Genomic DNA, 57,671 nt, shown 5'->3' with positions numbered 1-57,671 from the left:
GTCCTCGAGGGCGACCTTACGCAGCACGCGGTGATCCGGATCCATGGTGGTATCCCACAGCTCAGCGGCGTTCATCTCACCGAGACCCTTGTAACGCTGAACACCATCGTCCTTGTTGATCTTGCGGTTGGCAGCCAGCCCCTCTTCCAGCAGCTGATCGCGCTCAGCATCGGAGTAGGCGTAGCCCGGCTCACCCTTGGCCCACTTGAGCTTGTACAGCGGCGGCTGGGCGAGGTAGACGTGCCCTTCATCAATCAGCGGACGCATCAGACGGAACAGCAGCGTCAGTAGCAGCGTGGCAATGTGCTGACCATCGACATCGGCGTCGGCCATCAGCACGATCTTGTGGTAGCGCAGCTTCTCGATGTCGAACTCGTCGTGAATACCGGTGCCCAGCGCCGTAATAATGGCCTGGACCTCGTTATTCTTCAGCGTCTTATCCAGGCGCGCCTTCTCGACGTTCAAGATCTTACCGCGCAGCGGCAAAATGGCCTGGAACAGCGAGTTTCGGCCTGCCTTTGCAGAACCACCTGCGGAGTCACCCTCCACGATGAACAGCTCGGACTGCTTCGGGTCCTTCGAACGGCAGTCCGCCAACTTACCCGGAAGACCGCCAAGATCGGTCGCGGACTTACGACGTACCAGGTCACGGGCCTTACGAGCCGCCTGACGGGCATGTGCCGAAGCAATGGCCTTGTTAACAATGGCCTTGGCCTCAGCCGGATTGGCCTCCAGCCAGTGACCGATGTGTTCATTAGTCATGCGCTGGACGAAGGAACGCACCTCGGTGTTACCGAGCTTCGTCTTCGTCTGGCCCTCGAACTGCGGATCGGCGACCTTCACCGAAATCACGGCAGCGAGACCTTCACGGCAGTCCTCGCCGGAGAGGTTGTTTTCCTTCTCTTTCAACAGGCGGTGCTCACGCGCATAGCGGTTCATCAGCGATGTCAACGCAGAACGGAAGCCCTCTTCGTGCGTGCCACCCTCAATGGTGTTAATGGTGTTGGCGAAGGTGTGCACCGACTCGGAGTAACCCGAGTTCCACTGCATTGCAATCTCGACCTCGTGGCCGTCACCTGCAGCATCGAAGGAAATGATGGTCGGGTGGATGATGTTCTTCGACTTGTTCAGAGTCTCGACATAGTCCCGCAGACCATTCGGGTAGTGGAAGACCTTGCGGCGCTCCTTCGGCTTGGTGGTCTTCTCTGCCTTCTCCTTCTGCTCCTCAACCGCATCCTTGGCGATTTCAGCGGATTCGGTCTCCGCCTGCTCCGCCAGAGCCTCGGCCTCGAGCTCCTCCTCGGAGACACGCTTGTCCACCAACGTGATGGTCAGGCCCTTGTTCAAAAACGCCATCTCGCGCAGGCGGCGAGAAATGGTGTCGAACTTGAAATCGGTGGTCTCAAAAATCTCCGGGTCCGGCCAGAAACGCTGCGTGGTACCCGAACCGCGAGTCTTCTTACCTCGGATAATTTCTTCCGGAACAGCCTGGTCGAAGTTCTGGTACCAGGTGTAGCCATCGCGGATGACCTCGGTTTCCATGCGCGTCGACAGCGCGTTAACCACCGAAATACCCACACCGTGCAGACCACCGGAAACAGCGTAGGACTCGGAGTCAAACTTGCCGCCGGCGTGCAGCTGAGTCATAACCACCTGCACCGTCGGCATACCCGACGGGTGCATTTCGACAGGAATACCACGGCCGTTATCGCGGACCTGAACGCCGCCGTCTTCCAGCAGAGTGACCTCAACATCGGTGGCGTAACCCGCCATCGCCTCGTCGACGGAGTTGTCTACAACCTCCCACACCAGGTGGTGCAAGCCACGCTCACCAGTCGAGCCAATGTACATACCCGGCCGCTTACGCACGGCCTCGAGGCCCTCGAGGATGGTAATCGATGAGGCGTCATATTGATGTTCGGTAGCAGCCACGGTTCGGCGCGTCTCCTATTCTTGGTTCTCTCCCCGCGCAACATTCGTCAGCGCGCGAAAAATAGGCCGGCGGTCAAGCGCTATCAGCGCCAGCCAGAACTACATAGGACTACTAGATAGGTCTGGCTAGTTTGGAAGTCGATAACGTCTCAAGAACCGCCTGCCGGTTTTCTCCTGCCCATCTTACCCCAACGTAGTCCCCTACTGTGGATATAGCCGATGCGCTCAAAGGACCAAATTTCGCAGTTTTACGCATACCGACGGCTAATCGTAGACCGTTTACCGACCTTTACCCGTAAGTATCACGCGGTCCTCGGCCCTCGATGTGCAATTTGCCCTTGCGCCAATTCGGCGCTTTCGGCCCCAGCACCTTAATTTCCTCAACCACTCCATCCCCGACGCGTTCCGCGATCGACTTCAAAACCTGTCGCTGTGCCAGCCGCAGCTGTGTTGCCCATGCTGTCGATTGGCACTCGACCACCAAAGTGCCGTCCTTGAACTCCTTGACCTGGGAGTGTTCCGCGACAACCTTGCCGACCATCGAATCCCACTCCGTCATGATCACACCGTGGGCAATGTGGATCTGCCAGCCGCGATCGACTACTGCCTTATTCAGCACCGCACCAATCGGCGCAGGTCGACGGTCATATTTCCGGTACAGCCGAATCCCCGCCTCCTTCAATAAGCTCGGCGAAATCACCGTACCGGCACGATCTCGTACCACTGCTTGCGCTGCCCGCTGCTTATCGACGTCCGCAACGATCCCCTCCGCGGCCTTCACAGGCACACGGCTATCGAGGCCAGACCACGAGCCCTTCTTCTTCGGTGGCCGCTGGAGATTCGGTAACTTGTGACCGCCCTCCTTAGCGGCATCGCGCATGCGGAAGAAAGCGTCACTGATCAGGTCGTTTTCCTCTTCCGGTGAGTTATCCGGCTCCATGTTCTCGACCATACCCGTCACTCTTCCGCGACTGGGTTTTCATCCAGCAGTGAGATTCGCCCCTGCTCAGTCTGCGCCACCGTTACCGTGTGATGGGTCACCGAAGAATCCTCGACCAGTGCCTGAGGCAACTCCTCTCCCACCGCCGAGGTGATCAACACCTGCTCAGCCTGCTGCGCGATTTCCATGAGAGCTTCCCGACGATGCCGGTCGAGCTCCGCAAACACGTCGTCAAGCACCAAGATCGGGTCGGGCCCATCGGCACGGAGCAAAAAGTACGCGCCGAGACGCAGCGCGAGTGCAAAAGACCAGGTCTCGCCGTGGCTAGCGAAGCCCTTGGCGGGGTCATTGCCGAGAATGAGGTTGAGATCATCGCGATGCGGACCAACGAGACAGGAACCGCGCTCAATCTCCGCGGTGCGGCGCTCCGCCATCTTCGTCAGCAGCAGTGCCTCGAGCAGCTCCGGTTCGCTGGGCAATGGCCCGCCATCCAGACTGTCGACCTTCGGCGCATAGGCAATCGTGGCTGGGCGCGAGTGCGGGGCAAGCGTGGCATAGGCCTCGCTGACATGCTCGGAAAGCTCGGCGATCAAATCCATGCGCGCAGCCATTAACGCCGCTCCCACCTGCGCCAATTGCGCATCCCAGGTGTCCAGCGTGCTCAGTGCGGCCTGCCCCTCCGAGGAAGAATAGCCACGGCGCAGCGTCGAGCCCGCCGACTTCAGCAGCGCATTTTTCTGACGCAAGATCTTGTCATATTGAATGCGGATACCTGCGGACAGTGGCCGTCGTAAAGCGAGCAAATCATCGATGTATCGGCGACGGGAAGCGGGCTCGCCCTTGACCAGCGTGAGATCCTCGGGCGAGAAAAAGACCGACTTAACGATCCCCAGCAGCTCCCGCGGAGACTTCAGCCGCGTGCGATTAATCTGCGCCTGATTCGCGCGATGCGGATTGATGAGCAGATGCGCCGTCAGCTCGCGGCCATCATTGACCGCCGTCGCCGAAATGCGTGCCGACGGGGTCCCCGAACGAACCAGCGGAGCATCCGTAGACACTCGATGCGAGCCGAGCGTGGAGAGATACCCAACGGCCTCGACGATATTGGTCTTGCCGTAGCCATTTTGCCCGGTAAATACGGTAATTCCAGGCGTGAACTCGACTTCCAACTCCGGCCAGGAGCGGAAGTCCCGCAAGGACAAATACCGAATGTGCATAGCCGCAGACTAGCCCGGCAGGCGTACAGGCATCAGCAGGTAAGTGAAGTCGGTCTCCGGCGTTGGGTAGAAGCCGTCCTCACCGAGCTCCGGGATAGCTTCCGGCTCTGGAATGAGAATCGCGGGACGCGACGGCTGCGTAAAGCCCAGCAGAACGCGGTGGGAGCGAACAGCGCTGAGCCCCTCGAGCAGGTACTGCGGGTTGAAGGCGATCAGAAGTGGTTCCCCATAGAAGTTGCAGGCCACAGTCTCTTCTGCGTGACCAACTTCGTCGCCATGAGCAGAAAGGACAACCTGGCCGTCGGAGAAGTCCATGCGAATCTGCGCACCGTGATCCGCCATCAGGGACACACGACGGATGGCATCCTGCAGCTGGTCAACACGAGCAACAGCCATGGAGGAATGCTGCTTCGGCAGCAGCGGACGGAACTTCGGGAACTCGGCGTCCAGCAGTCGCGTGGTAGTGCGACGAGGATCGGCGAGGATAGCCAGCAGACCTTCGGAGCCGACCTCACGATCATCGGATCCGTCGCCGAATGCCAAGGTCACTGGCTCGCTGGAAGTGGTATCGAGAGTGCGGGCAGTCTCCGCGAATGTCTTTGCCGGGATGAGCAGCTTGGTCTCCCCCTCCGGGATCTGCTCCCACTCGAAACTGCGAACCGCCAGGCGGAAACGGTCGGTGGCAGCGAGAGTGACCTCGTTACCTTCGGTTTCCATCCGGATGCCGGTCAGCATCGGCAGCGACTCATCCTTGCCGGCAGCGATAGCGACCTGACCAATAGCCTCAGCCAACAGAGCGGCATCGACAGTGCCGGTAGCAGCCGGAGCTTCTGGTAGCTGCGGGTAATCTTCCAAGGTCAGACTTGGCAGCTCGAAGCGGGAAGAACCACAGCGAACGATGACCTTCGTGCCATCAAAGTGCATCTCTACCTGCTTATTCGGCAACTTAGAGACAATGTCAGAAACCAACTTGCCATTGACGGCGAAGCGACCGGGCTCATCGACCTCTGCACTAATACGAATCTGAGTCGAGACCTCGTAGTCATAGCCAGCGAGCTGCAGACCATTGTCATCCGCGAGAAAAATCATGCCACGCAGAATCGGCTGAGTCGGGCGTGCAGGCAGGTTACGAGCAACCCAGCTCACCGCACCCGCGAGATCGTCCTTAGCCGCGCGAATACGGACTTCGGTCTGCTCCATCGTTCCTCCACCGGTATTGGATGTCTGTTATTAGCCGTCTTTTGTGTTGTCAGCACGCTATGTCAGCGCACATGACTGGAGTTACAAAGATTCCATCGTACAACTCTACTGCAGACTGCCAAAGACCTCACTGGGATTCTTGTAGTCCGTCTAGTGCTTGATCGTAGTTCTTACTCGTTCTTGGCATTTATGAAGTTGTGCGCGAGAGGTTGCTTGCCAGAGGTTGTGCGCAGGCCCCCTTTTATCTAGAAGTTTCTAGAGATTTTTAAAGTCGGGAGTAGTAATAGGGGGTGTGCACATTGTGAAATTACATGATTCCCGCTGGTCTTCACTGATTTCGCGCTGTGGATAACCAGTGCGTCTAACTGTGGATAACTTGGGGTGTCTGTGGATAGTGTTCGGGCTTCATCTTTCATCCACAAAATTTAGGAGTTGTCCACAGCTCTGTGCACGGAAAAACCGCAGTTAATAACAAGAATTCCGCACGCCGAACCCAAGGATTTTAAGCCGTGCCGCGAGCTCGGTCACGAATGCGTGTAGTCAGGTCGTTGACCTGGTCCTTTGAGGGCTTTTTCTCCTGAATTTCCTTAACAATCTTGCGTTCAGCGTGCAAAACCGTCGAATGGTCACGATTTCCGAACTCTCGGCCAATCGACGGCAACGAAAGCTCGGTGAAGGACCTCGTCAGGTACATAGCAATCTGGCGTGCATGAGCGACCGGGCGAGTCTTACCCGGGCCCACCAAATCCGCAACCGTTAAGTCGAAGTACTCAGCCGTGGTGGAGATGATGATCTCCGGGGTAATCTGCACCTCGATTTCGTCGGCACCGAGGATCTCCTGCGCAAACTTCAAGGTCACAGGCTCATGAATCATGGATGCGTGAGCACTAATCTGCAGGAGACGCCCCTCGAGCTCACGAATAGAAGACGAGGTGTTCTCCGCGATGTACTGGAGTACATCATGCGGAACGACCAAATCAGACAGCTGTGCCTTCTTCGACAGAATTGCGATTCGCGTCTCCAAGTCCGGGTATTGCAGATCCGGATTGAGCCCCCACTGGAAGCGGGTACGAAGGCGATCCTCCAGGGTCTTAAGCTCGCGTGGTGGGCGGTCCGACGACAGCACAATTTGGTGATTGGACTGGTGCAGGGCATTGAACGTATGGAAGAACTCTTCCTGTGTACCTTCCTTGCCCTCCAAGAACTGGATGTCATCGATGATGAGCATGTCCAAATCGCGGTAGCGACGCTTGAAGGATTCCTGGGCGTCGTCACGCACGGAATTAATGAAGTCGTTGGTGAACTCTTCCGAGGAAACGTAGCGAACCCGCAGGTTAGGGTACAAATGCTTGGCGTAGTGGCCAATGCCGTGGAGCAGGTGCGTCTTGCCAAGACCCGAACCGCCGGAGATAAACAGCGGGTTGTAGGTGCGCCCCGGAGACTCCGCAACAGCGACGGCGGCCGCGGCGGCGAACTTATTCTGCGGACCAATAACGAAGGTCTCGAAGGTGTAGTTCGGGTTGAGGGTGGGCTCCTCGAAAGGCATGCTCATCTCGGTTGGAGTGCCGTGGCTCTCGGAACGGAAAGGACTTGTGACCTGGCGCTGATCAGCAATAGTCATCGGATTCTCGGCAGATGAGTGCGAAAGCCCCTGGGCCATCGAATCTACGGCGTCCATCGATCGGTGCTGTGACTGGGCACTCTGCTGATTATGGACATTCTGCTGGTGTGTCTGCGGCACCTGTGGCGTCTGCGTCGATCCCTGGTGCTGCTCGTGGCGATTGAAGTCATTCGCATCTGCACTGGGGAACGGGTAGTTGCGGCCAGATTGCTGTTGGTGCTGCTGGTTTGGCTGTTGACGCTGAGCTTGCTGCGAACGCGAAGCTGCAGATGGCATCTGCCCCGAGTGCTGTGCAGATGGTTGAGTGGTCTCTGCTGCCTGGCTATCTTCAGCGTCGTCAGCAGGATCGGCAACGGTGATGACCGTTTCCAACTCCTCGCCGGTCAGCGAGGCTAAGACGGCCTCGATAATGCCCTTGAGCTCTTCTTTTACCAGTGCCTGCACCACTGGCGATTGAGTGCTGAGCAGGAAAAAACCTGGAAAGTCACCAGTGTGCGTCACTGACCGCAGCAGTGCCTTGTGTGGCGGGCGTAGTGGTGCAATGCCCAACTCCGGCGCACCTTCTGGTGAAGTCAGGATAGAAACGACCTGCTCCCAGAGTCCACCTGGCAATTCTGGTTGTTCGCTCACTGTGTGAATGTCCTTTTACATGTTTACGTTCATCAAATTTATCGAGGCGACCTGTTTTTGTGGAGTGTTTTTGGCATGGCGAGAGCGCCATATCTGCCCATTTGGGGGCTATTTCTTGTAATTCGCCCTGTGGGGTGTTTCTACACAAGGTGCTATACGCCCCGAGCAGGACTTCCACATGTTTGTCCACACCTGTGGATAAACCTTGTCGCTAATTGACTAACAGTTTATCCACAGTTTGCCCACAATGAAAAATAGCCCCCTAGTCTGCGTTTACCTAGGTAAACACGTTATTTCCCCTGCTCGCTGTGATTCATGGTGTGGAAGTTATCCACAGCTAATGGGATAAACACCCTGTGGATTGCAGTGCATAGGTCAGTATTTCCACAGGTCAACATCGGTACCGTCGGAAAACTTGGAAAATGATTCTCCAGGTAAATCCGGCGTGTTGATTTGAATTTCTCGCTCGATTCGACGTAACCTATCTGGGTGTTTCATATCCATTGAGATATGAGTCCGAGCTTGTGCTTGGACCCGACAGAACGCATGTAGCTTTCAATCTGTCGGTAAGTAATTTTTCCGTGCATCACGGGAATGCGTCAGACGCATCGCTGCCTCGCACTCGAAGCGAGGAGTTTACTGCGGTGTGTTCAGCGTGGACTCGTGGTCGTTTGAGTTTCAAGGAGTGTCAACCGTGTCGAAGCGGACGTTCCAGCCGAATAACCGCCGTCGTGCACGCGTGCACGGCTTCCGTACCCGTATGCGTACCCGTTCCGGTCGCGCCGTTGTGGCAGCACGCCGCAGCAAGGGCCGTGCCCGCCTGTCCGCTTAAGCAAGAGGACACCGATTTCGGTGCTCCCTCAGAGCAATAAGCTGCGTTCTTCGCGTGACTTCACGGTCACCGTACGACGTGGACGCCGAATCGGACGCAAGACCTTGGTCTTGCATATTCGTGACACCGCCGCTTCTGGCGGTGAAGATAAGACCGATACGCAGATTGCCAGGTTTGGTGGTCCGCGTGTCGGTCTTGTCGTATCTAAAGCTGTGGGCAACGCCGTGACTCGTCACGCTGTATCCCGCAGGCTCCGCCATGTTATGGCCGCGGCCGCGCAGAATCTTCCGTCCACCATGGACATTGTCGTTCGCGCGCTGCCTGCATCTGCCACAGCCACCAGCCAGGAGCTGTCCCACGATGTGCAATCGGCACTCGCCACATACGAACGTCGGCGCTAATTCGCTTGACGACGGCCCCCTCGCTCAGACCCCCGGCGCACGTGTGGCTGAGAGGGCGATTCTCTTCTACCGCCGTCGTATCTCTAATCTGAAGCCCACGAGCACATGTCGTTTTGAACCGACGTGCTCCGCATATGGTCTTGAGGCTGTGCGCCGTTTCGGAGCTATTCGTGGCCTGTGGCTGACTTTCTTGCGCATCTTCCGTTGCGCACCCTGGCATCCGGGTGGCTGGGATCCAGTTCCTGCCACATTCCCCGGCCTGGGTTCGTGGTTGAGGCGAATGCACAGGTAACCTCTAGTAATGCTTAGCCTTTGACGGGGCTTTGTAGACGAAGGCGCGAGTGCGCTGTCCCCTAAAGAACGGAGTGATCTTAGACCGTGCTCAATTTCGTGTATGTGCCGATTTCGGCCATCCTGTGGTTCTGGCATAAGGCCTCAGGTTTCCTATTCGATCCCTCCTCGGGTATCTCCTGGGTGCTGGCCATTATTTTGCTTGTGGTCACCATCCGTATCCTCCTGTTTAAGCCGATGCTGAACCAGCAGCGTTCTGCCATCAAGATGCAGCAGCTCGCTCCTGAGATGCAGGCCATCAAGGAGAAGTACAAGAACGATCAGCAGGCTCAGGCTCTTGCTATGCGCCAGCTACAGAAGGAAATGGGTGTCAACCCGCTCGGCGGCTGTTTGCCGATTCTGGTTCAGATGCCTGTGTTCATTGGCCTTTTCCACGTGCTGCGTTCGTTCAACCGAACGGGTACGACGGGCAATGCGCTTCGCATGTCGGTGGAGCAGAACTGGAATACGCCTAACTACGTCTTCGGTGTAGATGAGGTGCGGTCCTTCCTGCTGGCTCGTGTGCTCAATGCTCCACTGTCCAGTTCGGTTGGTATGGGCGAGGATCAATACGCAGCCTTTACTGTGCCTGGTACGCCTGCGGACTTCACCCGCATGGACATCATGATCGTTGCCATTCCGCTGATTGTTATTGCGGCACTTGCAACGCACTTCAACGCTCGCATGTCTGTTGACCGCACGCGTGCCCGCCAGGAAGCCGGTCTGGTGAAGCGCCAGGAAGGCGTTATGGGTCAGCAGATGGACATGATGAACAAGATGATGCTTTGGTTCTTCCCGATCATGATTCTTGTTACCGGTGCTTTCTGGCACATCGGTCTTCTTGTCTACATGGTGACTAACAACGTCTGGACCTACTTCCAGCAGCGCTACATCTTCGGCAAGCTGGATGAGGAAGAGAAGGAAGCTGTCGCAGCTAAGAAGGCTGCCAAGCGCGAGGCACAGGAGAAGCTCGCTCCGAAGGTTGGCCAGAAGCCAATCAATCCGAAGAAGGGTGGCAAGCGTCAGGCAGCGCAGAATGCGCAGCAGGCGCAGTCCGGTCAGGCCTCTGCAGCGAACAAGGCTTCTAGCCATCTTCCGGATGGTAATTCGGGGAAGGGACAGCAGGGCCCAGCCTCGAAGCCAGCGCCAGGACAGAAACCCGCAAATCGGAAGAACCGGAAGCGGAAAAAGAAATAGCTGAAGTGGAATCGCCCTTCGTCTACATAAGTTAATTAATCGAAACGCCCCGCAGTTGATGCGGGGCGTTTTTGCTTGCCTTCGTGCTCTATCGAGCAAACAACGTCACTGTTATTACAGGCATGTAATTTTCTCCGGGGCCTGGAGTTTGGCATCCAACTTTGATCAATGTTTCACGTGAAACATCGCTGTTGCACTGTCGTACACTAGGGGTAATGAAAAGCTCGACGGGTGACGGCACAGCTGCCCCATTGGAAAGGTTAGTGGAACTGTTGAGTAACTCCGCGAAAGACGTCGATAATCAAGAAGCCTCCGCAGGTTTGGTCGATGCGGATCTGCGTTCGGTGATAGATACCGTGTTTGGAGGGAATGCCGATCGAGCATACCGCTACCACTCATGGTTGGCTGAGGAGGCTACAGTCCGAGGTTTGATTGGGCCACGTGAAACTCCAAAGCTGTGGGATCGGCACATTATCAATTCTGCGGTAGTTGGAGAAGCGATAGGCAAAGGGCTTGTAGTTGCGGACATTGGTTCGGGGGCAGGCTTGCCCGGGATTCCGCTTGCTCTTGCACGACCAGATTTGAAGGTGGTTCTTGTAGAACCATTGCTGCGCCGTACGACTTTCTTGAACGAAGTTGTGGAAGATCTCGAGCTGGACAATGTGACCGTGGTTCGCGGCCGCGCTGAGGAGAAAGTGGTTCGCGCTGAGGTTGGCCAAGTAGATGTCGTCACTTCTCGCGCTGTTGCCCCTCTTGGGAAATTGGCGGGCTGGTCGCTTCCTTTAGTTAAATCCGGAGGCGCGATGGTTGCACTGAAGGGTGGAACTGCGCAAGAGGAGATTGATCGGGACGCAAAGCTTATTGCCAAGGCGAAGGGAACTAATCCCCGCGTTGTAGAGGTTGGCGGTTCCGTGTTGGGAACTTCGACGTACGCCGTGATTATTCAGAAGAAGTAGGTTGTAAGTCCCCCTCCCCTACTCCACTGCCGGTTCGCTTGTGTTTTGGTTTCGACATTGAGGCGCGTAGTGCCGTCGGGCTAGAGTGGGATAAGTATCGCGGTATGGCAAAGTCCTACCGGCCAAGGTGGATGTTTCACGTGAAACATTTCCACAATCGTCGGCGTCTAACGCTTGTTGGGGCTTGATGATTACGCTTTTGCAGATAGTTACTAAGTTTTTATTCGCACTCCAGTGGCCATGATTGGTGATTGCTGTGCTTGTAAGGGGAATAGTTAATGAGCCGGAAGTCCTGGCAAGACACACCCATCGCTGCGGCAGCTCAACGGGCAGCGCAAGTTAAGGCCCCGAACCGTTTATCGCTTCCACGCCCCGAACGCCCGCGCCGTATTACTATCGCCAACCAGAAGGGTGGCGTGGGCAAGACCACTTCGGCAGTCAACATCGCGTCGGCGCTCGCGCGGCATGGTCTCAAGGTGCTAGTCATCGATAATGACCCGCAGGGAAATGCTTCTACGGCCCTGGGGATTGAGCATGTTTCCGGGACCCCGTCGACGTATGAGCTTCTAATTGGCGAACTACAGATTGACGATGTCATCCAGCGTTCCCCTGAATCTGAGAATCTCTTTTGTGTGCCAGCGACGTTGGACTTGGCGGGCTCCGAGATTGAGCTGGTCTCGCTCCTGAACCGTGAGCGCCGACTTCTCGATGCAGTGTCAGATCAGTACCTGATTGACAACGGCTTTGACTTTCTCATTATTGACTGCCCTCCTTCGCTCGGTCTGTTGACTCTGAATTCGATGACTGCCGCCAACGAGGTTTTGATTCCGATTCAGTGTGAGTTTTACGCCTTGGAGGGTGTGACTCAGCTGATGAATAACGTGCAGATGATTCGTCAGCATCTCAATCCGGAGCTACATATTTCTGCTGTGCTGCTCACTATGTTCGATGGCCGCACCAAGCTTTCGGAAGAAGTTGCCAATGAGGTTCGTAACTACTTCGGTGAGGTTGTGCTACGTAATCTCATCCCTCGATCCGTGAAGGTATCGGAGGCGCCGGGATACTCGCAGACCGTAATTTCCTACGATCCAGGGTCTCGGGGCGCAGTTGCTTATCTTGACGCCGCGAAGGAATTGGCAACGCGTGGCGACTATTCCGCAGTTCCGGGTGGAAGTGCGATTGGGCAAAAACCAGCTTCCTCCCCTACCCCGTCCAATTCCACTGAGACAAATTAAAGCCACTAGGAGTAGTTACCGATGTCGAATCAAAAAAAGGAGAACCGCAAGGGAGGGCTCGGTCGCGGTATCGCCGCGCTGATCCCAACTGCTCCGGCGGCTAACCCCTCGGTAGGTGAGAGTGCCGCGGATATTATCTTCGGTCCCCGCCGTACCCAGGGGACGAAGCAGCCTGGAAGTAGCGGAGTTGCCGACGTACTGGGGGCAGCCGCGACGGGATCCGGCACCTCGTTGACTGAAGGCAAAAACGCCGGAAAATCTGCAAAATCCGGCCAGAGCAAACCTCATACCAATGAGGCGCAGAAACGTCACAGTGACGATAAGGTTATTGGTAAGTCTAGTGATGTTTCACGTGAAACATTGCCCTCGACGACGTCGGGAGCAGCGGACCATGGCAGCGCCGAGGCTACCGATGTTGACGCTTCGGCCGCAAACGAGTTTGGCGCGACCTATCGCGAGATCAACTTGAAGCTGATCACGCCGAACCCGAAGCAGCCACGAGAGGTCTTCGATGAGGAGCCCCTAAATGAGCTCGCTCACTCTATTCGTGAGTTCGGTCTATTGCAGCCGATTATCGTACGACCAATCTCTGAGGATAGTCGTGCGGCCGCACTCGAGGCAGCGCGCAAGGAAGATCCGAACGCGCCGCAACCCGAGTTTGAAATCATCATGGGTGAACGTCGCTGGCGTGCTTCTCAGCGAGCTGGGGTCGACACGATTCCCGCCATCGTTCGCGATACTCCAAACCAGGACATGCTTCGCGATGCCCTACTAGAGAACATCCATCGCGTTCAGCTGAACCCACTCGAAGAGGCCGCTGCGTACCAGCAGCTACTCGAAGAGTTTGGTGTAACTCAGGCAGAGCTGGCGGATCGAATCGGTCGCTCGCGGCCCGTTATTACCAACATGATTCGACTCTTGCAGTTGCCGGTGGAGGTACAGCGACGAGTAGCGGTCGGTGTTCTGTCGGCTGGTCACGCACGTGCCTTGCTTGGAGTTAAGGCAGGTAAGGAAGAACAGCAGCGCCTCGCCGAGCGAATTGTTGCTGAAGGACTATCCGTCCGTGCGACCGAAGAAGCAGTGACATTACTCAATGCCGGCGAGCGACCGAAAAAGCAGCACCGTGAGCCCACTCCGCAGCCGGAGGTCCTTCACAATTGGGCTGACCGCCTGTCCAATTCTTTTGATACGAAGGTGACTGCCCAGATGGGCAAGCGTAAGGGCAAAATCGTTATCGAATTCGGCAACCTCGAGGACTTTGATCGCATCATGTCACTGATGCATCTCGACGAAGAGTAAACCCGGTTACTGTGACTGAAGTATTCATCGAGAAAATTTCGCTGGCCGACATCGAGGGAATCTATCCAGAGACGATGTTAAGCCTGTTTTGGGAACAGGGCATGGAGCATATCCGTACAGCAACTGCCCTACCCCAGTTCTCGACTGAGCCGCGCGAACCTAATTTGGACCCCAGCACGCCAGAAGAGGATGAAGCGCCTAACGGTGATTTAAAGCATTCGGACGGCCAACCCCCTACTCGGCCAGGCGGAGCTAGTGAAAGCCTCTTAAATGGCGATTTAAGCCCTGATTTAGCCGCCCAGGTGCGCTTGGAGAAGGAAGCATGGCTCAATACCGTCTACCTTTCCTGGGGACCGTGCGGATATTCACTACGACGAAAGCCACCGGCATCACTTATCGATGGGAAACTTGAGACCGTCGGCACGCTGCTCTTTGCTCCGCCACGCTTCTGCCCGACGACATTTTCCATGCCTTCCGGACCAATATCGCCGGATGCGATTGCGCTGACGAGTCTGCATTACAACGCTTTAGAGGTTGACGATGACATGCTCCGCGTGCTCATTGTGACCGCTCTGCACAAGCTCGCGCTGCGCGGGATTTCAGCGGTAGAAGCGTTTGGTTGCAGTGGCACGGCGGATTCTATGTCGGCATCCACGCCGTCGTCGCCAACGCCTGACGACGGTACGGAGAATCTAATCGCTGATTTCGAAGCGCAACTCGAAGAAAAGCTGAATCCAAAGCCGTGTATTTCAGATTCGTTGGCGGCGATTAACCATAACGCCGGTGATTTGATTCGTACGCGAACCCTTCTTGACTCCGGGTTTCGGGTGGTGACTCCACATCCGATTCATCCGAAACTCCGTATCGAGTTGGATGCGGAATTGGACTGGGACGAAGAAATCGGCCATGCGTTGGATCTAAGTGCGAAAGAACCCTTTATGCGCTCAAAGCTGTTCAGTCTTTAGCGCTGGGTTTCATTGGTCAGCCGTGTTTAGGCTTTTTCCTCTTCAATCAGCTGCGCAAAGCTGTAAGCGCCGGTCATTGGCTGCTGCTCTTCATCGCCCAGGTACAGACGCTTTACAGCGACAACGATAGATTCGGCAATTACGTCCCGCTGATCTGGGGAAGAAAGAATTGCGACGTCATCCTCGTTGGTCAGGTAACCAACGGCGACTTCCACCGTGGGCATCCTGGTCAGACGGAGGAGATCCCAGGTACGGGCGTGCGAGCGGCAGTCTACCAGGCTCGTACGGGCAACAATCTCTCGCTGGATAAGGCCAGAGAGCTGTTCGCCCAGAATGGAGTTGGAGCCCTTCATCGAGCCAAAGTAAAAGGTCGCAATACCGCTGGCGCGGTTGTTGTGATAGTGGTCAGCCTGCAGGGAGATGAAGACGTCAGCGCCAAATGCGTTGGCCATCTCAGCGCGATCCTCGATGGACGGATTGTCGGTACGAGGACGAGACAGAATAGTCTCTGCACCTGCCGCGACAAGGCGACCCTCAATGCGAGAGGCCAAATCCCAAAGAATCTCTTCTTCAGAAATCTGACCGTAAGGGCCGTCGACCACAATGCCGGGCTCCCCTGCCCCAAGACCTGGATCAATGACAATGCGCTTTCCAGAGAGCTTCGGCCCCATCGTGCGCAGTATTTCCTTCTCGTGGAAGGCGTTTACAGAGCCACCAGTAACCCTCCTGCCCAAGTAGCTGAGCGCCCGGAGAGTAACGGGACCACAGATACCGTCGGGCTCCAGCCCGTAATTGAGCTGGTATTCACGTACAGAGGCATCGGTCTTCGGGCCAAAGTGGCCGTCTACTCGGGCATCGTGGAAGCCGAGTTCCTGCAAGGTAGCTTGGAGAACGCCTACGTCCTCACCGGTCATTTGCGACAGTGGATCGTAGGACAGTACGCGGGTGCCCAGAGTGTACGAGGCTTCTCGCAGTAGGCGCAGGGTGCTGTCGCGGATAATCCCGTCGGCATAGACACCGCGGGACTGTTGGAACGCCAGAAGAGCGTTGCGCATGTCCTCATCAAAGAGGTCATCGTCACCAGACCACTGAGGCGAGTTCTCCTCCGCGGCTGAGCCCTCCCAATTGGGCAGAAGCCCAAGACGAGCCAGGGTAGAACGTACCTCGGCTACACGAGGTGACCTATCGCCCACCTTCAGAAACTCTGGCACGAAAACTCCCTTCCGAACTCCACAATTATGTTTAGGCCGTTGTGGGTCCTCACAACACTTAATCAGTATTACTGGCCAGTGAGCTAAACGAAACTTCAGTTAAGAAATCTCGCGCACTCTCAGAGGATATGGTCAGCAATACCTCTCAAGTTGGCGGCAACCTGGTTCCTTCACGGTATTAAGGAAGACGTAAACCGCCATTTCCAGCAAGATTACCAGGTCGCAGGCGCGAATTGATTGTTACGAGGGCGCGTCGGCTAGCCCGACGGCAGAACCCCAGGACTAACTCTAAATCACAACCACAACTTCAGTCACATCATAATGGGGTGTGTCCAACGAAGGTGGCAATAGCGAAGTGGCGGGTGGGCAGTCGTAACCTCGTATCGGATAAGGAGCAACCCCAAGTTCTTTTAAAGGTGCTTTTCGATGAGCGACGTGATTTCGCCCTTCGGGCGGACTCCGCGAATCTCTTCGACCTTCTTGCCGTCCTTGAATAGGAGCAGGCTTGGGATGGACATGATCTGGAACATGCCAGCCAGTGCACGCTCCTCATCAACGTTGACCTTGGCGATGACGGCCTTGCCATCGAGCTCGGTCGCAACCTCGTCCAAAACGGGAGCAATCTTCTTACACGGGCCACACCACTCTGCCCAGAAATCAACAAGCACCGGCTTATCGGATTCGAGGACATCGGACTTAAAGGTGTTGGCGGTGACGGTTACCGGAGCCATGAAATTCTTCTCCTTAGAATGAGCTCGTTTGAGTTCTTAGTGGTTTTGTTTTGTGGTCTTGATTCTAATTTTTCAACCTAGCTTCTTCAGCCTCGCGTACGGATTTGGCGCTCAAGGCGTCAAAAATTAGGGCTTCCGGTGGTGCGAGTGAAGTACTAAATTGTTAATTAATGGTGTTCTTGAGAACGCTGCAAGTGCTCGATGAGTACGGGGCGTACCGGGCTATAACACGTCCTGCTGCGCCCTGATTGAGCTACAGCTAACAACAATTGGGCTTACCGGCTATCGGATATTCCCCATAGTTGGATATCTGCAATCGTAGGGCTTATCCAACAATTGCGATACCCCAACTATTAGGTGTTTATCCAGCTAGTGCGACTGCCCTGCTGTCAGCTACCGAGCAACAGTTTCCAAGTAGTGCTCAGCATCCAGCGCAGCCTTGCAGCCAGAACCAGCGGCGGTAATTGCCTGCTGGTAATGGGAGTCAACAACATCGCCCGCTGCAAAGACGCCCTTGAGGGAGGTCTGGGTGCTCGGAGCGGCTACCTGAATGTAGCCATTCTCATCGCAATCCAGCTGATTGCGAACCATCTGCGAACGTGGCTCGTGGCCAATTGCTACGAACATGGCAGTCACATCCAGGACGGACTTCTCACCAGTGACGGTGTCTTCCAGCTCGAGACCGGTAACTGAACCCTTGTCCTCACCAAGAACCTGGGACACAACCTTGTTCGTCGCAAAGCGAATCTTGTCATTGTTCTGCGCGCGCTCGACCATGATCTTCGACGCCCGGAACTCATCGCGGCGATGGACAATCGTCACCGAGCGGGCGAACTTGGTAAGGAAGGTTGCCTCTTCCATTGCGGAGTCACCGCCGCCGATGACGGCGATATCGTGGTCGCGGAAGAAGAAACCATCACAGGTGGCACAGGCGCTGACGCCATGACCAAGCAGCGCCTGCTCGCCCGGAGCGCCGACATAACGCGGGGCGGCACCGGTTGCCAGGATGACAGCGTGAGCCTTGTGCTCTTCTTCACCAACCCAGACAGACTTGATATCGCCGGTGAGATCCATGCGATCGACAATCTCCATGCGCAGGTCAGCGCCGAAGCGCTCTGCCTGTGCGCGCATCTGATCCATCAGCTCTGGTCCCATGATGCCCTCGGAGAAACCTGGGTAGTTCTCCACATCGGTAGTCGTCATAAGCAGACCGCCAAACTCGATGCCCTCGAACACCACAGGCTTCAGGTCGGCACGGGCTGCGTAGGTGGCAGCCGTGTAACCGGCGGGACCGGAACCGACGATGATCAGGTCGTGAACGATATCGCTCATGAAGACTCCTATAATTTTTATCTCTCACATCACATGGCGCACAGTGATGCTCAGTAGTAAGCAAATTTTTCAGCTCCGGGAAAGAAATTACCGGAACCAGCCACCTCAACCAACGTGAGGTTAGCCATCTCTATTCCCCCAGCCTCTCCCCTGCTCCGCAGTTGTTAGGCCACCTGCACTTCTTCCAATTGTCGCCGAAGCGTACGACGCGCCCGCGCCCGCCGAGACTTCAACGTCCCGCTCGGCTGCCCAATACTGCGAGAGGTCTCCTGCAGCGAATATCCAAAGATGTCCAAGTACAGCAGGGCATCCCGTTGATCCGTTGGCAGCTGTTCCAATGCGGCGGCCATAGTCACACGTAGCGGAACATCCGGGCAGGGAATCGGCTGTGAACTCATAAACGTCTCAAAATCCTCCTCCTTATCGCAGAGAGGGATCTCCCCGAAACGACCGCGGTTGTGGTCAATACACGCATTCTTCACGATGCACGTCAGCCACGTCGCCACCGTCGAACGCCCGCGAAAATTCGCCGCCCCCGCAATTGCCCGCGCCAGCCCCTCCTGTACCCCATCCAAGGGATCGAAATCATCCCGACGATAGCGCCGCGCCATCGCTACCAACTGCGGATAATAACGCCGTGCCAACACCGCGAACGCGCGACGATCCCCCGCCAGGTGCGCCTTCAATAATTCACGATCGACCTCGTCCGCAGATGCATGCTTTTGCATACCGACGACGCCACAATCCCCCAGTCGCCGACCCATGCGGGCCTTACGGTGACTGTCCCCAATTCGATTTCTTCCCCCAAAGTTCATGGCTCCTATGCAAACACGAAACCCGCGCTCTCCGCTTGGCAAAACTGCCGTGGAGACCGCGGGCTGTGGATGAATTTCAAAACGTCCCAGTAGCTGTGGATAACTTGGGACAACTTGAACTGTTGCCACCTAAGGCAAGCTCAGAGCGTTATTCCGTACCACGCACCTGAATGTCGCCAATAGCAACTGGCAGCAACGAATCCGGAGATTGCTCAGCCAGATTGCGGTCGCCGACAAGTGGGTTGTCCGCATCGGAATTCTGCGACTCAGCATCTGTATCAGCATCTGTATCAGCGTCAGTGTCTGAGTCGCTGTCGGCTACCGCTTCCGCAGCCGTCGGCAAGCCGGAGATCCAGACAACAAGGTTCTTCCACTCAGTGTCGCGGCTATCGATTTCGATGGTCGTCGTACCTGAGGTGGCAGTAGCGCTTCCGAGAACCGTTGTGTCATCCAAGTTCGTCGAGTCAGCATCTCGTAGGCCGCGAACTTCAATGTGTGCGCCCGGGGTCGCCGCGACCTTAAGCTCTCGAATGGTTGCCGGTTCATCGAGAGTGACCCGAATACCAACGCCAGGTTTGAAGTCCTCTGGGCGATTGCCGAACTGGCTGAGGTAAGTAGAAGTTACCCAGAAGCTTTCCTCGTCATTATCGATGGTCAGCTCAGCCATGTCCGGATTGTCCGGACCTGCTGCAGGGTTGTCGGTGTCGGCTTGCCACTCGCTAGCGTCGGCAAGCGAGAGCGTCGTGACCGGAGCCGGACCGCGTCGTACGGACTCGGAGTTAATCGGTGCGTCCGAGGAACGGTTAACCAGACCAAAGATGCCCGCGGCGACGAGTGCACCGACAATGACTACGCCGACAACGACTGCGCCGGTGCTGAATGCGCGGGTGCGATTCTTGGTGTGATGAGCGTTTGATTGGGCTGCACCGCCGGCATCGACGGATTCGCGCGCACCGGTGTCGGGGTCGATTGCGAGAAACTCCGAAGAATCGGGGCCCAGCGCTGCGGCGCGCAAGTCCTCGGCGAGCGTGCGAGCTGGCGACTCCTGCCCATTGAAGTCCTCCGGGCGTGTTTGCTTCGCGCGGTCGATAGCAGCAGAAATATCGGAGGGGATGTTCGTCACGCTGTAGAACAGCTCGTCGATGACAGAAAGCAACGCGCTGTAGTCCGAACGTTGCGAGCTATCGGGCAAAACGACGGGGAAAGCGTCGTAGATGTGGCCGTCGCTGCTGATGCGCAATTGTCCAGGCTTGTTTGTCAGGCCAAGGCAGCGCCCAGATTCGTGGGCGTCGGCGATTGTCTCGGCAAGTGATGCTATTGCGAGTGCCAGGGCATCCGGGTGGGCGGCCTGATCGAACCGCTCAATACCGATACTGCTGGTCCAGTCGGCGACGATGAGCACCTCGGTGCGTGTCTTCGCCACACTATGAATGCGGGACATCCCGGTGCCAGCCAGGTCACGCAGCTCATTGGTCGTCGTGGCAATCTTCTGGGCGGCAACCGATGGCGAAGTGTCGTAGTACGGCAGTGCAATCGTGTCGACGAAGACAAGTGCGACATCTGAGTTGTCGGGATCTCCCATATCCATGGCGCGCCACAGGCGCAGACCTGGGTAGGTCGCGACTTCAGAACGCAGACGGAAACGACCACCTGAGACCATCTCGCCGGGTACATAGCGGGTCGGGCGAGAACCCTGCGTCGGCATCGGCGGCAACAGCGGCGAAGCGGTGAAGCCCTCGTTTGCCAGACCCGTGGCCTCGCCAATCAGGTTCGACGGGGCAATCGAGAAAGCATCAGCGGCGAAGCCACGTTCGCGCTCCATATCCTCACGGTCGGCGACGGCATTGTCGGCTGCATGAGGCTGCGGAGCAAAGCGACGTAGACCCGGAATGCGGCCGAGGAAGCCACCCAGAACGCGGACCTCTTCCAATGGAGCCTGAGCGAGCACCAGGCCGGTACCGATGAGGAAGACCACGCCGGTGACGATGGTCTGCAGTAGCACACCGAAGGAACCGAAGAAATCGAACAGCACAAGGTCGGTCAATGCGAATGCGCCCCAAGCAACGGCGACACCGACAAGCGACGCCCCCAGTGCCCACAGCACGGTGTGGACGGTCGCCTTACTGTCCAAGTGTCCGAGAGTGCGGCGCAAGAGCAAGAAGCCAATTATTGCGCCGGCGACGAAACCGAAACCGTTGGCGGCACCGAGCAACACGACGACGGTCTCATCGTCAGAAGCCAGACGAGGAGCGAAGAACGACAGAATCACCTTGACGGTGGTAATGCCGAGGATGATGAAAGTCGGGGTCCAGGCCTCTTCACGGGCGTAGAAAACACGCAAGTGCAAAAGCACAATGGCGTATGGAATAAGCGAGAACGCCGAGAAGGACAGCGTCCAGCCGAGAATCTCTGCGGTTTCGCGGGGGAACTCCAGATACGCGAAAAGACCGACGGCGATGGGGCGGCCGAATGCGGTGAAGAAGGCAACGATCGGCACCAGCGCAATCATGGTCAGGCGGGTACCGATGGACAGATCTCGGACCACTGCCCCATCGTTGCCGTCGGCTGCATTGCGGGACAGTCGCGGCATGATGGCGGTCAGCAAGGTAACGCCGATGATGCCGTAGGGCACCTGCAACAGCAGCCAAGCCTGCTGGTAAATCGTCGGCGCTGCCTTGGAGGCAGTCGAGGCAATATTGGTGGTGATGAAGTAACCAGCCTGGGAAATTGCCACGTAGGTGATAATCGCGACACCCATGCCGGTGAACTGTTTGATGCGGTCGTCGATACCCCACAGCGGACGCAAATCAATGCCCGCGCGCTTGAGGTAGGGAATCATGATGGCTGCCTGAATGACGACACCCAGGGTGGTACCAAGACCCAAAAGCAGGATGTGCGGATCGGAGAGTGAACCGTCCGAATCCGGACTCAACTGGCCGGGCAGGAACAGATATAGCAAGAGCGTGGCAATGGCCACGACGTTGTTAGCGACAGGTGCCCACGCACCGGGTTTAAAGATTCCCTTGGTGTTTAGCACCGCCATGAGCAGCGCAAATATGCCGTAGAAGATAATCTGCGGCAATAGTAAGAACGCAAATGACGTTGCCAGCGGAACGTTGACCTTACCGGCCTCGTTAAGGCTCAATCTGGTCAACAGTGGCGCACCTATCACCGCCAGCACCGTCACCACTGCCAACAGCGTCATAGAGACAGTCAAGAGACGTCTAATGAAGGCGGCACCGTGATCTGGATCCTCCTTCTCCGCGCGCACCAACACTGGCACCACCAGAGAAGTCAGCACTGCACCGAGGACGATTTCCGTAATCAGGTTCGGCAGTGTGTTGGCGACGTTGAAGGCTGAAGCCACAGCCGGACCCAGCGTCGCGCCGATGAGCAGGTTTCGCAAAAAACCCGTAATGCGCGAAATCAGGGTAGCGATTGCCATCGAGCCCGTGGAGGCGACGATGTCCGAGTTCGACTGTCCCTGATTTGCGTCCGCCGTCGAGCCTGCGGAGGAATCGCTGGAAGCGGTTGCTGTCGCAGTTGCCGCCTTTGCTGGCGATGGTGATGCCGATTCCGTCATCGCGTCAGTGGCGGTATCGGCATTTGCCTTATGGCCGGATACGCGAGTTAGGTCCGGGGCCGCTTCGGCCGGCTGAGATTCAGCCGTTGGCCGCGCCGCCGGAACTGGGGCCGGTGGCGCGGGGCGACGAATGCGGCCTCGAAGTCCAGATTTATGCGCGTCTGAGTCAGTCACATGTCCTATTGTTGCTTAAAAGGGGGTCTATTTCCGAAAGTACTGTGACCGTTTTGCGGCAAAAAACCCACCAACAGTGACGATGACGAGGGTCACGATAGCCAAAACCCCAACCGAAGCGCCCGATTGCACGGAAATACTCACTGATCGGGAAATGGGCGTGCCGCCAGGTGATTCGAGCCACAGCAACAGATTGTGGGAGTTGTCTCCACTATCCCGTGGCCGGTCTCCCTCTGGAGCATTGGTTGCCGGAGTGGATTCTGCATCATCACCCGACTTCGGAGTGAACTGAACAGTCACCGACCCCTTGGCGGGGATGGCGGCCTCATACTTCTCCTTCAACACCGAATCTCCAGCGCCGACGCGCACGAACGCGGGAACCGGCAGCGGCAGGCCATTGCGAGCCAGCACCGCAATCGGCGACAGCTGCGTTGCGCGGGTGTAGACACCGCCGGGAGCTACCAACGTCACTGAATTGCGCAGGCGTCGAGTCATAATCAGTGCCTGGTCGCTGAGTTCTTCGCTCCGCCGCTGCACGTCAGGTGACTGCAGCTGATTTCGCCGGCCGAGAGTTGTAAACGAGCGCAGCAAGTCGTGCCGCAGGGGGCGGGTGAATTCATACCGCGTCAGTGCGACATTGGGATCGTTGGACATGATTGTGGTCAGGTCCGTGATTTCGCGGGAGGCCAGTTGAGCCTTCTCCACGAGCGTCTCACTCACTGGCGCGGGATCGGCAAGTTCGTCAATTGGAGTAACCGAGCCCGCATCCAGGTCGTGAGCTGAAGCGGTGATGGAGTCCATCAGCGGAGTCAGCTCAGCCAGGTTATCGTCCACGGCTTTCCTGACCGCAGCCATGAAATCTTCAGCGTCGCTAGCGCGTGGATCCCAACCGGACGGTGGTGCTGCCACCACAGCCGCACGAGGGTCATCCGAATCAGTCAGTGATTGGAACAGAGTGCCAATCGCTGTCTGCATCCGTGCAGCTTCGGAGTCGATTCGGAAATCGTAGCGTCCGAGCAGATTCGAATACGCCACAGTCTGGGGAGACCGTCCTGTTGCAGCCAGAGAGGTTGTCAGTGCCCCAGGGAGGGCGAAGGCGCGGCTACCGTCGGCAAGCACGCCACTATGGCCGGGGCGCAGTGTCTGACCATCGGCGGTGAAGGCGGTGTTGTCTGCGACTAACACGGTGGTGTCGTGCGCGGCTTCGGGTGGAGTGGGCGACGGTGGCATCGTCTCGCCGGTATCTACGCGGTTTTCGAATGCGCGCTCCGGGGTGGTCCCGTTCAGGGCCGTGGCCGCCGAGTACAGCGGGGCGCTTTCCGACGTCACGTATCCCTCGGCCGGCAAATAGAGGCCCGGCAGTGCCTGAACGTCCAAATGCTTGGCGATAGTCTGCCGACCAGCGGCGAGTGCCTCCATCGAAAGCTCGTGATCCCCCACGCGAGCCACGGCGCTGGCATCGGTGCCGCCCCACGGCAGTGACAGTGTGCAGGTGTCCTGTGTGAGATCGTGCAGCCGATTGAGCCAGGCGGCAGCATTGTCACTGGCGGGCATATGCGTGAGATTGGTGTCATCCGCGTTTCCCCAGGAATCCCGCAGTCGCGGAGAGGACTCCACAGGACTTGGGCGGCTGGTGCCAATCCAGTAGTCGCGGGTCATCCTGGAGATTGCGTCGAGGGTCTCCGGGTCGATGGCGATGCAGGTTGATTCCCGCAACCTCTGCCCATCCGGGCCGGCAAAGCCCTTTTCCAACGAGGTGAGCAAACCGTCGAGGCGGCCACCGCGTTCGAGAGACTCGGCCAAAGAATTGTCGGTGAGGATGAGATTCGGCGACGAGGGTGCGTCACCGGTCTCACCGCCGACCAGTGGCACTGGCTGGCTGATGGGCCAAATCAGCGAAAACGGCACTGGGTCGCGGCGGGTGGGCGCATCGGAATTGTCGGTCTCATCGTTGTCGTTCTGATCACCGGCAGGCGGTTCCGGCTCATCACCTTCCGCTTGCGGATCCGTCACCGGAAGCAGTGCGCGTGTTTCCGCCAGCAGGCGGTCGATGTCATCTGCCGGTTGCCCGTTAGCATTGATGAGCAGCGGAAACGTGCCGGCTTCCGTGATGTCGAGTCCTTCTGGAGCCGGTGCGGAGATAGGAACACTTAGCGTAACCTCACGCTTCTCCCCCGCTTTCAGCTCGATGGGGGCACTGAAGGTCCCAGCCACATCAAACACCGATTCAGGCTCAGCGAGAATCGTCCGCGCATCTGCAGAGGAAGCCAGTGCGCCGGCCCGCTGTGGGCGCAGCGCAACATTGCTGATATCCGCATCGGAGGTGTTGCGCACCTGCACCTTGATGGTCAGCGTCGAATGTAGAGCCGCGACATGCGGAGTGAAGCTGGTTATCGAAAGCCGAAGGGGGCCCTGTTCACCGACACGATTGGTGCCACTGCCCCACAACTGCTCATCTTGCGCAAAAGCTGGGGGCGCAACGGTCGTCGGCAAGCACAGTATGAGCGCTGCGGAAGCGGCCGTGACTTTACGAACAACATTTCTTGGCAACTGCAACCTGAACATGCGCAATCACCTCGGCGTCTGCCGGCCTGCTCGCTTTTCCGCGCGGGCGAGATCGGGCAGCAGATTGTGCGCGCGCCGGGCCAGTTTGCGTTCGTCAGCGTAGGCCAACCGTTCCACCAGGGTGTCTACAGGAACCCACATGACCTGGGTGACCTCGGGGTCTTCGTCGTTCAAATCGCCATCGACGTAGCGCAGAAGGTGATGGTGCACGGTCTTGTGAATCCGCGTGCCATCGGAGACAAACCAGTAGTCAATCACACCGAGCTCTTCGATGACCTCGCCGCGAATGCCCGTTTCTTCCCACACCTCACGTTCGGCGGTGGAATCGAAAGCTTCGCCGGGTTCGACATGGCCCTTAGGCATCGACCACAGCAGGCGCCCGCGACGATCGTGCCGACCAATCAGCGCGACATAAATCCGTGACAGGTTGACTTTGCCGCCATCGCCGACAGCCTCAGCAAGCCCCGAGACGACCAGTCCGCCCGCCGAAGTCTCAATCGAGGTCTGCATCGGCGCTGCATTTTGCGCGCGCGACGAGTGCGCACGGCGATTGTTTGTGCGCTTCGTCTGTGCGTGACGACGGCGATTGTTCCTATCCTGACCGTTCTTACGGCCACCGCGGTTGTTCGACTGCTTCGAGGGTCGTGCCGACTTCGGTGATTTGGAAGATTTCTTGGCGCCACCGGAGTTTGGCTTGGCCTTTTGGGGGCCATTGGCACCGGAGCCACTACGTTTCGCAGAATTTCCGCTGGTAGTAGCGTTGCTAGTGTTGGTGGACGAGGAAACGCCACCCCTTCTGCGCGGTCGCCGACGACGTCGACGGCTCTTCGCCGCCGAGTTGTCATTGCGTACCACGTTGTTCATTCCACTTAGACTACCGGGTTTATAGGTATAAGCGGGTATTGTGTCGGTCGTGACACAATCGACTCCTTCAACGACAAATGGTGACCAGCCCGGGGGGACTACACCTCACGGTGCTACTCCGGCGACTGCTGACGCAGACCCACAGGTGCGCAGGACGGCAATGCTGGCAGTGGCGGATCAGGCGATCGCCAAGGAGTCGGAGATCCTCGATTCGCTGGCAGCCGCGTTTAGTGCAGCTGGCCATCGCCTGTACCTCGTGGGCGGTTCTGTGCGCGATGCTCTCTTAGGGCGACTGGGCGTGGATCTCGATTTCACCACCGACGCGCGCCCGGAGGTGACACGCGCAATCCTCGATGACTGGGCGGACATTGTCTGGGATACCGGCATTGAATTCGGCACACTCTCCGCGGAACGGCATGGCCGTCAGGTGGAGATCACCACCTTCCGCGCGGATACGTATGACCAGGTCAGCCGGAATCCGGAGGTCACTTTCGGTGACACGCTGGAGGGCGATCTAATCCGCCGTGATTTCCGCTGTAACGCCATCGCCGTGGAGCTCCACGGTGACGGCACCCGCACCTTCCTCGACCCGCTCGGAGGTTTCGAGGATCTTGTCGCGGGTGTGTTGGACACCCCGGGGGCGCCGGAGGTCAGTTTTGGCGACGACCCCCTGCGGATGCTGCGTGCCTGCCGCTTCGCATCCCAGCTGGGGTTCGACGTGGCACCGCGTGTGCTCAAAGCGCTGAAGGAAATGTCCAGCGAAATTGACCGCATCACGGTCGAGCGCATCTCCACCGAGCTGAACAAGCTCATCCTGGGTGCGGACCCAAGCCGAGGTATCGACCTGATGGTGGAATCGGGGTTGGCCGACCGCGTGCTGCCGGAGATCTCCGACATGCGTATGACGCAGGATGAACACCGCCAGCACAAGGATGTCTACCAACACTCTCTGCAGGTCATGCGGCAAGCTATTGACCAGGAAGAACCCGGTGAACCGGACCTCGTACTGCGCTGGGCGGCACTGCTGCACGACTGCGGCAAACCCGCTACCCGTGCCTACAACGAGCAGGGAAACGTCACCTTTTACCAGCACGAAGTTGTCGGCGCGAAGCTGGTGCGACGCCGCCTTCGGAAACTGAAGTTCCCGAAGAAGACTAACCACGAAATCTCGCAGTTGGTCTACCTGCACATGCGCTTCCACGGCTACGGCGAAGGCAAGTGGACGGACTCGGCGGTGCGACGTTATGTCAACGATGCCGGAGATCTGTTGGAACGACTCAACAAAATCGTGCGGGCCGACTGTACGACGAGAAACCGTCGTAAAGCAGCACGCCTCGCACGAGCCTGCGACAGCCTGGAAGCGCGAATCAAGGAGCTCGCCGAGCAGGAGGACCTCGCACGCGTCCGCCCCGACCTGGATGGCAACGAAATCATGGAAATTCTGGACCTGAAGCCCGGCAAAGAAGTCGGACAGGCCTGGAATTACCTGAAAGAGCTGCGATTGGAGTCCGGTCCGCTGGAGCGTGAAGATGCTATCTTGGCGCTGAAGAAATGGTGGTACGAGCAGTCCGGTGAGCAGGCTGAAAGCGAAAGTGAGAGCTAATGGCATCGATTAATCCGGAAAATCTCTACGGCGACCGGCTTTTTACCAGCCTCGAGCGCAACGACCCGGCTGCCGGTATGCTGCTGCTCGCAGCACCCGGCATGCTCTCGCCGGAGTTTTCCCGCTCGGTGATTTTCCTCATTGAGCACGATGAACACGGCACCCTTGGTGTCGATCTCACACAGCGTTCGCAGACGCCGGTGCACAATGTGCTCGAGCCTTGGGCGCCGCTGATGGCCAAGCCGCCGGTGCTCTACGTCGGGGGTCCGGTCAACCAGACACAGCCAATCTGCATTGGTGTGGTGCGAAATGGTGCCACCCTCCCAGAGGAGACCGACAGTATTACCGGTGCCCCGCTGATGGAACGCATCGCTCACAGGTTTGCGCTGGTCAACCTCGGTGCGGAGCCGGAGGGCGTACGCGACCGCATAGATAGCGCACGCATCTTCGCCGGTTACGCAGGCTGGGATCCGGGGCAGCTGGAAGACGAGCTCGAGCGCGGTGACTGGTACGTCGCCCCTGCCCTGCCCTCAGATGTACTCGCGCCTGCTGCCGCGGACATCTGGGGTGATTGCATGCGCCGTCAGCCCTGGCCGCTGCCACTGTATGGCACCTATCCCGTAGATGTACGTGACAACTAGATGAGTGAGCACATCAATACCGAAGGAAACAGGGCTGAAGGAAGTAGCTCCACAACCACAGCAACTGGCGACCGCACCGACATAGCTGCCGGCATCCGGCAGACACTGCCCGTGGGCATGGGACTCATTCCGCTAGGGCTCGCATTCGGCCTGCTCATCGCACAAACTGGCTTTAGCTGGTGGTGGGCCCCCATCTTCTCCTTCGTGGTCTACGCCGGGTCGATGGAATTCCTCGCTGTCGGCCTGGTTATGGCGCATACGGGTCTGCTCGGCTGTGCCGTGACGTCCTTTATGGTCAACTTCCGCCACGTCTTCTACGGACTGACGTTCCCACGCGACCGGATACAGTCTCGTCTCGGCCGCGCATATTCCACATACGCGCTTACCGACGAGTCGTATGCCATCGTCTCTGCAGCAAATCCGACCGAAAAGATGTCGGGCCACCGACTGCTGACGATTCAGATTCTCTGCCAGTTATTGTGGGTGGGCTCCGGCATTGTCGGGGCGCTAACCGGCGCAGCACTGCCCGAGGGTATCCGCGGTGCCGAGTTCGCACTGGTGGCGCTCTTTACGGTGCTGGCCATGGACGCGTTTGAGACTTCTAAGGACTGGTCACTGCCCCTGTCCGCTATCGTCTGCACGCTGGTGGGCTGGCTGATTAACCCGAACCAGATGCTGGTTATCGGACTGCTGATGTACTTCGGCCTGCTGCTGTTGCGCGTGTGGTCACCGCGGGTGGATCGGGTGATGCGCATGACGTCGGCAAGCAATCAGCGTACGACGGAGGGAGAGCGAGCATGACCGCGATGCCCGATTCCGGCTATGTGCTTGCCGCGCTCTTTGCGATGGGTACGGTGACTCTTGCGCTGCGTGCGCTGCCGTTTGCATTCGTGCGCACTCTGAAGGGGTCTCCCCTGTTCGAGTTCCTCGGCACGACCATGCCGGTTGGAGTCATGGTGGCGTTGGTTGCCTACACCGTCTTCGGGCGGCTAGGACTCAGCGGTGAGAGTGGCGACCCCGGCGCTGCCTGGGCCGTGCCCGTAGCGCTGGCCGTCACCGTTGGCCTGCACTGGTGGCGGCGCAACACCGTGATTTCGATTTTTGTAGGCACGGCGCTGTATATGGTCCTCGTGAACCTTGTCGCGTGAGGTGCGCTGTGTGTGGGACGGTGCCAGCAGACCAGCGACTAGCGGCAGTGGCTAGAACTGCGACGGTACCTGACCAGTGAAGTCCGGTAGTCCCGGAATCTGGGGCAGCTGCGGAGTTTCCGGCAGATTCAGTAGTTCGCCGAGATTCGGGCTCTCGGGCAGGTTCGGGACGCTTGGGATGCCCGGCAGGCTCGGGCTGTCGGGCAGGCCAGGCAGCGATGGAGTGCCCAGCGTGCCGTCGAAGGCATTCTGAACATCGCTGGTGTGAGTTTCCTTCGTGCCGTAGGTGTTAGCAGCGACGCTGAAGTCAGGTCCAATGGATGCCGAGGCGTGAACGCTCTGGCGGTCATCGGACCAACCCCACTTTGTGCCAATAACACCCGGCAGCGTGGCGGTGCCGTAATCCTGACGGTAGTCATCCGCTGCCACAGGTGACGCGGTGCTCATAGCAACCAGAACCGGGTCAGAAGTGTTCTCACGCTTCTTGGCCTCCAGGAACTTCACAGTGTCCGCGCTGGACGTAGTTGAATTTCCCCAGTGACCTGCATCGTGGGTGTTGCTGAGGCCGTATTCACGCGCAGTGGCGTTGATGGAATCCGGGTAACGGCCATAGAGCTCACTGGCGATATTGTCATCGGAGTAGCGAATCATCTCTGTGGCCTTCGCCTTGTCCGCTTCTGTGCCATGTTTGAAGACGTAGTCCGCAATGTAGAGCTTGACAATCGAAAGCCCCGGACGAGCTTCATTCTCGTTCGCCGTACCGTAGTGCGTGCCACTTGGGGTGTGGGTAAAGCTGATCTGGGTTCGCCCCGGAGCATCAATAGTGCCCTGTGGAGTCAGTTTTGGCTGCGGAGCCGCAGCGACGTTTCCAGCTGCCAGCGGAAGGCTGGTGACAGCGATGACACCGGTAAGACCCATGCGAATCGCGCGGGAAGGCCGTGGAGTAAGACGATGACGAGCGTTCATAACAAAAAACCAATCTACACGCGCAGGTGACCGACGCGCTGCCAAGCTGGATCGTAACCGGTATCGACGATATGCTCTCCCTCGGCCCACGTCTCCGCAACAGCTCGCAGACCCGCCTCCGCATCAGATGCCGGGTCAATAAAGAAGTGCATCAGAGCCATGCCATCGGATTGCTCAGTTGCGACAAAAATACCCTTGTCCTCAGCGATGGCTTCAGCGGCAGCGGTATTGAACTCGGAGAGGGATTCCTTCGATTCGTCCGTCGGCAAGCCCTTGTCATCAATATTGCCGAGCATGAGCTGAATCAGCACATGCTGCGTCATAGTCGGGCTCACCAGCTGCGTAATCGGAGCGCGGGTGGCGACGACGAGCGGCTGGCCGTTGGCTTCGGCATCAATGGTGAGCCACTCGGGGCACTCTTCCGCGAGCTTCTCGACGACACCGCCCAGCTCCGGTAGCGGGATCGCACCTTCCGGCTCCTCGCCGGCGAAGGCAAAACCGCGTAGCCATAGGCCGAAGTCCTCCTCCCCCAGAGCCAGCTGCAGCAGCGTGAAACCGAGCTGAGCTACCAAGCGCTCACCGTCCTCCAACTGAGCAATTGCCGGGAACAGCGGGTGGAATAGACGAACGTCCACTGCCCCATGACCACTGCTAACAGCCACGCGTGCGTCTGCCGGATCGACCTCGGCCGGAGCATCGGCCTCGAGCGCACCCTGTGCAACTAACGTGGCCGCGACATCCCCCAGCGACAGCTTCATCGCCGGATCCGCCTGACGGAGGTCGGTGAAAGACCACACCGCGCCGTCGTCAGGCGCGGCCTCCAGCCAACGGCGAGCGACCGGACGCAGCTCCGGATCGCCGGCAGCGCTAACAGTCAGAAGGTGGCGAGAATACGGAGCGCCAGCCTCAAACCCCCAGATGAGCCGGTCATTAATAGCGGCGATGCGGCCGCCGACCTCCTTCTGGACATCAATAATGTCCACATCGGCGGCGTTCGGAGCACCATCGATACCGAGCTGGACACTAAACATAGAGTCGAGCGCATCGGCGCCAAAAGAGTTCCACCACGACCAGAACTCATTGATCGCGGTCTCTTCTGCGGCGCGCTGTTCCGGGGAGAACGGAGCCGGATTCTCGTTAGCCATATTGAATCTCACACTTTCGTTTGCTCGTTTAAAACCGAACCATATGTTGTGCGCCCCAGTATATGTGCCAAGCCGGATTCGCCCCTCGGGTCCATGCGCTAGACCGCGTTAAGCGGGTTGTGGCTCCGGCTCAGCTTCTGCTTCCTTGCCCCAGCGAGCGGCGTAGACCGCACAGATCATCAGCTGAATCTGGTGGAAAATCATCAGCGGCAAAATGTAGAGGCTGGCATCGGCACCAAAGATAACGGCAGCCATGGGCAGACCGGTGGCCAGCGACTTCTTCGAACCGCAGAACTGAATCGCAATGCGGTCCTTGCGGTCGAAGCCCATCTTATTTGCGATGAATCCGGACAACCGCAAAACGAATTCCACCAGCACGACCGAAAGCACACACAGGATGACAATGTCCCCTGCCGGCACCTTCGACCAGATGCCCTGCACCATGCCCTCGGAGAACGCCGCGTAAACGACCATTGCGATAGATAGGCGGTCAACGTTCTTAGTCGTCTTCGCGGCGGCAAACTTCAGGGTCCAACGGCGAGTGAGCTGGCCGATTGCGAATGGCAGCAGCAACTGCAGCGAAATATCCAAGAACACCGACGAATCCACATGAATGCCGCCGCCGGTGGCCATCAGTAGCATCACCAGCACCGGTGTGACCACAATGCCCAGCAGGTTAGATGCCGAGGCACTGACGATTGCGCCGGCGACATTGCCCTTGGCGATGGAGGTGAAGTTCACACTCGACTGCACCGTCGACGGTGCCAGCGTCATGTACAAAATGCCCAGGTAGAGGCCAGGAGAAAGAATCCAATCCAGGGGTTTCATCAGCAGGCCGAGGATTGGGAACAGCACGAATGTGAAAGCCAGAATGGTTATGTGCAGCCGCCAATGCTTAACACCGGCCAACGCATCCTGCGGGCTCAGGCGCGCGCCATAGAGGAAGAACAAGAAGCCAATGGCGATCTTTGTGGCCCAGCTGAAAACCTCAGCGGTAGTGCCGCTTGCAGGAAAAATAATCGCCAGTATCGCTGCAGCAACGATACCGACGATGAGGGGATCTGGACGCCAATTCACAATTCGTTGCCACATGGACAAATAGCTTAGTGGGCAACCAGAGGTTGTCTTACTGTTTTGCAGAAGCTTTTCTCTGCAATAATTTTTTACTTCTTCTGCTCAGCTGCCTTGCGCAGCGCATCCTTGTCCACAGGCTTGAAAGTGGCATTCGCGGATGAGCCCTTGTCCGTGCACAGTCCTTCCAGACCACAGGAGCTGCAGCCACCGGAGACACCGCAGTCTGCTGCCGGGTTGTCGGAGCAGCAGGCATCATCAGCCGCAGTGTCGGTGGCATCAGTGGCGGCGGAGCCACAGCCACAGCCGCTGTCACCGTCGCCGCACCCACAACCGGAGCCGGACTCGGCGGAGACCTTGGCGTCGTAAAGCGCGATGGTGTGCGAGCCGATAGCCGCACCAATGCCGAGCATGGCGATACCGGCGAGCAGAGCGACGGCGTACCACAGCCACATCCAACCAGAGGCCTCCGGGCGGATGGCGAGGAAGCCGAGCATGGTGGCACCGAGGAAAGCGACAGCGGACACAGCCCACGGCGGGCCGGCAACGCGGTGCGTAATATCCCAGTTTTCCTGGGACTTTCGAGCCTCAGGCGCACGAATTCCGATCCAGTTATTACCCGGCAGTTTCGCCGACCATGCCAAACCAGCGACAACGGCTATGCAAACAGCCAGAACCAGGGTAATTACAGGGATGACAATCATGCTTCCAATTTATATAGGTGGTTGAGCACGTGCCAAACGCACCTATTAGACTGTGAGACCATGACCAACAGCGAAAAGTCCTCGTCCTCGGCAGAAGCCACCGACTACCGCTACTCCCCCGAGCTGGCGACTCAGCTAGAGGGAAAGTGGCAGGCGTATTGGAAAGATAACGGCACCTTCTACGCCCCCAACCCGGTGGGCGATTTGGCAGCTGCCGACGGCTCGACTCCGCCGAAGGACAAGCTTTTCGTCCAGGACATGTTCCCGTACCCGTCCGGTGTCGGTCTGCACGTAGGCCACCCGCTGGGATACATCGCCACCGACGTCTTCGCGCGCTTCCACCGCATGCAGGGCGCAAACGTGCTGCACACCCTGGGCTATGACGCCTTCGGCCTGCCGGCGGAGCAGTTCGCAATCCAGACCGGTACGCACCCGCGCGTGACGACGGAAACGAATATCGCCAACATGGAGCGACAGCTGGGCCGCCTGGGACTTGGCCATGACCGCCGCCGTGTTTTCGCGACCACTGACCAGGACTACTACAAGTGGACGCAGTGGATTTTCCTGCAGATTTACAACGCCTGGTTCGATGAGGATCAGAAGAAGGCCCGTCGCATCGATGAGCTGATTCCACTGTTGGAGTCGGGCGAGATGGCTACCAAGGACGGTCGCGTCTACGCTGAGCTCAGCGAGACCGAGCAGCGCGAAGCCGTGGATGAGTTCCGTCTGGTCTACCAGTCGAATTCGATGGTCAACTGGTGTCCGGGCCTCGGCACTGTGCTGTCCAACGAGGAAGTGACCGCCGAGGGCCGTTCGGAGCGCGGTAACTTCCCGGTGTTCCGCAAGCGGCTGGGCCAGTGGATGATGCGCATCACCGCATACGCTGATCGCCTGGTCGACGACCTGGAGCTGCTGGACTGGCCGGACAAGGTCAAGTCCATGCAGCGCAACTGGATCGGCCGCTCCCGCGGTGCCGAGGTCGACTTCACAGCCGAGGTCGGCCCGAAGGTCTCCACCAAGATCAGGGTCTTCACCACTCGCCCGGACACTCTCTTCGGAGCCTCCTACATGGTGCTCGCTCCTGAGCACGAGCTGGTGGATCAGCTGGTCGAAGCCGGCAGCGGTTCCTACGAGGGCGTGGATGAGCGCTGGACCTTCGGCGAGGAAACCCCAGCCGAGGCCGTCGCCGCTTACCGCGCCGCAATTGCCTCCAAGTCCGACCTGGAACGCCAGGAGAACAAGGAAAAGACCGGTGTCTTCCTGGGCGCTTACGCCACCAACCCGGTGAGCGGTGAGCAGGTGCCGGTATTCATTTCCGACTACGTCCTGATTGGCTACGGCACCGGTGCCATCATGGCTGTCCCGGCCCACGATGAGCGCGACTACGAGTTCGCCACTGCCTTCGGTCTGCCAATCCGCGAGGTCGTCGCAGGTGGTGACATTGCAAAGGAGGCGTACGTCGGTAACGGTACGTGCGTGAACTCCGCCAATGATTCCGGCCTGGACATCAATGGCCTGGACAAGGACACCGCCATCGCCACCGTCATTGAGTGGTTGGAGAAGGAAGGTGCGGGTCACGAGAAGGTCCAGTACAAGCTGCGCGACTGGCTGTTCGCCCGCCAGCGCTACTGGGGCGAGCCCTTCCCCATCGTCTACGACGAGGACGGTCACGCCCACGCACTGCCCGAGTCCATGCTTCCGGTCGAGCTGCCGGAGGTCGAGGACTACAAACCGGTCACATTCGACCCGGACGATGCCGACACCGAGCCAAAGGCTCCACTGGACAAGGCCACTGACTGGGTCAACGTCGAGCTCGACCTCGGCGACGGCAAGAAGAAGTACCGCCGTGACACCAACGTCATGCCGAACTGGGCAGGTTCCTCCTGGTACCAGCTGCGCTACATCGACCCGAACAACGCTGAAAAGTTCGTCGACCTGGAAAACGAGCGCTACTGGACCGGCCCCCGCCCGGAGACGCACGGTAAGGACGATCCAGGCGGCGTCGACCTCTACGTCGGCGGCGTCGAGCACGCGGTGCTGCACCTGCTCTACTCCCGCTTCTGGCACAAGGTCCTCTTCGACCTCGGCTACGTGACCTCCAAGGAGCCGTACCGCCGTCTGTTCAACCAGGGCTACATCCAGGCCTACGCCTACACCGATGCCCGTGGTGTCTACCAGCCGGCGGATCAGGTTGTTGAGCGCGATGGTAAGTTCCTCATCCCGGGCGGCGCCGAAGACGGCTCTGACCTGGAAGTTTTCCAGGAGTACGGCAAGATGGGCAAGTCCCTGAAGAACGCCGTCTCCCCCGACGAGGTCTGCGACAACTACGGCGCTGACACCCTGCGCGTCTACGAGATGGCCATGGGTCCGCTGGACACCTCCCGCCCGTGGGCGACGAAGGATCTAGTCGGCTCGCAGCGCTTCCTCCAGCGCGCTTGGCGCCTGGTGGTCAATGAGGACTCCGGTGAGCTCGCCGTCACGGACGCAGCGCTTTCCGACGACGACCTCAAGGCCCTCAACCGCACCGTGGAAGGGGTTACCTCCGATTACGCAGAGCTGCGTGACAACACGGCCGTCGCAAAGCTCATTGAGTACGTCAACTACCTGACTAAGACCTACGGTTCGGCCGGTGCACCGCGCGCCGCCGTGGAGCCGCTGGCCCTCATGCTTGGCCCTGTGGCGCCGCATATTGCGGAGGAACTGTGGAGCCGTCTCGGCCACACCGAGTCCCTGGCACACGGCCCCTGGCCGGCAGTTGACGAGAAGTGGCTGGTCGACGACACCGTTGAGCTGCCAGTTCAGATTAACGGCAAGGTTCGCGCTCGCATTGACGTGGCTACCGATGCTTCCCGCGAGGACATCGAGGCCGCCGCGCGTGCCGACGAAAAGGTTGTCGCAGCTGTGGAAAACGCCGGTGGCAATATCGTGAAGGTCATTGTCGTTCCGGGCAAGATGGTCAACCTGGTTGTGAAGAAGTAACCAGGGAGGCTAATGCGTACAAGAAAGTGTCTGGGTTTATGACAGTTTGAGGCCTAAAATCGACTCAAATTTGTCATAAACCCAGACACTTTCTCGCTTGAGACTTTCTCGCAAAAGCCTCAAGGGGTGGCTCCGAAGCTGGCCGCCTCTTACCCCTACTTAACGCCCAGAATCAGGACACCGAATGTGGAGAGCATCCACATCAAAGTGAAGGGCATGAGCACCCAGCACATAGCGAGCCACGCGCGCCAGTTGCGGAAGTTCTTCCACTCCACGTAGGTCTGCCAGAAGCCCAAAAGGCAGCCGACCAGGGAGATTACGCCCGGGACAACGGGGAAAAGGATCTCCCAAGTGCGGGAGCAGAGGAAGCTGGACTTACCCGCATCACAGGTGGGGCCACCGACAATGGCGCCGGCGATGCCGATAATGAGGCCCGCGAGCAGCGTCGTAAGAATCACACCCGCGGTGTAGATGTAGGCACGCTTTCCGGAATACATCTTGCGCTCAAGCTCGTCGAAGATTTCATCCTCATTGCGCTCTGGTGTACTGCGCTTCGGTGAATTATCCACCTTCTGCTCCCCTCGCCTCTAAATGCCGTCTGATGTGCCTGCCATACTAGGCCGGAGTAATCAGCATTGGCACCGGGCTGTGGCGAACGATGTGGTTAGTCGACGAGCCGATGAAAATTCGTCCGAATGGGCCAAGGGTAGACGAACCCAAAACGAGCAAGTCTCCCTTTTTCCACTTGATGGACTGAATGGCCTCTTCCCAACCGTTGCCGGACGCCACTTCCGCATCAACGGAAAGGTCTGGGTAACGGGTATGTGCGCGGTCGATACCGCGGTCGAGCAGCCCCATAGCCTGCTCGCGCCACTCAATCATCAGGTCAGAGGAGGGGCCGTAGCCGTTCTCCGTTGGGTACATGGTCGCACCACGAGGCGTAAACGAGACCAGGCGCAGGGGAACTTCCCAGCGATATGCCAGGTCAGCAGCCTTATTCAATGCATGGTGGGACTGCGGGGTGTCAATGTAGCAAATGCTGACACGGGTCACACCGTGCTTAGAAAGCTTCGCGCCGGGGATCGCCAATCCCAGCGGGATTGGCGAGTAATGCAGCAGCGCATCAGAGGTTGATCCCGCAGTAAAGCGACTGCGGTTCTTGGCGGTCCAGTCCTTGGTATTGCTTCGGCGGGTGCCAAGCAAAACCACATCGGCTTCGAATTCTTCGGCTTCGTTGCAGATAGTTGTGGATTCGCTGGAGGATTCGATGATCCGTACGGCATCGTCGTCAAGCATGCCCTTGCGCAGGCCAGCGAGCTTAAGCTCATCCTTGATGATTTTTTCAAGAGACTCGGTTTCGTGGGAAACCCAGGAGTCATTGGTGCTCAACCGAGCCAGTGAGGTCAGCGGCCAGCCGCGCGACAGTGCGCTGACAACGCGAATCTGCACCTTCGTGGTGCGAGCTAACCAAGCGGCGTAAGCAAGCGTTTCGGTGCCGTACTCGCCTGGACGCCACGCAATCATGATACGAAGCGGGCGGGAAGCCATCGCTAATCCTCCTGTGATTACTCAGAAATATCCAAGTGGTGCTTCTGGGTAATAGCCTACGTGGATAGGCGGGCATATTTAAAACGGCACCGAGGAAGTGTAAAAGCTATGTATCCTGCCTGTGGGCTTAAAGAGGGCAGGGCTAGCTGGAAAAGAGACTAGACGTTTGGGTTTGTCTTTGGGTGCTCCGGGTAGTTTTCGAGAATCTTGGACAGAATCGTCTCAAGACCAGCGCCAAATTCCAGCTCTTCCTGGCTCAGCGTGCTGAACATCTCAGCCATCTGCTGATCGCGCTCTTCAGAAACACGGTGCAGCTCTTCACGGCCACGGTCGGTCAGTTCAACGCGGACGCCACGACGGTCTTTGCTGTCGCGGACGCGCTCCACCATGCCGGCGACCTCCAAGTGGTGCACGGCGTTGGAGGCGGTGGGCATGCGGATGGCCTCGGCCTCAGCCAACTGGCTGATACGGCAGGCGCCCAGTGCCTCCAGGGTCATCATGATGGACAGCTGCGCGCGGCTGAGCTGGGACTCCGAGGAGCGGCGACTGTAGAGCAGCTCAGCGCGAGTCAGGAGAGGGCGAATGCGCTTAGCGAGCGACAGAGGAGTAACGGCATCAGGATTGCCAATCGAGCCCGAAGATAATGTCATAGCGACGATGTTATATGCGAACAGTGCTAGTTGCCAATACGAAATTTATTTGAGGTGCTATTTATTTTTCTACAACTGGTGATTTCGGCAATAAAATCACCAGGAATTCTCCATCGATCATCTAAACCCCCAGCACAAAGCATTAAACCTATCTGCGTATAAGGTTTTTCAGCGCTGGCAGAAACCCCCTAAAGTGTCACTTCTTCTGTACTTAGAACGTTGGCTTGGAGGTAGCCATACGGCTACTCTCGCGAATACTTTCGACTTGTGATATATCTCGCGAATCAATCCTCTCGGACGTATTGCTGTCAGCTTTACGACGACTGCAGCGCACGCATCCATGGCGGGGACGAGATGGGCGCAGCAGCGAGTAGGGCGAGGAGGACGAGAAGAGCGTGGGAGGGCGCGGGGAGGCTAGAGAAGCACAAAAGCGCCAGCGGCTACCGCATGGGTAACCGGCTGACGCTTTTCAAGGAACATGCTCTCGGAGCTGCTGGCTTATACCTTTGAGTGCTTGTGCCTTTTAGTCTTCGCCCTTGATGAACGCTTCGAGCTGTGCTCGCGCAACATCGTCGGCAAGCTGCTTCGGCGGGGACTTCATCAGGTAGGAAGAAGCGGCGTAGACCGGGCCGCCGATGCCGCGATCCTTGGCGATCTTGGCAGCGCGAACAGCATCGATGATGATGCCAGCGGAGTTCGGGGAGTCCCAGACCTCGAGCTTGTACTCAAGGTTCAGCGGCACCTCGCCGAAGGCCTTGCCCTCGAGTCGGACGTAGGCCCACTTGCGGTCATCCAGCCAGTCCACCCAGTCCGACGGGCCGATGTGGACGTTGCGGTCGTCGATCTTGCCGGCCAGCGGACCGGTGAGATTGGAGGTGACGGCCTGGGTCTTGGAGATCTTCTTGGACTCGAGGCGGTCGCGCTCGAGCATGTTCTTGAAGTCCATATTGCCGCCGACGTTGAGCTGCAGGGTGCGCTCGAGGCGAACACCGCGGTCCTCAAATAGCTTGGCCATGACGCGGTGGGTGATGGTTGCGCCGACCTGGCTCTTGATGTCGTCGCCGACAATCGGAACGCCTGCGTCTTCGAACTTCTTGGCCCACTCCGGGTCGGAAGCGATGAAGACCGGCAGGGCGTTGACGAAGGCTACACCAGCGTCAATGGCGCACTGTGCGTAGAACTTGTCAGCCTGTTCGGAACCGACCGGCAGGTAGGAGACCAGGACATCGACCTTGGCGTCCTTCAGCGCCTGAACAACGTCGACCGGTTCAGCCGGGGATTCGTCGATGGTGTCCGCGTAGTACTTGCCAACGCCATCCAGGGTCGGGCCGCGCTGAACCTCAACGCCGAGAGTCGGGACATCGGCGATCTTGATGGTGCAGTTTTCGGAGGAAACAATGGCCTCGGAGAGGTCCTTTCCGACCTTCTTGTCGTCAACATCGAAAGCTGCGACGAACTCGACATCGGAGACGTGGTAGTCGCCGAAGACGACGTGCATGAGGCCAGGAATGGTCTCATCGGGCTTTGCATCGCGGTAGAACTCGACACCCTGCACCAGGGAGGAGGCGCAGTTGCCGACGCCGACGATAGCGACGCGAATTGAACTCATTTGGTAATTCTCCTTGAAACTATGTGCTCGGAGGCTTTGACCTCGCGCCGGGAACTCACACCGGGAACTCGCATCAGGACCCCGCACCAGGGCCTTGCGCCAGCGGTGCGGCCGTGAGTGGGTGCACGCATTGAGGTAACGAGCGTGACGTTATACCTTTATGCGTTTTTTGCCGATGCTCAAACCGTGAGGGGGCATGTGTGTACCGATAAAGCGGGGGTGAAATCAGCCCGCACGCGCCTGCTAATCTGTCTTCGTGATGACATGGCAGGGCGAGATCGATCACTCCTTGCTCAAGAAGCAGTTATTGGAGCAGTGGCGTGCAGGGGAGATTTCACGGAAATCACTCTGTGATGCCGATGCTCGGCTGGTCGCTGCCGCGCGTTTTCACGGCAGAAAGTCCCAGGAAGAGTGCCCAGTATGTCGCAAATTCGACCTCCGACTCGTATTCTGGGTGTTCGGAGAAAACTTGGGCCGTCGTTCCGGCTCTGCTTGTACTGAAAACGAATTATCCGCAATAGTTAATGAATATGGTTCGTGCACCGTCAAAGAAGTTGAGGTGTGCCCCGACTGCAAGTGGAGTTTCCTGACCCGGACACTTCAGGCAGCTCGAGAAGAGTCAGAAAACTAGGGAGAGCACCCGTGAGCAATGATCGACCCGATAGCCCAGGCGGTCCTAACAGCCCTCACGAGGGCCAGGGTTCTAATTCATCAGGCGAGTGGTGGGATCAGCCGGATGCTGATTCCTTCAATACGCACGCACACTCCGATGACGCATCGCTTGACGACGATTCCAGTGACAGCATTGATGCTGTTTCGGTCGGTGGCAATGACGAGGGTCTGGCTACCGGTTCAGAGATGACGTCGGCAAGCGAGCCGGATCCGGCGAAGGGGCAGTACGCCCCAGATGACCATGAACCAGATGACCATGAAGAGGAAAGCTCGATGGCGCAAGAAGAACAGCCGACTGATAATAAGCGGCGAATTTTAGCGTGGCTCGGTCTAGCCGTGGCGTTGGTCGTGCTGTTGCCGGTAGTTGTGTTCGGTGTTGCTTATGCGACAACGGACGTGCCGGAGCCAGAAGAGTTGGCCAATAGTCAGATTGCGGTGATTTATGACCGTACTGGTGAAAAGGAAATCACGCGCATCGTCCCCGAGGGCGGTAATCGAAGCAACATCACTATCGACAAGGTGCCGGATGCTGTACGCAATGCAGTGCTGGCAGCTGAGGATCGTGATTTCTATACCAACCCGGGTTTCTCCTTGACTGGTTATGCCCGTGCGGCTCTGGGAGTCGTGACTGGTAATTCCAGTGCCGGTGGCGGCTCGACCATTACGCAGCAGTACGTCAAGAATGCTGTGGTGGGCAATGAGCGCACGCTGACCCGTAAGGCCAAGGAACTGGTCATGTCGGCGAAGATGGCGCGGGAGTGGACTAAGGACGAAATCCTTGAGGCCTACCTCAACACGATTTACTTCGGTCGTAACGCATACGGTATCGCGGCAGCGTCGAAGGCCTACTTCGGTAAGGAAGTCGGTGAGCTGAATGCCGAAGAGGGTGCTGTGCTGGCAGCCTCGATTCAGCGTCCATCCGCACTGGATCCGTGGACAAACCGTCCAGAGGCGGAGCAGCGTTGGAACTACGTCCTCGATGGTCTGGTGGAGATGAACATCGTCTCGCCGCAGGACCGCGCGGGAATGCAGTACCCGGAGACCATCGATCCGGCGTTGGCGCCGAAGCAGGCTCCGGAGCCCGGCCCGGCTGCCATGATTAAGAATCAGGTGCTGGCTGAGTTGGAGCGCGAAGGTATCTCCGAGCAGGAGGTCAACACTGGCGGCCTTCGCATTACGACGACCATTGACCCGACGGTACAGCAGGCTGCCCTCGATGCGATGGAAAACTACGTCGATCAGTCAACGGGTTTGCGTGCCGCCATCGTTTCGGTGGAGCCGAAGACCGGTGCTGTCCGCGCCTACTACGGTGGCGACGATCCGACTGGTTGGGACTACGCAAACAGCGGTCTGCAGACCGGCTCTACTTTCAAGATTTTTGCGCTGGCAGCAGCTCTCGATCAAGGTATTCCACTGACCGCGCAGTACTCTTCGGCACCTGTGCAGTCCGGTAACGTCACTCTGCACAACGACGGCGGTGCCGGCGGTGGCGTGCTTCCGCTTTATGAGTCCCTGAAGCAGTCGCTGAACACCCCGTTTATTCGCCTGCAGCGCGACCTGAAGAATGGTCCGGATGACACCGCCAAAATGGCTCATCGTCTGGGCGTGGCTGAGTCCATCCCGGGTATTGAAAAGACTCTGATGGACGACAACGGTCACTCGCAGGACGGTATCGCCCTGGGTCAGTACCTCTCACGTCCGCTGGATATGGCCGTTGGTCTGGCTACCCTGACTAACGATGGCGTCTATCAGCAGACTCACTTCGTAGAGAAGGTCGAAAACTCCAAGGGCGAGATTGTTTACGAGTCCAACGCTGACAAGGGCGACCGTCGAGTTTCCAAGGCAGTGGCCACCAATATGATATCGGCCATGGAGCCTATTGCCGGTTACAGCAACAAGCCCTTGAGTGGTGGTCGCCCGTCGGCCGCCAAGACCGGTACTACGCAGTTGGGTGACACCGGCCAGAACAAGGATGCGTGGATGATCGGTTCGACACCGCAGCTGTCGACTGCAGTGTGGGTTGGCAACGTCGATGGTTCGGCGCTCTACAACGCCTACGGTGGCATCATGTACGGTGCCCAAACTCCGGGCGATCTGTGGAAGTACACCATGGATAACGCACTGGCCAACGAGGACTTTGAGTACTTCACCAAGCCGGAACCAATCGGTGGTGTTGCAGGTGCGCCGCAGTACCAGGCGCCGTCGACCTCTGACTCTGGTTATGACCAGGGCTCTGCCCCGGAGACCACAGAAGAGGAGTCGGCCGAGGAGTCGACCTCTGAGTCCTCCGAGGAGCAGCCTGCACCGCTTCCGGTTCCGGGTGGCGATGGCGGCGGCGGTGGCGGCGGAATCGCTGACCTACTGCCCATCCCGATTCCGGGAGGCGGTGGTTTCGGCGGTGGCAATGAAGGCGGCGGAGACCCCGGTAACCCTGGAGGTGGACAGTAAGTGGATACGTGGGTGATTTTCACCATCGTCTGCGTCGCGATCGGCTTCCTGATGTTCGGCACGGCCTTTTGGGGCTTCATGCAGAAGTGGAAACCGGCAATCATTTGGGCTCTGTGCCTGGCAGCCTTCCTATTCGCGACAGTCATTCCGGTGATTATTGCGTTGGCACATGCTTCCTCGACATCAATGTAGGACGCAGGCCAGGTAGTTAGCTGCTAGAGCGCTAACTGCCCACCAAGCACGCGACAACTTCACAATTCAAAGAGACGCACGCAGTAGCTCTGTGTGCGTCTCTTTCTATTCGGTGCTCCGACGCCGCTTGCCAGTACTGCTTGCCGACGGCGCCTGCGATTAGGACATATACCTCTGCCTGCGGTACCCTGGCAGGGTTGCTTGACGCAACGATCCTCCTGCTGCATAGCGGTTGGCATGAAAGACAGTGCCAGCGCACCACGCTGTGTAGCCGAAATACAAGAACTAGACCATAGGAGGTGATGAGGTCCGTGCGTCACTACGAAGTAATGATTATTATCGATCCGTCTCAGGATGAGCGCACCGTAGGCCCGTCCCTGGAGAAGTACCTCGACGTTGTCCGCAAGGAGAACGGCAAGGTGGAGAAGGTGGACATCTGGGGTAAGCGCCACCTCGCCTACCCGATCGAGAAGAAGGAAGACGGCATCTACGTTGTCGTCGACCTCACCTGCGAGTCCGCAACCGTGCTGGAACTCGACCGTCGTCTGAATCTGAACGACAGCATCCTGCGCACCAAGGTGCTGCGGGTTGATCGTTAATCTGCGTCATATTTGCGTAGCTAGAGTGCTCGAATGGGGCACACCGGTAATGCGAAAGCCGTAGGATAGCGGGCGAAAGCCCCATCATCAGCTCGACAGAATACAACCGAGGAGAAGAAGCATGGCTCAGGGAGACGTACAAATCACAGTGGTTGGCAACCTGGTTGCTGACCCGGAGCTTAAGTACACCCAGAACGGCACCGCCGTCGCGAACTTCCGCGTCGCGTCGACTCCGCGGGTGTACCGAGATGGCCAGTGGGTTGACGGCGAGGGCATGTTCCTCACCTGCAGCCTGTGGCGTGAGGCAGCGGAGAACGCTGTCGAAAGTCTCTCCAAGGGCATGCGCGTCATCGTCCAGGGTCGTCTGCGCCAGCGCAGTTACGAGACCCGCGAGGGCGAGCGTCGTACCGTCTTTGAGGTTGAGGTCGATGAGGTGGGCCCGTCCCTGAAGTTCGCTCGAGCTCAGGTCACGCGCACTCCACGCAACGGCGGTGGAAACTTTGGCGGCGGTAACCGCAGCCAGGGTGGAAATGCCGGTGGTGGTTTCGGCGGTGGCTTTGGTGGAAACCAGGGCAACCAGGGTGGACAGGGCGATCGCGGTTTTGGTGGCGGAGCTCCTGCGGAAGATCCGTGGAACTCAGCTCCTCCGGCCGGTGGCGGCTTCGGCGGCGATGAGCCTCCGTTCTAAGCTCCTTCCAGCCACGGCACTACGTGACTAGTTTGCAGCAGATTTAGCATCCACAATTCTCATAATCTTTTAAAGACATATCCAGCGAAAGGCAGGGATCATGAAGCTGATCCTCACCGCCGACGTTGACAAGCTCGGTGTCGCAGGCGACATCGTTGAGGTCAAGGCCGGCTACGGACGTAACTACCTGCTTCCTCGCGGACTGGCAATTGTTGCCACCCGCGGCGCAGAAAAGCAGATCGAGGGCATTCGTCGTGCCCAGGAGGCTCGCGCTATCCGCGACCTCGACCATGCACGTGAAGTCAAGCAGAAGATTGATTCGCTCGACAACGTCTCCGTTGCTGTGAAGGCTTCGGAAAATGGCAAGCTGTTCGGTTCTGTCACCAAGGGTGACATCGCCGATGCAGTTCGTAAGGCTTCCGGTCAGGCTATCGACAAGCGCGCAGTCGTGCTTGCTCCGAGCCAGATCAAGTCCCTTGGTAAGCACACCGTTGACATCGCGCTGCACCCGCAGATTACCGCGCATGTTTCCGTACAGGTCGTCGCCGCGTAAGTTCGCGGTTTAGAGTTTTTACTTTGACGGCGGCTGACGAGCACCGCGTTTAAAGACTGCGCGGGCTCTGAGGCCCAATGACAACAGCACACGTGAAGCTCTGATCTTTCGTAGTGAAAGGTCAGGGCTTTTCGTGGTTTAAGGCTGGTTTAAAGCCTTTTACGCAGGTGCTGGAAAGAGCGTCTACGACTTGTCCACAGGCTAACAATGATTTCTGTGGATAAACCTGTGGGTAACTTGCCTGGCTGCCGTGGATAACTCTTCTGGAGTGCACGAGATTTTTATTAATTCATCGTTAATAATCTCCGCATGAGCAGCATCGATGCTAAAGGGGTAACAGAGGATTACATTTGTGCAGGATTAAGGCAAATACGCACTGACCTGCGTAGATAGAATATTTTCGGGTTGAAACTCCGCTACCCCCGTTAACATTCAAGCGGCGGTTTAGGGTTACGGACCGTTCACCTGGACTTTTCTTGATTGTGCACATGTTCTCCCCAGGCTTATCCACAGGTGCTGTGGATAACTTCGGGGATAACCCCTGTCGAGGATTGTTTTCTGGGGCCTTAAAGGGTACTTTTACAGGTCCGTCAATCCGCTCGAGCAGGTATAACTGCGGTAGGTAGTCAGGTGTCCAATGCTGGCGGGCGGAACAGGCATATTGAGTGTGACGGTCAGTCAGCAACAGGGTTGAAAAGGCACCTAAGTGGTCCAGAAGGGGAGGAGCTGCTCACGATGAGTCAGCCTGTAGGTGATGGTGGTCATTCAGGAGCAGGGGACGAGGCGTCGTCCTACTCGGTGAATTCCCACGATGATTCCTTCGATGACGTTCCGCTGCCCCCGGAACCGCCGGTAGAGGATGCGCCACCGGAGGAGTATTCCTTCTCTCAGAGCTCGGGCAACGGATCGTCGGCAAGCGGATCTGGGGCGCGGGACTGGGAGCGAGACCGTGGTCGTGGCGCTCGTGCGAGTGCGGTCGCGGGCGCGACTTTTGAGCGCACCCCGCCGCACAATATCGAGGCGGAGCAGAGTGTGCTCGGCGCGATGCTGCTGAACTCAGAGGTCGTTGCGGATGTGTACGAGCAGCTGACGCCGGAGGATTTCTACCGGCCAGCGCACCAGACGATTTACTCGGCGATTTTGCACCTCTACGGTGAGTCCTCGGAAATTGACCCCATTTTGCTGGCAGGTCGTCTGGATCGAACTGGAGACCTGGAGCGCATCGGTGGTCCGCTGTACCTGCACACCTTGGCCTCCCTGGTGCCAACGGCGGCGAATGCGCAGTTCTATGCCCGCATTGTTGCGGAGAAGGCGACAATCCGTCGCCTGGTCGAGGCCGGCACGAAAATCGCCCAGATTGGCTATGCGGGCGCGGAGGACACGGAGCCGGAGCAGCTGGTGGATGAGGCGCAGCAGCTCATCTTCAGCGTTGGACGTGAGAACACGAAGAATGACTACGTTCCCATCGCCGATGTCCTGGATGACACGCTAGAGGAACTGGATCTTATTACCCAAAACGGCGGTCTGGCGCAGGGTGTGCCGACGGGGATTACCAACCTGGACAAGCTGACAAATGGCCTTCACCCAGGTCAGATGGTGATTATTGCGGCCCGTCCGGGTGTGGGTAAGTCCACGCTGGCGATGGACTTCATGCGTTCGGCATCGATTCGCAACGGCATGACCAGCGCAATTTTCTCGTTGGAAATGTCGCGCAACGAAATCATGATGCGCATCATGTCCGCAGAGGCGAAAATCAACATGGCATCTTTGCGCTCCGGTGACCTGGATGAGCGGGACTGGACAAAGCTGGTCGAGGTCGGCGACAAGATTCGTGATGCTCCGCTGTTTATTGATGACTCGCCGAACCTGACCATGATGGAAATTCGCGCGAAGGCACGTCAGCTGAAGCAGAAGCACGATCTGAAGATGATTGTGGTCGACTACCTGCAGCTGATGAGCTCGGGTAAAAAAGTCGAGTCCAGACAGCAAGAGGTCTCGGAGTTCTCCCGTCAGCTCAAGTTGTTGGCGAAGGAACTCGAGGTACCGCTGATTGCAATTTCGCAGCTGAACCGTGGTCCGGAAGCTCGCACAGATAAGAAGCCACAGGTCTCGGACCTGCGTGAGTCGGGTTCGCTGGAGCAGGATGCCGATATCGTCATGCTGATTTACCGGCCGGACTCGCAGGAGGCTGACCATGAACGTGCTGGTGAGGCGGATATTATCGTCGCAAAGCACCGTGGTGGACCGACCGGAAGCATTGCTGTGGCCCACCAGCTGCACTACTCCAGGTTCGCCAACCTGGCGGAGGAGCCCAGCGGTTCTCTCTAGGTGCCTGGCCTAGCCACCCAGAATTAGTGCAATCCGGGTGGCTAGGTAAGGTGAGTGACAGTCAATGGGGCGAGTTTTCGTGCGTTGATGGTTTTGAAGGTTTTGAGGGTTACGCGGAGTCGTCGGGAAGCGGGGAAGCACTATGTCACCAACTGCCGCTCCCGTGGCAGCGGAGGCCAAAGCGAAAAGGCAGAAGAGTGCGCCGAAACAGCGCGTCGGTTGGGTAGATGCGGCTAAGGGGCTGTGCATTCTTTTAGTTGTGCTTGGCCATGCCATCACAGAGCTGCAAGCGCACGGTTACTACACGGCGCAGTGGGCGGGGATTAACTTCTTCCTCGGACCAATCCGTATGCCGCTGTTTTTCCTGCTATCTGGTCTCTTTGCCGGCAAGGCACTCAAGGAGTCGTGGCATAAGTTAGCCAATCGCCGAATCTGGGTGATGGTCTATCTCTACGTGATTTGGGTTCCACTGCGTGACTTCGTGCTTTTCCTCATGCCGTATACGCACGTGGATGCCGATGGCATAGTGTCTCCGGCGCCGATTACAGACCATAGCGCGTGGGGGCCGCGAATTTACAACACGCTTCACGCGATCATCGAACCAACTTCCTACCTATGGTTCCTGTGGGCGCTGGCGCTGTTCGCAATTCTCACACGAGCATTCCGCTGGGTACATCCGGTGATTCAGCTCATCGTTACAGGCCTCATTAGTGCATGGGCGCCTTTTGCCTCGTCCAGCTGGTCGTGGGACTTTGTCAGCAAAATGCTGTTCTTCTACGTGCTGGGCATGTACGGCGCGCCCTGGATCTTCCGGATGGCACAGCGTCGCAGTGGTCTCGCACTACTAGTGACGCTGACGGCGTTTCTGTCGGTGGCGATCTGGGTGCAGGCGACCTACTCGAGCTTTAACGAAGGCAACGTCGGCTTCACCCGCGTGTACCTGTCCACCACTGGCGCACTGGCTGCAATCAATATTATGGCGATGCTGCAGAACACTCGCCTAGTTGTGCCTTTTGAAAAGGTTGGCGGCCGAACGCTGCCTATCTTCCTCATGCACATTCCAATGTTGGTTGTGGTCATGATTATTTGTGACCTCATTCTGCCGAAGGACCCACATTTGGTCATCATGACGCCGCTGGTGACTATCATTGCGGCGATGCTGTGTCTTGGTCTGCACAGGTTGCTGCTTGCCATCGGTGCCGGGTGGCTCTTTGTCCGTCCTGTGTGGGTAGTGCGCATGACTACGCCGGGGCAGCGTGCCCTTCAGCGCAGTCAGAATCCTTCTTCCCTGCCTGAAGGCGAGGCTCCGCGGCAGCCTAAGAGCGAACCTGCTTCCTAATTCAGCTCAACAAGGCGGTAGCGTGGAACCGGGAGCCGATCAGGCGGCAGAAGTGACACAGAGAATAGCCATGAAGAAATGAGAAAGCCATGCGTCTAGCAACGTTGCGATACCAGGGTGCAACCCGCGCCGCTGTTCTCGGCGACGGCGTAGCGGTCCTTTTTGATGACCACTGTCTCGGAGATGTGTTAGCGCGGCCAACGTGGCGTCGTGAAGCGGAAGAACTCTTGGCGGAGGCGGGGAACAACCCTGACAACGTCATGGCGGAGAGCGCGTGGGCGTTCGCACCGCTGATTACGCGGCCGGGCAAAATCGTCTGCGTCGGCTTGAACTATGCCGCGCACATCGACGAGATGGGGCACCAGCGCCCCGAGGTGCCAACGTTATTCGCGAAGTTTGCCGATGCCGTCGCCGGTGCGAAGGATGATATCCGAGTGCCGGAGGCCTGCGCGGAGAAGCTCGATTACGAAGGCGAGCTCGCGGTTATCGTCGGCGAGACCTGCCTGCGGGTGTCGGAGGAGCAGGCACAGGACGCTATCGCTGGGTACGCGATTATGAATGACTTCACTCAGCGCGATTTCCAGTACGCTACCGCGCAGTGGCTACAGGGGAAGACGTTGCAGCGCGCCAGTGCTTTCGGGCCGTGGATGCTCACGGCCGATGCTTTCGATGCGGACTCCGCGCGGGTGCGCACATACGTCGACGGGGAGCTGCGCCAGGATGCACCGATTGCGGACCTTGTTTTCTCCCCGGCGAAGTTGATCGCCTACATCTCACAGTTCGTGCAGCTGAACCCGGGCGATGTCATCTCCACGGGAACGCCGGCGGGTGTTGGCCACGGCATGAGCCCGCAGACCTACCTTCAGGATGGTCAGGAAATGGTCATCACCATCGATGGCCTGGGTAAACAAGCCAACACTGTCCGCATCAACCACTAGCACGCGCCGCTTTACGACGTTCCCGCGAACCCGGCGGGAATGAATCGACCCCCGCGTGCGTTGTGGGAGACTAACGGGTAAAAACCTACGTAAAGAACGTGAAGTTAGAACACGACGTTAAAGAGTAAGAGGAGTTAGACCCATGGCAACTGTTGATATTACGAACGAGACTTTCGCTGAGACTATTCAGAACAACGACATTGTGCTCGTTGATGCCTGGGCATCCTGGTGCGGTCCGTGCCGCCAGTTCGCCCCGATTTATGAGAAGGCTTCGGAGAAGCACTCAGAGGTAGTGTTCGCAAAGCTGGACACCGATGCCAACCAGGAGGTTTCGGCGGCCCTGGGCATTCAGTCGATTCCGACGCTGTTTGTTTTCCGCGAGGGAATCCTGCTGTTCCAGCACTCTGGTGTGCTGCCGGAGGCCGCCCTGAGCGATCTGGTTGGCCAGGCTTCGGAGCTGAACATGGATGATGTCCGTGCGCAAATTGCCGAGCAGGCCGCACAGGATAGCGCTACCGAGTAAACTCTGCGGTTCAGCCCGCATACTGTGCGTTTTCCGACTTGGAGCACTTCCGCGTAAGCCCCCGCGCCTGAACTAGCCCTCAAGCGCGCGGGGGCTTTTTGTATCTAGTCCGCGCGCTGGCCACGAATGAGCCAGCCAATACCAAAGCCAGCGAGTGCTGCTACTAGCGCCCACAGGGCGGGAGCGACTTTGTTTGAGTCCTCCTCAATCGACAGTGGTGCGCTGGTGCGGGCGTGCTTTGTCTCCTTCTCACCTGTTGGCAGAACCTGCCCGTCTGGGAACACGTGCTTGACAGCTTCGGTGAGTTCGTTGGCGGTCAGGTTTTTGCCCAGAACCGCGATAGCGTAACGGTCATCGTCGCCAAGGAATCCGGCAGTGGTGTGCTGCTCTTCGTACCAACCGGACTTGTTGGCAATCGTTTCCTTCGGTAGCGCTGCACGCAGACCGAAGTTCTGGTCTGCATCGCCGTAGGAGTAGCGCGGCAGTGAGTACATCAGCTGACGCATGTATTTGGTCTCCGTGTCGCTCAGCCCGCCTTCTTCGCTCAGCATGCGGTCAAAGTAGGCGACCATGTCGGCTGGCGTACTGGTGGTGGCTCCCCACATAGGCGAGCCGACGGTCTTATCCGAGAGACCGTAGCGCTGCCGGACATTGTCAACGATTCGTACACCGCCGTAGGAATCCCACAGCTCGTCAGTTGCTTCGTTGTTGGAGTATCGAATCATGTCGTCGCGCAGCATGGCGTCGGGATTGCCCTCAACCGGCATATCGCCCTGGCCAGCGACGATCTCGCCCTTCTTCGGCTGCGTGTAGTTGGAATAGGCCACAACATCGGCGACGAATACCTTCATCAGGCTGGCAAGGCGAAAAACATCATCACAGTGTGAGTTGCAGATGAACTCACCGGTCTGGCGATCCAGAATGCCCATGCCGAGCATGCCGCCCTTAGCATCGAACTTCTCGGTCACTTCGTCGAGACGAGTTTGCACGCCAAGGCCCCACTGGGTCTTCGCCCCTGGCACAAGTGGGGGAAACTCCTTCGGCTCACTTTTCACAGTGCTTTCCGACGGCTCCGTCGAGGACGTTTCCGATGTCGGTGAAGAGGTTTTCTCTGCCGACTTCTCAGCCGACTGTTCCGCCGACTTCTCTGCGGTTCGCCCTGTGCTCTTCTCGGGAGCCTTTTCAGTTGGCTTTTCGGTGGTCTTCTTGGTTTTTGCGTCGGAGGGCTTAGCCGGCTCCGTTGACGATGGAGCTGCTACGACTACCTGCGAAAATGCACCGGTATCGGTGGAGTCAGCAGTTGCGGTGACTGTCGCGTTAGCCAGCGGCGCAGTTGCTGACAGAGTAATTACCGCGGCGAGACTCGCGGCAAGTCCGCGGTACGCGCGTTGAGGGCAATGAACCATGTTTAGAGAGTTTACAACTCTGGGGGAGTCTTGCTTGTCGGTAACCAGCTCTTTCCGTTTGCCGAGAGAGAGCGAGCTAGCTCACGTACAATTTTTTAAGAGATGGAATCTTCTCGGTTCCGATTAGTTATTCCGCATATGTTGAGGAAGGTTGGATTTGCATGGCTAATCCATTTGCCAAGGGCTGGAAGTACATGATGTCTTCGTTTGATAAGAAAATCGAAGACAATGCGGATCCGAAGGTTCAGATTGCACAGGCAGCTGAGGCCGAGCGTCAGCGCCATCAGGAGATTCAGCGTCAGGCTGCGGCTATCATCGGCAACCGCAATCAGCTGGAAATGCAGCTGGGGCGGTTGACCTCTGAGCGTGACAAGATTACCGAGAACACCCGCCAGGCACTCGCCAATGCGGATCAGGCTCGTGCCAAGGGCGATGAGGCCACTGCACAGAAGATGGAAAGCACTGCTGAGGTGTTTGCCACCCAGCTGGTGAATGTTGAAAAGGAGCTGGAAAATACTACGCAGCTCCACCAGCAGGCCGTATCTGCTGCTGAGGAGGCACAGCGTCAGGCGCAGCAGTCGCAGGCTCGCTACGAGCAGATTAAGCAGGATATCCGCAAGCTGGAGTCGCAGGCCGATCAGGCCAAGATGCAAGAGACCGCGTCGAAGACTCTCCAGAGCATGCAGGGTATTTCCGAGGATCCGAATGTGCCGACTTTGGATTCGGTCCGTGAGAAGATTGAAGGCCGCTACGCCAATGCGTTGGGCGCTCAGGAGCTCGCGGAATCCTCACAGGCAGGTCGCATGGCTGAGATCGAGACTTCGACTCGCGATGCCGCTGCTGACATGCGTCTGGCCGAAATTCGTGCCCAGATGAGTAATGAAAACGCTGCTCTCGAATCCGGTTCTGCCGCGAAGGATAACGCCGGCGAGCTGGAGTCCGCCGAGTCCGCCGAGGCTGTCGAGTCCGTTGAGGCCGTTGAGGACACCACAACGGACGCAGACGAAGCGAAGTAGCGTTCACCAGTTGCCAACAATCGTCAACAAGAAAGTGTCGGGGTTTATGTCAGTTTGAGCGGGAAAAACCACCCTAAACTGACATAAACCCCGACACTTTCTCGCACCAGCAGCGCCAGCAGCGACAGTAGCGCCAGCAGTGCTGAAGCCACCGAAACTGCCGAATCCGTGAGGCGCGCTATTACTCCAATTCGCCGTTCTTCCGCGCGAGCAGCACCCCGCGGATACCGGCGTGGAAACCATCGCGCAGATTGACGCGCTGCGTCTCCGTCAGCGTGTATTCGTGCAGGGTTTCGCACGCAAACTGCAGCAGCGGACGATCAATGTCCGGCGGCAGCCCACCACCAGAGAGCAAGTGGGCACTATCGCGCGCCTGCTCGTTCGCAATATTCTCGTACCACCAGTTCGCGTACTGCTGTCCCACATCGAACGGCGTCTGGAAACCCGCGGATGCCCACACCTCGTTCGGCAGGGGCACGTATCGACTACGCAGCTTCCTCCTTGGCGCCATCATCGAAGGATTCGGCCGCGGGTTTGGTTTCGGTGTACTCGCGTTGGCACCGTCTTCGCTTGTCGACGGCTCTGTCGCCGACTCCCCACTGCCGGTTGCAGTCGACGACGCGGAATCGGAGGCAGGCGCTCCTGCATTCTCGGCTCCGGTGTTGTTCGCAGTGTCGTTACCAGCCCCACTGCCAGTGTTGACTGTCGCGCCGGGCATGGCCGCTGGAGAAGGCTGCGCTGGCTGCGTTGGCTGCGTTTGCTGTGTTGGCGAGCCGGCCGAAACGCCCGAAGCAGCGGAATCCACCTGTGTAGCTTCCGAACCGCCGGTGCGCTCTACCTCAGCGCGGTGCTCAGCCTGCGCCGGGATTTCCCGGGCACCCATCTTGGCCGCGTGCTCGACCTCGTTGAACTTCGGCGAGTCGGCCTTGGCCGTCGGCGTGGCTGCGGCATTGTCTTCGCTGCGACAGTCGGAGTCGCGGTCAGCCGTGGGGGATGGCACAACGCGCTGGTCCTGCGGAACCTCCGGAGTGCCGGCCTCGGGCGAAGCAACGTCACCGTCGGCAGCGGAGGGAGTGTTCTCCGTGCCGTCGTCAAGCGAGTCCTCGCCCGGAGGAGTGATGCGCGTATCCGGTACGCAGGTGGCACCGAGATCTTCGATTGGTTCGGCATCGCCCAGCGGCTTATTCGTGCGGACGACCGGTGGGATTGGGCCCTCGAGGACATTGAGCTGCATGGCGTCGGCGAAGTCCTCGCGGGGATCGAGGATTGTCGTCGAATCGCAGGCATGGCGAAGTGCACCGGACATGGAGTCCCAGCCGAAGCCGTAGAGATGCACGCGCACACCGGCGGCCGAAGCCTCAGCGACGCCGGGCAGCATGTCCGCATCGCCCGAGACCAGCACGATATCGGAAACTTGGTTGCGCAGGCCGGCGACAACCATGTCTGCGACGAGTCGCGTATCGACGGCCTTCTGCGTCCGTCGGTCACCCCATTCAATGAGCTGACCCGCGCGCAGCTGCACACCATCAATCGTGCGCAGTGAGCGCTGGTAACGATGCGGCCCCGACTCCGGGATGCCGTCGTACCAAAGTTGCCGCTGAACTGGCTGGTTCAGCTGCTGGTTAATCATTCGGTCAAGGACACTAACTACTTCTCTAAGGTCGATTTCTAATTGCCCGCGGGCTCCGGTTTCCCACGAGTTGTAAAAGCTCGCCAGTAAATATGACGTATCGACGAACACCAATGTGCGTTCAAGCATGGCTCCTAATTCCTGATTCTTTATTAACTAAATAAGAAAACCGGTTACATCGACAAGGATGCCCGAATAATTCATTCTATGCGCTAAACATGTTTAACTTCAGGGACTATTCTTAATAAGCCGCATTGCTTTGACCGTTCTTCGCGGGTTGGCAGAAGTGCGAGCCGACGAGAAAGCACCGATCAATTTAGGTATTGACGTGCAAAGAAATCGCCCCGCGAAGAGTGCGACCACACAGGAGAAGGGGAGTTACAAACAGGTATGAGACGCTGGTTCGGCCTATTGGTTCTCATTACTGTGTTGGGGCAAGCGGTTTTCAACGGCGGTCGCGTGCTGCTTTCTTGGCGAGTCCTCGATTTTGGCGGTTCCACCGCCACCGTCGGTTGGTTCACTGCCGCATTTTCACTTGTACCTCTTATTATTGCGCTTCCCGCCGGCAAGCTTGTCGACAGCCATCGTGCCACCGAAGTCATGTACTCCGGTCTCGTCGCCACCGTCATCGCTGCAGCAGTAATGTCGCTCTCGCCGAACCTACCTATTCTTCTGATCGGCTACGTGGCCCTGGGTTTTGCCCACATGACCACGCTCATCGCCGCTCAAGGCATGGTTTCGCACCTGCGTGGCGGCGTCGCCGGGCTTGATAGCCTCTTTGCATACTTCACGCTTGGAATCTCCGTCGGGCAGTTCCTCGGCATCGTCGGTGCGGGTCTGCTCACTCCCAACCACGACGGCAGCGCCATGACCGCCACCACTTCCGCGCTCTGGACGATGACGGGAATCGGTGCGGTCGCCCTGGTCATCGGCTGGCCGGTCGCAACTGCTTATCGACGGCACGAAGCAAATGCAGCCGCCGAAGTGCAAGCTGCTAGCTCAACTGAGTATTCTCCGGCGTCGACTGTTAGCGACCGCAGCCGGATGGAGGAGAGGCGGCTGGCGCAGGCCGAAGCCAGTGGCGCATCGGTCTTAAGCATCCTGCGTATCGATGGCATGTCCAGCGCTATGTCTGTCTCAATTGCGGTCATCGTAGCCATTGACCTGTTGACGGCATATGTGCCGGTGCTGGGACGTGAACTGGGCTTTAGTGTTGCCGAGGTGACGGCGATCCTTGGTGCGCGTAGTGGTCTTGCGATTATTTCCCGAGCCCTCATGCCGACTGTTTTGCGCAAAGCTAATCGCAATCGGGTCCTTATCATTGCAGTTTGTGCCGGTGTCATGCCGCTTTTGGCTATGCCGTGGCTGCAGAGTGCGTGGCTCATGGTTATTGCTGTTGGTATCTGCGGTTTGGCCTGGGGCTTTGTGATGCCCATGTCGATGACGTGGGTGAGTTCCCTGGTGGATGCCGAGGTGCGTGCTCAGGCGTTGTCCATCCGGCTAATGGGTAACCGCTTGGCGCAGGTCATCCTGCCGCCGATTGCTGGTGTGGGTGCTACCGCGATGGGTGCAGGCAGCGTGTTTCTGGGGGCGGGTGCGCTGATGGGTGTCGCATCTGCCACTGCTTGGCGACGACTCGCAGGTGACAAGGCGGCTCTGACTAAGTAATTGGTCGGTTGCTGAGTTGCTGACAAGTAGAGACCGAGCCGTAGGGCCCGACCCCCGGAAAGTGGACACATCGGGGGCTAGCTATGCTGCTGTGGTCAGTATAGCCGAAGTCTCGGCTTCAAAGACATCAGGAGCTACGAGATTGCACCAGGAGTGCCGCCTGCGCGTGTTGTAGCGCATGCACCACCGGAAGACCTCTTGACGACAGCTAATTGGGTTGTCAAAGACTTTCCGATCACGCAGCACTTCCCGCTTTAAGGTGGCGTTAAAGGATTCTGCCAGGGCATTATCGGCACTCGTTCCAACCGCGCCCATGGACTGGCGCACACCTAACGACGAGCAGTAGTTCCTAAAGTCTTGTGAGGTGTACACGCTGCCGTGATCGGAATGGAAAATAGTCCCGTCAAGACTGCCGCGCACGCCGTGTGCGTGGGCTAGAGCATCGATAACTAGTGAGACCCGCATGTGGTCTGCGAGTGCATAACCTGCAAGTTTACGTGAATACGTGTCAATGACTGTGGCAAGGTACATGTTTTTGCCTCCCCTACACGGCAGGTAAGTAATGTCACCGACATACACACGATTTGGCTCGCCAGCTGTGAACTTGCGGCCTACTAGATCTGGCATGACACGGTGACCAGGCTTACGCCTGGTAGTAATGCATCGACGCCGTTTGCTAAAGCCTTTTAACCCCATGGATTTCATGATGCGTGCAACTTTCTTGTGATTGATCGGGGTATACGTCGTGTCCTCCTTGAGGCTTGCGGCGATGCGTTTAGCACCATAAAGCCCGTGCTCATCATCGAAGATGGTCTTGATTCTTGCACCAATAACGGCATCAGAATACATCTTTAACCTGCGTTTTTACGGGTGCTCACCCACTTGTAAAACGAGGAACGATTCAGCTTTAACACATCGCACATCCGCTTAACCGAGTACTCGGTTCGGTGGTCATCGACAAACTGGAAGCGGATCACCAGTGAGTCTCTTCGGCAAAATATTTCGCGGCCTTACGCAGGATGTCGCGTTCTTCGCGCAGCTTAGAGACTTCTTTTTCCAGCTGACGGATTCGCGCAGAATCATTCGCCGCTTGGGCTTGATCGTGCACGGCTTTAATGCGGGCACGTTTGCCAGTGCCGTACTTTTTGACCCAAGAATGTAGCGAGGCACGGTTGATACCGAGCTCAGCTGATGCTGAGTTCAGCGAGAGATCCTCGTTGTTCTCATAGAGGGCTACGGCATCGCGTTTGAACTGTTCGGAGTACCTGGACATGGTGGTAGATTACCTTTCTTCCCAGCTCGACTGGGCTGGATATCAGGTGTCCACCACATGGGGGTCAGGTCCGTAGGAAGTCTCTGATTTGGCGTACGGGGTTAACTAAAGTGAATTTTTTTCATGGTGCTACCAGCGGATTCGCTTAAATAAGGGCGTGTGTGTAATGTATTCGGAGGTCAGCGTGGCCAGGCAGTTTATGTGTTTGGTTGGCTGATGTGGGGGAGATGTTTTCGTGCGGTTAGCCGCTGGGAGTCGTTGGTTTGACTTTCTGGTTAATTGTTTGTTAATGTTTTCTCTCGCT

The 57,671-nt window shown here is 58.0% G+C and carries 47 protein-coding genes and 1 pseudogene (1 of these 48 running past the window's edge); 25 read left to right on the top strand and 23 right to left on the bottom strand.

All coding sequences use genetic code 11. The annotated features are described in order from the left end of the window. The 5 genes from gyrB to dnaA form a co-directional block, all read right to left on the bottom strand. Nucleotides 1–1,932 carry the 5' portion of a DNA topoisomerase (ATP-hydrolyzing) subunit B gene (gene gyrB, locus QP982_RS09210; protein WP_016421743.1) on the bottom strand. 108 nt of this gene lie to the left of the window's left edge, so the window shows 1,932 of its 2,040 coding nt (coding positions 1–1,932); its start codon is at nucleotides 1,930–1,932; its stop codon lies off the left edge, out of view. A gap of 289 nt (nucleotides 1,933–2,221) precedes the next feature. Beyond that, nucleotides 2,222–2,884, bottom strand: coding sequence for a DciA family protein (locus QP982_RS09205; protein WP_005511606.1), 663 nt, complete (start codon nucleotides 2,882–2,884; stop codon nucleotides 2,222–2,224). A gap of 5 nt (nucleotides 2,885–2,889) precedes the next feature. Beyond that, a complete protein-coding gene (gene recF / locus QP982_RS09200) occupies nucleotides 2,890–4,089 on the bottom strand; it encodes a DNA replication/repair protein RecF (RefSeq protein ID WP_048731375.1) in 1,200 nt (399 codons plus the stop codon). A gap of 9 nt (nucleotides 4,090–4,098) precedes the next feature. Further along, complete coding sequence (dnaN, locus tag QP982_RS09195; protein ID WP_048731377.1) at nucleotides 4,099–5,289, bottom strand: DNA polymerase III subunit beta; 1,191 nt, start codon at nucleotides 5,287–5,289, stop codon at nucleotides 4,099–4,101. A 502-nt stretch (nucleotides 5,290–5,791) separates the two neighbouring features. Then, complete coding sequence (dnaA, locus tag QP982_RS09190) at nucleotides 5,792–7,540, bottom strand: chromosomal replication initiator protein DnaA (RefSeq protein ID WP_284870452.1); 1,749 nt, start codon at nucleotides 7,538–7,540, stop codon at nucleotides 5,792–5,794. Between the two features lie 694 nt (nucleotides 7,541–8,234). Between dnaA and rpmH the strand changes: the two genes are divergently transcribed. The 8 genes from rpmH to QP982_RS09150 all read left to right on the top strand — a co-directional run bounded on the left by rpmH (nucleotide 8,235) and on the right by QP982_RS09150 (nucleotide 14,755). Next, nucleotides 8,235–8,372, top strand: coding sequence for a 50S ribosomal protein L34 (rpmH, locus tag QP982_RS09185; RefSeq protein ID WP_005511646.1), 138 nt, complete (start codon nucleotides 8,235–8,237; stop codon nucleotides 8,370–8,372). Between the two features lie 20 nt (nucleotides 8,373–8,392). Beyond that, nucleotides 8,393–8,773, top strand: a complete 381-nt coding sequence (gene rnpA, locus QP982_RS09180) for a ribonuclease P protein component (RefSeq protein ID WP_049170110.1) — start codon at nucleotides 8,393–8,395, stop codon at nucleotides 8,771–8,773. Continuing rightward, on the top strand, nucleotides 8,733–9,065 hold the full coding sequence (yidD, locus tag QP982_RS09175; protein WP_080969543.1) for a membrane protein insertion efficiency factor YidD: 333 nt from the start codon (nucleotides 8,733–8,735) through the stop codon (nucleotides 9,063–9,065). Before rnpA ends, yidD begins: the two co-directional genes overlap by 41 nt. A gap of 86 nt (nucleotides 9,066–9,151) precedes the next feature. Further along, nucleotides 9,152–10,300 carry a membrane protein insertase YidC gene (yidC, locus tag QP982_RS09170; RefSeq protein ID WP_049189412.1) on the top strand — a complete coding sequence of 383 codons (1,149 nt, stop codon included), beginning with the start codon at nucleotides 9,152–9,154 and terminating at the stop codon, nucleotides 10,298–10,300. Nucleotides 10,301–10,620: 320 nt separating this feature from the next. Next, the gene (gene rsmG / locus QP982_RS09165) at nucleotides 10,621–11,256 is read left to right on the top strand and encodes a 16S rRNA (guanine(527)-N(7))-methyltransferase RsmG (protein WP_231367212.1); all 636 of its coding nucleotides are present in this window, start codon (nucleotides 10,621–10,623) and stop codon (nucleotides 11,254–11,256) included. A gap of 278 nt (nucleotides 11,257–11,534) precedes the next feature. Beyond that, on the top strand, nucleotides 11,535–12,491 hold the full coding sequence (locus QP982_RS09160; protein ID WP_016421734.1) for a ParA family protein: 957 nt from the start codon (nucleotides 11,535–11,537) through the stop codon (nucleotides 12,489–12,491). Between the two features lie 21 nt (nucleotides 12,492–12,512). Continuing rightward, nucleotides 12,513–13,790 carry a ParB/RepB/Spo0J family partition protein gene (locus tag QP982_RS09155; protein ID WP_016421733.1) on the top strand — a complete coding sequence of 426 codons (1,278 nt, stop codon included), beginning with the start codon at nucleotides 12,513–12,515 and terminating at the stop codon, nucleotides 13,788–13,790. Nucleotides 13,791–13,801: 11 nt separating this feature from the next. Then, nucleotides 13,802–14,755 (top strand): hypothetical protein, encoded by a 954-nt coding sequence (locus tag QP982_RS09150; protein WP_284870451.1) that lies wholly within the window; start codon nucleotides 13,802–13,804, stop codon nucleotides 14,753–14,755. A 26-nt stretch (nucleotides 14,756–14,781) separates the two neighbouring features. On the opposite strand, the gene QP982_RS09145 is transcribed toward QP982_RS09150, so the two are convergent. From QP982_RS09145 to QP982_RS09115, 7 genes are all read right to left on the bottom strand, one after another. Further along, complete coding sequence (locus QP982_RS09145; RefSeq protein WP_048733139.1) at nucleotides 14,782–15,966, bottom strand: N-acetylmuramoyl-L-alanine amidase; 1,185 nt, start codon at nucleotides 15,964–15,966, stop codon at nucleotides 14,782–14,784. Between the two features lie 410 nt (nucleotides 15,967–16,376). Then, complete coding sequence (gene trxA / locus QP982_RS09140) at nucleotides 16,377–16,697, bottom strand: thioredoxin (RefSeq protein ID WP_016421730.1); 321 nt, start codon at nucleotides 16,695–16,697, stop codon at nucleotides 16,377–16,379. Between the two features lie 393 nt (nucleotides 16,698–17,090). Continuing rightward, entirely contained in the window at nucleotides 17,091–18,029 is a 939-nt protein-coding gene (gene trxB / locus QP982_RS09135; RefSeq protein WP_005511625.1) for a thioredoxin-disulfide reductase, read from the bottom strand. Between the two features lie 164 nt (nucleotides 18,030–18,193). After that, entirely contained in the window at nucleotides 18,194–18,757 is a 564-nt protein-coding gene (locus QP982_RS09130) for a sigma-70 family RNA polymerase sigma factor (RefSeq protein ID WP_224783764.1), read from the bottom strand. A gap of 235 nt (nucleotides 18,758–18,992) precedes the next feature. Then, complete coding sequence (locus tag QP982_RS09125) at nucleotides 18,993–22,601, bottom strand: murein biosynthesis integral membrane protein MurJ (RefSeq protein WP_070652674.1); 3,609 nt, start codon at nucleotides 22,599–22,601, stop codon at nucleotides 18,993–18,995. 27 nt (nucleotides 22,602–22,628) lie between these two features. After that, nucleotides 22,629–25,166, bottom strand: a complete 2,538-nt coding sequence (locus QP982_RS09120) for a hypothetical protein (protein ID WP_284870450.1) — start codon at nucleotides 25,164–25,166, stop codon at nucleotides 22,629–22,631. Nucleotides 25,167–25,172: 6 nt separating this feature from the next. Continuing rightward, on the bottom strand, nucleotides 25,173–26,030 hold the full coding sequence (locus QP982_RS09115; RefSeq protein WP_172620226.1) for an NUDIX hydrolase: 858 nt from the start codon (nucleotides 26,028–26,030) through the stop codon (nucleotides 25,173–25,175). 160 nt (nucleotides 26,031–26,190) lie between these two features. Here QP982_RS09115 and QP982_RS09110 point away from each other — a divergent pair, with 160 nt between their 5' ends. The 4 genes from QP982_RS09110 (at nucleotide 26,191) to QP982_RS09095 (ending at nucleotide 29,422) form a co-directional block, all read left to right on the top strand. Then, a complete protein-coding gene (locus tag QP982_RS09110; protein ID WP_016421726.1) occupies nucleotides 26,191–27,633 on the top strand; it encodes a CCA tRNA nucleotidyltransferase in 1,443 nt (480 codons plus the stop codon). After that, complete coding sequence (locus QP982_RS09105) at nucleotides 27,633–28,274, top strand: YqgE/AlgH family protein (protein WP_070545997.1); 642 nt, start codon at nucleotides 27,633–27,635, stop codon at nucleotides 28,272–28,274. Before QP982_RS09110 ends, QP982_RS09105 begins: the two co-directional genes overlap by 1 nt. A gap of 117 nt (nucleotides 28,275–28,391) precedes the next feature. Beyond that, nucleotides 28,392–29,075, top strand: coding sequence for an AzlC family ABC transporter permease (locus tag QP982_RS09100; protein ID WP_049170132.1), 684 nt, complete (start codon nucleotides 28,392–28,394; stop codon nucleotides 29,073–29,075). After that, complete coding sequence (locus QP982_RS09095) at nucleotides 29,072–29,422, top strand: branched-chain amino acid transporter permease (RefSeq protein ID WP_049170093.1); 351 nt, start codon at nucleotides 29,072–29,074, stop codon at nucleotides 29,420–29,422. Before QP982_RS09100 ends, QP982_RS09095 begins: the two co-directional genes overlap by 4 nt. 51 nt (nucleotides 29,423–29,473) lie before the next feature. Here QP982_RS09095 and QP982_RS09090 read toward each other — a convergent pair whose 3' ends face one another. The 4 genes from QP982_RS09090 to QP982_RS09075 all read right to left on the bottom strand — a co-directional run bounded on the left by QP982_RS09090 (nucleotide 29,474) and on the right by QP982_RS09075 (nucleotide 33,308). Beyond that, nucleotides 29,474–30,388 (bottom strand): hypothetical protein, encoded by a 915-nt coding sequence (locus QP982_RS09090; RefSeq protein ID WP_284853159.1) that lies wholly within the window; start codon nucleotides 30,386–30,388, stop codon nucleotides 29,474–29,476. A gap of 14 nt (nucleotides 30,389–30,402) precedes the next feature. Beyond that, nucleotides 30,403–31,533: a DUF695 domain-containing protein gene (locus QP982_RS09085; protein WP_284853158.1), complete on the bottom strand. Its 1,131-nt coding sequence runs from the start codon at nucleotides 31,531–31,533 to the stop codon at nucleotides 30,403–30,405. Nucleotides 31,534–31,641: 108 nt separating this feature from the next. Further along, nucleotides 31,642–32,625 carry a bile acid:sodium symporter family protein gene (locus QP982_RS09080; protein ID WP_016421713.1) on the bottom strand — a complete coding sequence of 328 codons (984 nt, stop codon included), beginning with the start codon at nucleotides 32,623–32,625 and terminating at the stop codon, nucleotides 31,642–31,644. Nucleotides 32,626–32,696: 71 nt separating this feature from the next. Next, on the bottom strand, nucleotides 32,697–33,308 hold the full coding sequence (locus QP982_RS09075) for an SdpI family protein (protein ID WP_070429062.1): 612 nt from the start codon (nucleotides 33,306–33,308) through the stop codon (nucleotides 32,697–32,699). 60 nt (nucleotides 33,309–33,368) lie between these two features. Here QP982_RS09075 and leuS point away from each other — a divergent pair, with 60 nt between their 5' ends. Continuing rightward, entirely contained in the window at nucleotides 33,369–36,287 is a 2,919-nt protein-coding gene (leuS, locus tag QP982_RS09070; RefSeq protein ID WP_284870448.1) for a leucine--tRNA ligase, read from the top strand. A 155-nt stretch (nucleotides 36,288–36,442) separates the two neighbouring features. Here leuS and QP982_RS09065 read toward each other — a convergent pair whose 3' ends face one another. From QP982_RS09065 to QP982_RS09050, 4 genes are all read right to left on the bottom strand, one after another. Further along, nucleotides 36,443–36,856: a hypothetical protein gene (locus tag QP982_RS09065; protein WP_070429060.1), complete on the bottom strand. Its 414-nt coding sequence runs from the start codon at nucleotides 36,854–36,856 to the stop codon at nucleotides 36,443–36,445. 46 nt (nucleotides 36,857–36,902) lie between these two features. Next, a complete protein-coding gene (locus tag QP982_RS09060) occupies nucleotides 36,903–37,835 on the bottom strand; it encodes a universal stress protein (RefSeq protein ID WP_016421709.1) in 933 nt (310 codons plus the stop codon). 158 nt (nucleotides 37,836–37,993) lie between these two features. Next, the gene (locus QP982_RS09055) at nucleotides 37,994–38,485 is read right to left on the bottom strand and encodes a MarR family winged helix-turn-helix transcriptional regulator (RefSeq protein ID WP_070429059.1); all 492 of its coding nucleotides are present in this window, start codon (nucleotides 38,483–38,485) and stop codon (nucleotides 37,994–37,996) included. 523 nt (nucleotides 38,486–39,008) lie between these two features. Beyond that, nucleotides 39,009–40,094: an inositol-3-phosphate synthase gene (locus QP982_RS09050; RefSeq protein WP_016421706.1), complete on the bottom strand. Its 1,086-nt coding sequence runs from the start codon at nucleotides 40,092–40,094 to the stop codon at nucleotides 39,009–39,011. 259 nt (nucleotides 40,095–40,353) lie between these two features. Here QP982_RS09050 and QP982_RS09045 point away from each other — a divergent pair, with 259 nt between their 5' ends. The 10 genes from QP982_RS09045 to trxA (QP982_RS09000) all read left to right on the top strand — a co-directional run bounded on the left by QP982_RS09045 (nucleotide 40,354) and on the right by trxA (QP982_RS09000) (nucleotide 50,374). After that, entirely contained in the window at nucleotides 40,354–40,725 is a 372-nt protein-coding gene (locus tag QP982_RS09045; RefSeq protein ID WP_224783765.1) for a DUF5318 family protein, read from the top strand. An 11-nt stretch (nucleotides 40,726–40,736) separates the two neighbouring features. Continuing rightward, nucleotides 40,737–43,214 (top strand): transglycosylase domain-containing protein, encoded by a 2,478-nt coding sequence (locus tag QP982_RS09040; protein WP_284870447.1) that lies wholly within the window; start codon nucleotides 40,737–40,739, stop codon nucleotides 43,212–43,214. Then, entirely contained in the window at nucleotides 43,215–43,406 is a 192-nt protein-coding gene (locus tag QP982_RS09035) for a hypothetical protein (protein ID WP_016421704.1), read from the top strand. A 311-nt stretch (nucleotides 43,407–43,717) separates the two neighbouring features. Further along, nucleotides 43,718–44,005 carry a 30S ribosomal protein S6 gene (gene rpsF, locus QP982_RS09030; protein WP_005511978.1) on the top strand — a complete coding sequence of 96 codons (288 nt, stop codon included), beginning with the start codon at nucleotides 43,718–43,720 and terminating at the stop codon, nucleotides 44,003–44,005. Between the two features lie 121 nt (nucleotides 44,006–44,126). After that, on the top strand, nucleotides 44,127–44,693 hold the full coding sequence (locus QP982_RS09025; RefSeq protein WP_049170077.1) for a single-stranded DNA-binding protein: 567 nt from the start codon (nucleotides 44,127–44,129) through the stop codon (nucleotides 44,691–44,693). Nucleotides 44,694–44,793: 100 nt separating this feature from the next. After that, nucleotides 44,794–45,246: a 50S ribosomal protein L9 gene (rplI, locus tag QP982_RS09020; RefSeq protein WP_005511982.1), complete on the top strand. Its 453-nt coding sequence runs from the start codon at nucleotides 44,794–44,796 to the stop codon at nucleotides 45,244–45,246. 735 nt (nucleotides 45,247–45,981) lie between these two features. Beyond that, on the top strand, nucleotides 45,982–47,574 hold the full coding sequence (gene dnaB / locus QP982_RS09015; RefSeq protein ID WP_049170075.1) for a replicative DNA helicase: 1,593 nt from the start codon (nucleotides 45,982–45,984) through the stop codon (nucleotides 47,572–47,574). 142 nt (nucleotides 47,575–47,716) lie between these two features. After that, entirely contained in the window at nucleotides 47,717–48,913 is a 1,197-nt protein-coding gene (locus tag QP982_RS09010; protein WP_049170073.1) for an acyltransferase family protein, read from the top strand. An 89-nt stretch (nucleotides 48,914–49,002) separates the two neighbouring features. Continuing rightward, nucleotides 49,003–49,851, top strand: coding sequence for a fumarylacetoacetate hydrolase family protein (locus tag QP982_RS09005; protein WP_016421701.1), 849 nt, complete (start codon nucleotides 49,003–49,005; stop codon nucleotides 49,849–49,851). Between the two features lie 142 nt (nucleotides 49,852–49,993). Next, the gene (gene trxA, locus QP982_RS09000; protein WP_016421700.1) at nucleotides 49,994–50,374 is read left to right on the top strand and encodes a thioredoxin; all 381 of its coding nucleotides are present in this window, start codon (nucleotides 49,994–49,996) and stop codon (nucleotides 50,372–50,374) included. 104 nt (nucleotides 50,375–50,478) lie between these two features. On the opposite strand, the gene QP982_RS08995 is transcribed toward trxA (QP982_RS09000), so the two are convergent. Then, nucleotides 50,479–51,780, bottom strand: a complete 1,302-nt coding sequence (locus QP982_RS08995; protein ID WP_048732252.1) for a serine hydrolase — start codon at nucleotides 51,778–51,780, stop codon at nucleotides 50,479–50,481. Between the two features lie 161 nt (nucleotides 51,781–51,941). Here QP982_RS08995 and QP982_RS08990 point away from each other — a divergent pair, with 161 nt between their 5' ends. Then, nucleotides 51,942–52,796 (top strand): PspA/IM30 family protein, encoded by an 855-nt coding sequence (locus tag QP982_RS08990; protein WP_284870446.1) that lies wholly within the window; start codon nucleotides 51,942–51,944, stop codon nucleotides 52,794–52,796. Between the two features lie 181 nt (nucleotides 52,797–52,977). Here the strand turns inward: QP982_RS08990 and QP982_RS08985 are convergent, their stop codons facing one another. Beyond that, nucleotides 52,978–54,555, bottom strand: a complete 1,578-nt coding sequence (locus QP982_RS08985) for an NYN domain-containing protein (protein ID WP_284870445.1) — start codon at nucleotides 54,553–54,555, stop codon at nucleotides 52,978–52,980. Between the two features lie 261 nt (nucleotides 54,556–54,816). On the opposite strand from QP982_RS08985, the gene QP982_RS08980 reads away from it, so the two are divergent. Next, nucleotides 54,817–56,094, top strand: a complete 1,278-nt coding sequence (locus tag QP982_RS08980; protein WP_284870443.1) for an MFS transporter — start codon at nucleotides 54,817–54,819, stop codon at nucleotides 56,092–56,094. An 81-nt stretch (nucleotides 56,095–56,175) separates the two neighbouring features. Here the strand turns inward: QP982_RS08980 and QP982_RS08975 are convergent. Further along, nucleotides 56,176–57,367 (bottom strand): annotated as a pseudogene (locus tag QP982_RS08975) (IS3 family transposase). Nucleotides 57,368–57,671 lie beyond the last annotated feature (304 nt).

The sequence above is a fragment of the Corynebacterium sp. MSK019 genome (genome assembly GCF_030232425.1).
Taxonomy (GTDB): domain Bacteria; phylum Actinomycetota; class Actinomycetes; order Mycobacteriales; family Mycobacteriaceae; genus Corynebacterium; species Corynebacterium jeikeium_D.
Note: the sequence above shows the minus strand (reverse complement) of the source record. Positions and strands in the feature narration are given on the sequence as shown.

Coding starts and splice junctions, on each gene's coding strand:
- QP982_RS09010 (WP_049170073.1), top strand. CDS start 47,717: ATGTCACCAACTGCCGCTCCCGTGGCAGCGGAGGCCAAAGCGAAAAGG.
- QP982_RS09155 (WP_016421733.1), top strand. CDS start 12,513: ATGTCGAATCAAAAAAAGGAGAACCGCAAGGGAGGGCTCGGTCGCGGT.
- QP982_RS09090 (WP_284853159.1), bottom strand. CDS start 30,388: ATGAACGCTCGTCATCGTCTTACTCCACGGCCTTCCCGCGCGATTCGC.
- trxA (WP_016421730.1), bottom strand. CDS start 16,697: ATGGCTCCGGTAACCGTCACCGCCAACACCTTTAAGTCCGATGTCCTC.
- leuS (WP_284870448.1), top strand. CDS start 33,369: ATGACCAACAGCGAAAAGTCCTCGTCCTCGGCAGAAGCCACCGACTAC.
- QP982_RS09115 (WP_172620226.1), bottom strand. CDS start 26,030: ATGAACAACGTGGTACGCAATGACAACTCGGCGGCGAAGAGCCGTCGA.
- QP982_RS08985 (WP_284870445.1), bottom strand. CDS start 54,555: ATGCTTGAACGCACATTGGTGTTCGTCGATACGTCATATTTACTGGCG.
- QP982_RS08980 (WP_284870443.1), top strand. CDS start 54,817: ATGAGACGCTGGTTCGGCCTATTGGTTCTCATTACTGTGTTGGGGCAA.
- QP982_RS09055 (WP_070429059.1), bottom strand. CDS start 38,485: ATGACATTATCTTCGGGCTCGATTGGCAATCCTGATGCCGTTACTCCT.
- QP982_RS09050 (WP_016421706.1), bottom strand. CDS start 40,094: ATGAGTTCAATTCGCGTCGCTATCGTCGGCGTCGGCAACTGCGCCTCC.
- rplI (WP_005511982.1), top strand. CDS start 44,794: ATGAAGCTGATCCTCACCGCCGACGTTGACAAGCTCGGTGTCGCAGGC.
- QP982_RS09005 (WP_016421701.1), top strand. CDS start 49,003: ATGCGTCTAGCAACGTTGCGATACCAGGGTGCAACCCGCGCCGCTGTT.
- QP982_RS08995 (WP_048732252.1), bottom strand. CDS start 51,780: ATGGTTCATTGCCCTCAACGCGCGTACCGCGGACTTGCCGCGAGTCTC.
- trxA (WP_016421700.1), top strand. CDS start 49,994: ATGGCAACTGTTGATATTACGAACGAGACTTTCGCTGAGACTATTCAG.
- QP982_RS09045 (WP_224783765.1), top strand. CDS start 40,354: ATGACATGGCAGGGCGAGATCGATCACTCCTTGCTCAAGAAGCAGTTA.
- QP982_RS09025 (WP_049170077.1), top strand. CDS start 44,127: ATGGCTCAGGGAGACGTACAAATCACAGTGGTTGGCAACCTGGTTGCT.
- QP982_RS09080 (WP_016421713.1), bottom strand. CDS start 32,625: ATGTGGCAACGAATTGTGAATTGGCGTCCAGATCCCCTCATCGTCGGT.
- QP982_RS09160 (WP_016421734.1), top strand. CDS start 11,535: ATGAGCCGGAAGTCCTGGCAAGACACACCCATCGCTGCGGCAGCTCAA.
- QP982_RS08990 (WP_284870446.1), top strand. CDS start 51,942: ATGGCTAATCCATTTGCCAAGGGCTGGAAGTACATGATGTCTTCGTTT.
- QP982_RS09105 (WP_070545997.1), top strand. CDS start 27,633: ATGGCATCGATTAATCCGGAAAATCTCTACGGCGACCGGCTTTTTACC.
- QP982_RS09130 (WP_224783764.1), bottom strand. CDS start 18,757: ATGCAAAAGCATGCATCTGCGGACGAGGTCGATCGTGAATTATTGAAG.
- QP982_RS09075 (WP_070429062.1), bottom strand. CDS start 33,308: ATGATTGTCATCCCTGTAATTACCCTGGTTCTGGCTGTTTGCATAGCC.
- QP982_RS09060 (WP_016421709.1), bottom strand. CDS start 37,835: ATGGCTTCCCGCCCGCTTCGTATCATGATTGCGTGGCGTCCAGGCGAG.
- dnaB (WP_049170075.1), top strand. CDS start 45,982: ATGAGTCAGCCTGTAGGTGATGGTGGTCATTCAGGAGCAGGGGACGAG.
- QP982_RS09095 (WP_049170093.1), top strand. CDS start 29,072: ATGACCGCGATGCCCGATTCCGGCTATGTGCTTGCCGCGCTCTTTGCG.
- dnaN (WP_048731377.1), bottom strand. CDS start 5,289: ATGGAGCAGACCGAAGTCCGTATTCGCGCGGCTAAGGACGATCTCGCG.
- QP982_RS09205 (WP_005511606.1), bottom strand. CDS start 2,884: ATGGTCGAGAACATGGAGCCGGATAACTCACCGGAAGAGGAAAACGAC.
- QP982_RS09110 (WP_016421726.1), top strand. CDS start 26,191: ATGCTGGCAGTGGCGGATCAGGCGATCGCCAAGGAGTCGGAGATCCTC.
- QP982_RS09085 (WP_284853158.1), bottom strand. CDS start 31,533: ATGGCTAACGAGAATCCGGCTCCGTTCTCCCCGGAACAGCGCGCCGCA.
- QP982_RS09100 (WP_049170132.1), top strand. CDS start 28,392: ATGGGACTCATTCCGCTAGGGCTCGCATTCGGCCTGCTCATCGCACAA.
- QP982_RS09120 (WP_284870450.1), bottom strand. CDS start 25,166: ATGTTCAGGTTGCAGTTGCCAAGAAATGTTGTTCGTAAAGTCACGGCC.
- recF (WP_048731375.1), bottom strand. CDS start 4,089: ATGCACATTCGGTATTTGTCCTTGCGGGACTTCCGCTCCTGGCCGGAG.
- yidD (WP_080969543.1), top strand. CDS start 8,733: ATGTGCAATCGGCACTCGCCACATACGAACGTCGGCGCTAATTCGCTT.
- trxB (WP_005511625.1), bottom strand. CDS start 18,029: ATGAGCGATATCGTTCACGACCTGATCATCGTCGGTTCCGGTCCCGCC.